General features: G+C 65.1%; 49 protein-coding genes (2 of these 49 cut by a window edge). 26 read left to right on the top strand and 23 right to left on the bottom strand.

All coding sequences use genetic code 11. The annotated features are described in order from the left end of the window. The 9 genes in view from GEU84_RS10620 to GEU84_RS10660 are tightly spaced (at most 34 nt apart) and all read left to right on the top strand, a layout consistent with a single transcriptional unit that may run on beyond the window. Positions 1–1,163: the 3' portion of a nucleotide sugar dehydrogenase gene (locus GEU84_RS10620; protein WP_152826228.1), read on the top strand. The gene continues 157 nt to the left of window position 1, outside the view; only the last 1,163 of its 1,320 coding nucleotides appear in the window; the start codon falls outside the window, past its left edge; it ends in the stop codon at positions 1,161–1,163. 6 nt (positions 1,164–1,169) lie between these two features. After that, on the top strand, positions 1,170–2,648 hold the full coding sequence (locus GEU84_RS10625; RefSeq protein ID WP_152826230.1) for a glycosyltransferase: 1,479 nt from the start codon (positions 1,170–1,172) through the stop codon (positions 2,646–2,648). Positions 2,649–2,678: 30 nt separating this feature from the next. Next, the gene (locus GEU84_RS10630; protein WP_152826232.1) at positions 2,679–3,845 is read left to right on the top strand and encodes a hypothetical protein; all 1,167 of its coding nucleotides are present in this window, start codon (positions 2,679–2,681) and stop codon (positions 3,843–3,845) included. Beyond that, positions 3,842–5,272: a mannose-1-phosphate guanylyltransferase gene (locus GEU84_RS10635; protein ID WP_152826234.1), complete on the top strand. Its 1,431-nt coding sequence runs from the start codon at positions 3,842–3,844 to the stop codon at positions 5,270–5,272. The genes GEU84_RS10630 and GEU84_RS10635 overlap by 4 nt, the downstream gene beginning before the upstream one ends. A gap of 34 nt (positions 5,273–5,306) precedes the next feature. Then, positions 5,307–6,791, top strand: a complete 1,485-nt coding sequence (locus GEU84_RS10640; protein ID WP_174539768.1) for a right-handed parallel beta-helix repeat-containing protein — start codon at positions 5,307–5,309, stop codon at positions 6,789–6,791. Continuing rightward, positions 6,766–7,569 carry a hypothetical protein gene (locus tag GEU84_RS10645; protein WP_174539769.1) on the top strand — a complete coding sequence of 268 codons (804 nt, stop codon included), beginning with the start codon at positions 6,766–6,768 and terminating at the stop codon, positions 7,567–7,569. Before GEU84_RS10640 ends, GEU84_RS10645 begins: the two co-directional genes overlap by 26 nt. Continuing rightward, positions 7,566–8,876 (top strand): alginate O-acetyltransferase AlgX-related protein, encoded by a 1,311-nt coding sequence (locus GEU84_RS10650; RefSeq protein WP_152826240.1) that lies wholly within the window; start codon positions 7,566–7,568, stop codon positions 8,874–8,876. Before GEU84_RS10645 ends, GEU84_RS10650 begins: the two co-directional genes overlap by 4 nt. 26 nt (positions 8,877–8,902) lie before the next feature. Next, positions 8,903–11,644, top strand: coding sequence for a tetratricopeptide repeat protein (locus tag GEU84_RS10655; RefSeq protein ID WP_174539770.1), 2,742 nt, complete (start codon positions 8,903–8,905; stop codon positions 11,642–11,644). Further along, positions 11,641–12,669 (top strand): alginate lyase family protein, encoded by a 1,029-nt coding sequence (locus GEU84_RS10660; RefSeq protein ID WP_152826244.1) that lies wholly within the window; start codon positions 11,641–11,643, stop codon positions 12,667–12,669. The genes GEU84_RS10655 and GEU84_RS10660 overlap by 4 nt, the downstream gene beginning before the upstream one ends. Positions 12,670–12,700: 31 nt before the next feature. Here GEU84_RS10660 and GEU84_RS10665 read toward each other — a convergent pair whose 3' ends face one another. The 9 genes from GEU84_RS10665 to GEU84_RS10705 all read right to left on the bottom strand — a co-directional run bounded on the left by GEU84_RS10665 (position 12,701) and on the right by GEU84_RS10705 (position 22,923). Continuing rightward, the gene (locus GEU84_RS10665; RefSeq protein WP_152826463.1) at positions 12,701–14,599 is read right to left on the bottom strand and encodes a beta-galactosidase; all 1,899 of its coding nucleotides are present in this window, start codon (positions 14,597–14,599) and stop codon (positions 12,701–12,703) included. A 2-nt stretch (positions 14,600–14,601) separates the two neighbouring features. Continuing rightward, a complete protein-coding gene (locus GEU84_RS10670) occupies positions 14,602–15,468 on the bottom strand; it encodes an SMP-30/gluconolactonase/LRE family protein (RefSeq protein ID WP_241427644.1) in 867 nt (288 codons plus the stop codon). Then, positions 15,450–16,052: a 2-dehydro-3-deoxy-6-phosphogalactonate aldolase gene (locus GEU84_RS10675; RefSeq protein WP_152826246.1), complete on the bottom strand. Its 603-nt coding sequence runs from the start codon at positions 16,050–16,052 to the stop codon at positions 15,450–15,452. The genes GEU84_RS10670 and GEU84_RS10675 overlap by 19 nt, the downstream gene beginning before the upstream one ends. Continuing rightward, a complete protein-coding gene (locus tag GEU84_RS10680; protein WP_152826248.1) occupies positions 16,049–16,957 on the bottom strand; it encodes a 2-dehydro-3-deoxygalactonokinase in 909 nt (302 codons plus the stop codon). The genes GEU84_RS10675 and GEU84_RS10680 overlap by 4 nt, the downstream gene beginning before the upstream one ends. Next, a complete protein-coding gene (locus GEU84_RS10685) occupies positions 16,954–17,724 on the bottom strand; it encodes an SDR family NAD(P)-dependent oxidoreductase (RefSeq protein WP_152826250.1) in 771 nt (256 codons plus the stop codon). Before GEU84_RS10685 ends, GEU84_RS10680 begins: the two co-directional genes overlap by 4 nt. A gap of 82 nt (positions 17,725–17,806) precedes the next feature. Further along, positions 17,807–19,876: an alpha-galactosidase gene (locus GEU84_RS10690; RefSeq protein WP_152826252.1), complete on the bottom strand. Its 2,070-nt coding sequence runs from the start codon at positions 19,874–19,876 to the stop codon at positions 17,807–17,809. After that, entirely contained in the window at positions 19,873–20,718 is an 846-nt protein-coding gene (locus GEU84_RS10695) for a carbohydrate ABC transporter permease (protein WP_152826254.1), read from the bottom strand. Before GEU84_RS10695 ends, GEU84_RS10690 begins: the two co-directional genes overlap by 4 nt. Before the next feature lies 1 nt (position 20,719). Further along, a complete protein-coding gene (locus GEU84_RS10700; RefSeq protein ID WP_152826256.1) occupies positions 20,720–21,607 on the bottom strand; it encodes a carbohydrate ABC transporter permease in 888 nt (295 codons plus the stop codon). A gap of 83 nt (positions 21,608–21,690) precedes the next feature. Next, positions 21,691–22,923 carry an ABC transporter substrate-binding protein gene (locus GEU84_RS10705; protein WP_152826258.1) on the bottom strand — a complete coding sequence of 411 codons (1,233 nt, stop codon included), beginning with the start codon at positions 22,921–22,923 and terminating at the stop codon, positions 21,691–21,693. Between the two features lie 100 nt (positions 22,924–23,023). On the opposite strand from GEU84_RS10705, the gene GEU84_RS10710 reads away from it, so the two are divergent. Together GEU84_RS10710 and GEU84_RS10715 are read left to right on the top strand one after the other, a co-directional pair. Then, on the top strand, positions 23,024–23,815 hold the full coding sequence (locus GEU84_RS10710; protein WP_152826260.1) for an IclR family transcriptional regulator: 792 nt from the start codon (positions 23,024–23,026) through the stop codon (positions 23,813–23,815). A gap of 8 nt (positions 23,816–23,823) precedes the next feature. Beyond that, the gene (locus GEU84_RS10715; RefSeq protein ID WP_152826263.1) at positions 23,824–24,885 is read left to right on the top strand and encodes an ABC transporter ATP-binding protein; all 1,062 of its coding nucleotides are present in this window, start codon (positions 23,824–23,826) and stop codon (positions 24,883–24,885) included. A 40-nt stretch (positions 24,886–24,925) separates the two neighbouring features. Here the strand turns inward: GEU84_RS10715 and trhO are convergent, their stop codons facing one another. Beyond that, the gene (gene trhO, locus GEU84_RS10720; RefSeq protein WP_152826265.1) at positions 24,926–25,810 is read right to left on the bottom strand and encodes an oxygen-dependent tRNA uridine(34) hydroxylase TrhO; all 885 of its coding nucleotides are present in this window, start codon (positions 25,808–25,810) and stop codon (positions 24,926–24,928) included. 114 nt (positions 25,811–25,924) lie between these two features. On the opposite strand from trhO, the gene pncA reads away from it, so the two are divergent. Further along, a complete protein-coding gene (gene pncA, locus GEU84_RS10725; RefSeq protein ID WP_152826268.1) occupies positions 25,925–26,530 on the top strand; it encodes a bifunctional nicotinamidase/pyrazinamidase in 606 nt (201 codons plus the stop codon). A gap of 28 nt (positions 26,531–26,558) precedes the next feature. Further along, a complete protein-coding gene (gene pncB, locus GEU84_RS10730; protein ID WP_152826270.1) occupies positions 26,559–27,851 on the top strand; it encodes a nicotinate phosphoribosyltransferase in 1,293 nt (430 codons plus the stop codon). Positions 27,852–27,923: 72 nt separating this feature from the next. Here pncB and GEU84_RS10735 read toward each other — a convergent pair whose 3' ends face one another. The 8 genes from GEU84_RS10735 to GEU84_RS10770 all read right to left on the bottom strand — a co-directional run bounded on the left by GEU84_RS10735 (position 27,924) and on the right by GEU84_RS10770 (position 35,243). Continuing rightward, a complete protein-coding gene (locus GEU84_RS10735) occupies positions 27,924–28,853 on the bottom strand; it encodes a phosphotransferase enzyme family protein (protein WP_152826272.1) in 930 nt (309 codons plus the stop codon). Further along, positions 28,850–30,127 (bottom strand): aspartate aminotransferase family protein, encoded by a 1,278-nt coding sequence (locus GEU84_RS10740; protein ID WP_152826274.1) that lies wholly within the window; start codon positions 30,125–30,127, stop codon positions 28,850–28,852. The genes GEU84_RS10735 and GEU84_RS10740 overlap by 4 nt, the downstream gene beginning before the upstream one ends. Continuing rightward, positions 30,124–30,546 (bottom strand): alternative ribosome rescue aminoacyl-tRNA hydrolase ArfB, encoded by a 423-nt coding sequence (gene arfB, locus GEU84_RS10745; protein ID WP_152826276.1) that lies wholly within the window; start codon positions 30,544–30,546, stop codon positions 30,124–30,126. Before arfB ends, GEU84_RS10740 begins: the two co-directional genes overlap by 4 nt. 285 nt (positions 30,547–30,831) lie before the next feature. Next, positions 30,832–31,455: a queuosine precursor transporter gene (locus GEU84_RS10750; protein WP_152826278.1), complete on the bottom strand. Its 624-nt coding sequence runs from the start codon at positions 31,453–31,455 to the stop codon at positions 30,832–30,834. Between the two features lie 84 nt (positions 31,456–31,539). Beyond that, positions 31,540–32,436 (bottom strand): esterase-like activity of phytase family protein, encoded by an 897-nt coding sequence (locus GEU84_RS10755; protein ID WP_152826280.1) that lies wholly within the window; start codon positions 32,434–32,436, stop codon positions 31,540–31,542. Next, entirely contained in the window at positions 32,409–33,299 is an 891-nt protein-coding gene (mepA, locus tag GEU84_RS10760) for a penicillin-insensitive murein endopeptidase (protein ID WP_152826282.1), read from the bottom strand. Before mepA ends, GEU84_RS10755 begins: the two co-directional genes overlap by 28 nt. Further along, positions 33,296–34,633 (bottom strand): MFS transporter, encoded by a 1,338-nt coding sequence (locus GEU84_RS10765; protein WP_152826284.1) that lies wholly within the window; start codon positions 34,631–34,633, stop codon positions 33,296–33,298. The genes mepA and GEU84_RS10765 overlap by 4 nt, the downstream gene beginning before the upstream one ends. Positions 34,634–34,706: 73 nt before the next feature. Then, positions 34,707–35,243 (bottom strand): acyl-CoA thioesterase, encoded by a 537-nt coding sequence (locus GEU84_RS10770; RefSeq protein ID WP_152826286.1) that lies wholly within the window; start codon positions 35,241–35,243, stop codon positions 34,707–34,709. A 161-nt stretch (positions 35,244–35,404) separates the two neighbouring features. On the opposite strand from GEU84_RS10770, the gene GEU84_RS10775 reads away from it, so the two are divergent. Next, positions 35,405–35,668 carry a YggT family protein gene (locus tag GEU84_RS10775; RefSeq protein ID WP_152826467.1) on the top strand — a complete coding sequence of 88 codons (264 nt, stop codon included), beginning with the start codon at positions 35,405–35,407 and terminating at the stop codon, positions 35,666–35,668. Between the two features lie 62 nt (positions 35,669–35,730). After that, positions 35,731–37,773, top strand: a complete 2,043-nt coding sequence (gene recQ / locus GEU84_RS10780; protein ID WP_152826288.1) for a DNA helicase RecQ — start codon at positions 35,731–35,733, stop codon at positions 37,771–37,773. Here recQ and GEU84_RS10785 read toward each other — a convergent pair. Both GEU84_RS10785 and GEU84_RS10790 read right to left on the bottom strand, forming a co-directional pair. Further along, a complete protein-coding gene (locus tag GEU84_RS10785) occupies positions 37,770–38,219 on the bottom strand; it encodes a TspO/MBR family protein (RefSeq protein ID WP_217438552.1) in 450 nt (149 codons plus the stop codon). The two genes, recQ and GEU84_RS10785, sit on opposite strands and share 4 nt — an antisense overlap. A gap of 72 nt (positions 38,220–38,291) precedes the next feature. Beyond that, complete coding sequence (locus GEU84_RS10790) at positions 38,292–40,853, bottom strand: hybrid sensor histidine kinase/response regulator (RefSeq protein WP_152826290.1); 2,562 nt, start codon at positions 40,851–40,853, stop codon at positions 38,292–38,294. Positions 40,854–41,036: 183 nt separating this feature from the next. Between GEU84_RS10790 and GEU84_RS10795 the strand changes: the two genes are divergently transcribed. Together GEU84_RS10795 and pbpC are read left to right on the top strand one after the other, a co-directional pair. Beyond that, a complete protein-coding gene (locus tag GEU84_RS10795) occupies positions 41,037–46,475 on the top strand; it encodes an alpha-2-macroglobulin family protein (protein ID WP_241427645.1) in 5,439 nt (1,812 codons plus the stop codon). Beyond that, on the top strand, positions 46,475–48,508 hold the full coding sequence (gene pbpC, locus GEU84_RS10800) for a penicillin-binding protein 1C (protein ID WP_152826292.1): 2,034 nt from the start codon (positions 46,475–46,477) through the stop codon (positions 48,506–48,508). Before GEU84_RS10795 ends, pbpC begins: the two co-directional genes overlap by 1 nt. 119 nt (positions 48,509–48,627) lie before the next feature. On the opposite strand, the gene bktB is transcribed toward pbpC, so the two are convergent. The 3 genes from bktB to GEU84_RS10815 are packed head-to-tail and all read right to left on the bottom strand — an operon-like array spanning position 48,628 to position 50,860. Next, positions 48,628–49,803, bottom strand: coding sequence for a beta-ketothiolase BktB (gene bktB, locus GEU84_RS10805; protein ID WP_152826294.1), 1,176 nt, complete (start codon positions 49,801–49,803; stop codon positions 48,628–48,630). Further along, on the bottom strand, positions 49,800–50,438 hold the full coding sequence (gene maiA / locus GEU84_RS10810) for a maleylacetoacetate isomerase (RefSeq protein WP_152826296.1): 639 nt from the start codon (positions 50,436–50,438) through the stop codon (positions 49,800–49,802). The genes bktB and maiA overlap by 4 nt, the downstream gene beginning before the upstream one ends. Next, complete coding sequence (locus GEU84_RS10815; RefSeq protein WP_152826297.1) at positions 50,435–50,860, bottom strand: MarR family winged helix-turn-helix transcriptional regulator; 426 nt, start codon at positions 50,858–50,860, stop codon at positions 50,435–50,437. The genes maiA and GEU84_RS10815 overlap by 4 nt, the downstream gene beginning before the upstream one ends. A 127-nt stretch (positions 50,861–50,987) precedes the next feature. Between GEU84_RS10815 and GEU84_RS10820 the strand changes: the two genes are divergently transcribed. The 9 genes from GEU84_RS10820 to GEU84_RS10860 all read left to right on the top strand — a co-directional run. Further along, a complete protein-coding gene (locus GEU84_RS10820; protein ID WP_174539774.1) occupies positions 50,988–52,109 on the top strand; it encodes an MFS transporter in 1,122 nt (373 codons plus the stop codon). Between the two features lie 132 nt (positions 52,110–52,241). After that, a complete protein-coding gene (gene hmgA, locus GEU84_RS10825; protein ID WP_152826298.1) occupies positions 52,242–53,603 on the top strand; it encodes a homogentisate 1,2-dioxygenase in 1,362 nt (453 codons plus the stop codon). Between the two features lie 30 nt (positions 53,604–53,633). Beyond that, positions 53,634–53,993, top strand: coding sequence for a DUF1428 domain-containing protein (locus GEU84_RS10830; RefSeq protein WP_152826300.1), 360 nt, complete (start codon positions 53,634–53,636; stop codon positions 53,991–53,993). Beyond that, a complete protein-coding gene (locus GEU84_RS10835) occupies positions 53,990–54,832 on the top strand; it encodes an MBL fold metallo-hydrolase (protein ID WP_338144779.1) in 843 nt (280 codons plus the stop codon). Before GEU84_RS10830 ends, GEU84_RS10835 begins: the two co-directional genes overlap by 4 nt. Beyond that, complete coding sequence (gene fahA, locus GEU84_RS10840; protein ID WP_174539775.1) at positions 54,829–56,085, top strand: fumarylacetoacetase; 1,257 nt, start codon at positions 54,829–54,831, stop codon at positions 56,083–56,085. The genes GEU84_RS10835 and fahA overlap by 4 nt, the downstream gene beginning before the upstream one ends. A 36-nt stretch (positions 56,086–56,121) precedes the next feature. After that, the gene (locus tag GEU84_RS10845) at positions 56,122–57,072 is read left to right on the top strand and encodes an MBL fold metallo-hydrolase (RefSeq protein WP_152826477.1); all 951 of its coding nucleotides are present in this window, start codon (positions 56,122–56,124) and stop codon (positions 57,070–57,072) included. 1 nt (position 57,073) lies between these two features. Continuing rightward, the gene (locus GEU84_RS10850) at positions 57,074–57,274 is read left to right on the top strand and encodes a hypothetical protein (protein ID WP_152826303.1); all 201 of its coding nucleotides are present in this window, start codon (positions 57,074–57,076) and stop codon (positions 57,272–57,274) included. After that, positions 57,244–57,525, top strand: a complete 282-nt coding sequence (locus tag GEU84_RS10855) for a hypothetical protein (RefSeq protein WP_152826308.1) — start codon at positions 57,244–57,246, stop codon at positions 57,523–57,525. The genes GEU84_RS10850 and GEU84_RS10855 overlap by 31 nt, the downstream gene beginning before the upstream one ends. A gap of 11 nt (positions 57,526–57,536) precedes the next feature. After that, positions 57,537–57,671 carry the start of an FAD-dependent oxidoreductase gene (locus tag GEU84_RS10860; protein WP_152826313.1) on the top strand. 1,422 nt of this gene lie beyond the right edge of the window, so the window shows 135 of its 1,557 coding nt (coding positions 1–135); its start codon is at positions 57,537–57,539; the stop codon falls past the right edge of the window.

The following is a 57,671-nucleotide window of genomic DNA, read 5'->3' on the forward strand; positions in this document are numbered from 1 at the left end:
ACGCATTGATTGCGGAAGTGGTTGCGGCAGGCAAACTGACCGCGACGAACGATGTGCAATATGCCATCGACAACAGCGACGCGAGCTTTGTCGCCGTGGGCACGCCCTCGGCACCCGACGGCTCGGTCGGGCTGACTTATGTGGAAGGCGTCTGCCGCAACATCGGCGCGGCGCTGGCGAACAAGTCGTCGTTCCACTCTGTCATCATCCGGTCAACAATCGTGCCGGGCAGCTGCGAGGCGACCTGCATCCCGGTGCTGGAAAAAGCCTCGGGCAAAGTGGCCGGCACCGACTTCGGCATGGGCTATTACCCCGAGTTCCTGCGCGAAAGCACCGCGATCGAAGACTACTACGATCCGGGCCTGATCGTGTTCGGCGCGCTGGACAAGAAGACCGGCGACTTCCTGACCGCGCTGAACACCGGGCTGAACTGCAAGATCCACGTCGTTGACCTGCGCACCGCCGAGATGGTGAAATACACCTCGAACACCTGGCGTGCGGTGAAAGTGACCTTCGCCAACGAGATCGGCAACATCGCCAAAGCCTCGGGCCTTGATGGCCAGACGGTGATGGAGATCCTGTGTTCCGACGAAAAAGTGGCGATGTCGAAATACTTCATGCGCCCCGGCTTTGCCTTTGGCGGATCCTGCCTGCCCAAGGACGTGCGCGCGCTGCGCTACCTTGCCAACTCGACCGGCACCAATGCCCATCTGCTGAACGCGGTGATCGAGGCGAACGAGGCCCAGATCCAGCGTGCCGAAGCGATGGTCGAGGCGTCGGGCGCGGCCAAGGTCGGCTTTGTCGGCATCAGCTTCAAACCCGGCACGGATGACCTGCGCGAAAGCCCGCTGGCGGAACTGGCCGCGCGCCTGATCGCCAAGGGCGTGGAGGTCGGCATCTATGACCCCTACGTGTTCGAGGCCTATGCGGCCAACAACTCGACCGCCGGGCGCGGCAATGACGTGATCCCCGATCTGAAAGACCGCATGGTCGAGGATCTGGATCACCTGATCGGCGACTCGGGTGCCATTCTTGTGGGCAACTTCTACAAGAACACCGTGGGTTCGCTGGAAAAGGCCGCCCAGACCCGCCCGGTTCTGGACCTGACGCGCATGAAGCGCGACATGGTTTCGGAAGGGCAATACCAGGGCATCTGCTGGTAAAATCAGATGATCACCGCGCTCACCCACGGGGCCTATTTTGCGGTCATTGTCCTGCTCTATTCCCTGATCCCCGAGGGATATCTGGGCGAGTTGCAGTATGCCACGAACACGATCTTCATCCTGGGGTTCCTCGGGACGTGGCGCTACAGCTGGGCGGCGATCAACTTTACGCGGGCGGCGATCTTTCATGTGATCGTCTACCCGCGCCGCAAGGCAAAGGCATTTGCGCGCTTCACGGCGCGCAATACCCGGTCACACGCCTATTTCCTGGTCACGACCTACATGGTGGAACCGGAAGCCACGATCATGTGCTATCGCGCATTGTTTCTGGCGGCGTCCAAGGCGCGCGACGGGGCAACCGTCGTCGCCTCGGTGGTGGACGGGGCGGATGAGCGCCTGATCCGCGAGATCTTCCATGCGGCGCGCGAGGACATGTCGCGCGTCGAACTGGTGATCGACCGCATCAAATCAAAGGGCAAGCGCGACGCGCTGGCCCGCACCCTGAAGATCATCGCCAAGTTCGAGCCGACACCGCAGGATATCGTGGTGTTTGTCGATGGCGATACCTGCGTGCCCGCTGACATCGTGGCGCAATCGGCCCCGATGTTCACCAACCCCAAGGTAGGCGCGCTGACCACTGACGAAGGCGTCATCATCCACAAGAAAAACCTGTTCCGCGACTGGTTCATCCTGCGCTTCAACCAGCGTCAGGTGATGATGTGCTCTATGGGGCTTTCCCGTCGGGTGCTGACGCTGACCGGCCGCATGTCGATCTTCCGCGCCGATCTGGCCACCAACCCCGAATTCATCCGCCAGATCGACTATGACTATCTGGACCACTGGCGGCACGGCCACGTGAAATTCCTGACCGGCGACGACAAATCCACATGGTTCTGGCTGCTGAAAAACGGCTACGAAATGCTGTATCTGCCGGATGTGCGGTCGTTCTCGATGGAAACGCAGCCGCGCCCGACCTTCTATGAAAGCTCCAAAGTGCTGATGGTGCGCTGGTTCGGCAACATGATGCGGACCAACGGCCGCGCGCTGAAACTGAGCCCGAAACTGATCGGCGGTTTCACCTGGTGGTCGATCATGGACCAGCGGGTGTCGATGTGGACCACGCTGGTCGGACCGATTTCGGTGCTGATCGCGGCGGTGACGCATTCGGCATCAGTCATTCCGCTGTATATCGCCTGGGTCATGCTGACGCGCTATATCTTCTGCGTGATCATCTCGGCCTTCCGCGGCTCCTGGTTCCCCGTGACGCATCCGCCCATTCTTTACTTCGGGCAGGTGGCCGGGGCCATCGTCAAGACATTCGTTCTGTTCCGGCTGGATCGCCAGAAATGGACGCGGCAGGGCGCCGCGTCGCGTGGTCCACGTCTCAGCCTTGTCGCGCGTGTGATGAACATCGAATCGACGGTGCATCACGGCCTTGCGCTGGCCTGGCTGGCCGTCGCCGTCCTGTTTATCGCCAAGATCTAGCCCTGTGTCTGGCCAAGTGAGAAAGCAAACATGAGCGATCCATTCACAGTCCCCCGCCAGACCCGCCGCCGCGAGCAGGTCGCCGATCCACGACAAGCGGCCGTCGCGGTGCCCGAGGCCGCAGCGGCCTCTGCCGCCCCACCTGCGGAACAGGCCAAGGCCGTTCCGCAGGATTTCGTCTATGAGACGGAACATCCGGTGTTGCCGATCCCGTTCAAGGTGCAGCTGGGCGAACACCGGCTGGACGGGGTGCAGCTGTCGGTGACGGCCGCCTATGTCGCCATCGAGGGCAAGCTGGACCCGGCCTGGAAAGGCTACAAGCAGGTCGTGGCCATGCAGTTCGACTTTCAGGGCTTCAGCATCAACCTGTTCCCCGAAATCGTTGTGGCCGGGTCGCGCGAAGACGGCGAAATGACCTTGCAGTTCATGGACCCGGCAGGCGCGCATCTGCCGCAGCTGCGCTACATCATCAACAGCTATATCGCAGGCGATGTGGTGTCACTGGGCGGCATGATGGCCTATACCGGCCCCACCCAGATAAAGGCACCCAGCAATATTGACAATACCGCCACCCGTTTCCGGGTGCGCAGCATCGGTGTTGCTGTTTTGTCATTGGCGCTGATGGCGGGCATGGGCACCGTGCTTTATTCGCGCCTGACCCAAAGCTACGAATCACGCCCGGTTTTTATTGAACGCACCGGAAATGAAATGAAAGCCACGACAGCCGGCCAGGTTTCATATCTGAATCCCGCCGCGAAATCGGGTGAAGTGGTTTTTTCGATCAATTCCAACTCGGGCGACGTATTGAACTTCCAATTGCCCTGCGATTGTGAAGTATCTGTAACTGAAGGAATTTTCGAAGGCGCAACTGTCCTTCCTATTGACCCAATTTTGTCATTCTTTGAGTCCAGTGTCGATGTCAGAGTGCAAACACAGATGAGCGTCGAAGGACTTGCGAAGGCTATGAACGGTGAAAACGCCTACCTGGATCTGAGCGATGGACGGACAATTCCCGTTCGCGTCGTTTTGTCCTCGGCCACCAATGCGGCGGCAATGCGGGGGGAACCCTTCGTGCCAGTCAGCCTGGTGGCAGAGGACGGGGTTCTGGGTCAGGACGATATTGGTAAATCTGCACGCCTGCGTCTGTCGAAATCAATTTTCGACGGCTCGTTTCCCAGCGTAATGGAGAAATCATGACCGGCATCTATCCCCTGATCATCTGCGGCGGCAACGGCACACGCCTGTGGCCGGTGTCGCGGACACAAAGCCCGAAACAATTCCAGAAGGTTGGCGACGCCACTTCGGCCACCTTTTTCCAGTCAGCGGTCGAGCGTCACCGCGGGCCGGGCTATGAGGCGCCCTGCATCGTGTCGGCCGCCCGCCACCGCGCCACGATTGCCGAGCAACTGGCCGAAATCGGCTGCACCGCACAGGTGATCCACGAACCCATGGGCCGCAATACCGGCCCTGCCGTTCTGGCCGCCGCGATGGTGTTGCAGGCACAAAACCCCGATGCGGTGATGCTGGTGGTGCCCGCCGACCATGTGATCGAGGGCGATCTGAACAGCACGATCCTGGCGATGCACAGCTCGGCGCTGGCCGGATTCATCATCACCTTCGGCATCAAGCCGCGCTATGCCGAAACCGGCTTTGGCTATATCACCGATGGCGGCCCGATGATCGAATATCCGGGCCTGCGCCAGGTTGACCGCTTTGTCGAAAAGCCGCCGACCCGCAAGGCACGCCTGCTAGTGGAAAGCGACATCGCCTATTGGGCCTCGGGCATCAGCATGTTTGCCGCCCGCACCATCATCGAGGAATATGAAAAGTTCGATGCCGCGACAGTGGCCGCCGTGCGCCGCGCGGTGTCCGAGGGGCGTCAGGCCCCTGACGGGCTGGAACTGAACGCCGAACATTTCGGGCAGGCCTTTGCAGGCCCCACCGAAAGCATCGTGTTCGAGAAGACCCGCCGCATCGCCCTGGCCCCGCTGGACGTGGACTGGAGCGACGTGGGTTCCTGGACGGCGATGTATGGCATCTCGAAATCCGACACGCAGGGCAACGTGCTGCAAGGTGACGTCATCGCTGTGGAAACCACCAATTCCATGGTGCGGTCCACCTCGCGGCTGGTGACGGTGGTGGGGCTGAAGGATGTGATCGTGATCGACACGCCCGATGCGCTGCTTGTGACCCGCGTGGGCCATTGCCAGAGCGTCAAGAAAGTGGCCGAATACCTGAAGGGCGGCAACCGGGTCGAGGCGGAACGCCATGTGCCCGCAGCAGCCACCGGCCCTGTGCGCGGTTTCAACGGCATGACCACCCTGTTCAAGAACGATGCGGTGGAAATGGCCTCGGCCCGCGTGATGGCAGGCACCACGCTGGAGCTTGACCCCACCGCACGCCGCGAAATCCTGGTGGCCAAGGGTTCGCTGATCGTGGCGACCATCGAGGCGAATGTAACGCTGGTGGCCGGGCAACGGCTTGATCTGCCGGGGGCCATGCCCGCGGTGCTGGTGAACACCGGTGATGTCGAGGCCGAGGTGCTGGTCACGACATTGCACGGCCAGACAGCCGTGCAGACAAACGAGGCTTATGCCGAACTGCCGGTGGCGCTTTATGCCTGACAAGCCGCAGCACCCCGGTCGGCCTTTGCGCTGGTTGACCGCAGCCCTTGCCGCGCTGGCCCTTGCGGCTGGCCCGGCGCTGGCCGTGCCAGATCAGCAAAGCATCGAACTGGGCCTGCGCCTGAAACAGCTTGAGGCGCGGCTGGCAGAACCCGCCGCGCACGACCTGAGCGTTGCGGCATTGATCGCGGAATCGGGTCTTGGCGCAGTGGTGACGCCCGACACCGCTGCGGCGGCGCGCCGCGCCGAACCCGCGCCCTTTGCCGCCGCGACCGAGGTGCAGCGCATGAACATGCGTCTGTCGCTGACCATGCTGTCGCAGGCCTACGGCGCCGAGGACAACGCCGATATCCTTGCTGCACAACCCGCGCCGGACACCGAGGCACTGGTGCTGCGCGAAGGCCGCGTCACACTGGACGAATTGCGCCGCGTCTTGCAGGACAACCGCATGCAGCGCGTGGCGCTTTCTGGCCCCCTGCTGCTGCAGGTGCCGCTGGTGATCTGGTCGGGCGCAAGCCTGCACCTGCGCCCGGGCGAGGTTCTGGAAATCAGCCGCCCCGCCGGGGCCTTCATCGTGAACTTCGGCCATCTGGACGTGCAGGGCGCAACCATCGCGTCGGCAGGCGACGCCAACCCGAAAAGCCCCGATTTCATTCCCTTCGTCACCTCGGCCGATGGGGGCACGGTGCAGATGCAGGGCGGGCGGATCACCGGGCTTGGATTCGGCAACACCCTGAAATTCGCGGGTTTTTCAATCCTGCAAGGCGCGCTGCGCGGCACGGGCCGCGAAAGCTGGGTCGAGGGCAGCACGTTTGACGATGTGAAAAGCGTGGTCGTTGGTGCGGCCAGCGACGTGGCCCTGCGCGGCAACCATTTCCGCGACATGCGCAGCCGCGCGCTGATCCTGTCGCGCAGCCGCGATGCAATGGTCGTGTCGAACCTGTTTTCCGGCGTGATGCCAGCCAACGCCATCGTGGTCGAGGAAGGCTCGGTCGGGGCCACCATCGCGGGCAACATCGTGCTCAGCGGCGACCGCGCCGGAATTGTGGTGCGCAACCGCAGCAATGGCGCGCGGATTTCCCACAATATCGTCTGGCACCGCAAGGGTGGCGGCATCAGCCTGGCCAAATCCGATTGCGGGCAGCTGTTTGAAAACCTGATCATCGACAATGGCCAGAAGGGCATCGAGGTGCGCGCCAGTCTGGGGGCCCAGGTGCGCGAGAACACCGTGCTCGGCAACCATTCGGCTGGCATCTGGGTGTCGGCCCAGCCCAAAGGCGCGGAAACGCTGCTCAGCGGCAATGTGCTGGCCGGAAACGGGTCTGGCCTTTCGGCGGCGATTGGCGAGCATATCCGGCTGGAGGGCAATGATTTCTCGGGCCAGTTCCCGCAGTTTCTGAGCGGCGATCTGTCGCCGCAGACGGCGCTGATCGCGGCTGATCTGCAGGGGGCTTCGCCCTTTGTGCTGACGGCGGGCGGCAAGGTGGTGGCAGATGCCGCGCCTTCGGCCTGCGAATGACGAAAGGTTTGCGATGATCCTGCACATTCCCCTGACGGCGGCGATCCTGCTGGCCTTGGCGCTGCCTGCCGCTGCGCAGATGTTGGCGCTGCCGATCCCTCCGGCCGAGGGCCAGAACCAGATCAGCGTAAAGGTGACGCCGGGCCTGACCCAGACGCGCAAGCTGCCGACAGCGGCCTTGCGGCAGGCCCGCAAGGACATGCTGGCCGGGCTCGACATCGGCGATGATGACCTGCGCGCGCTGGCCGATCAGGGCGACGGGCTGGCCGCGTTGCGCTATACCCGCCGTCTGGTGGCCAGCGATGCGGCAAGCGCATCCGACATTGCCTATTACGGCAGCCTCGCTGTCAGCACGGGCCGCGTCTGGGTTCTGCCCGACGCGGTGGCCGCCATGGCGCGACTGGACCCCGAAACCGAACCGGCAGAGCGGAAAAAGACCTATCTGGCCATGCTTTATCCGCATGCCTGGGCGGGAAATGCGCTGGCGCTGGATGCGGTGATCGACCTGAATGGCGAGGGGCGGCTGTTTGGCGCGATGTCAGAGGCGACACGGCAGAAGATACTGGAACAGGGCGAAAAGAACGGCGATGGCCGGGCCGCGCTGCGGCTGGCATTGCCCTTGCTGCACAAGCAAGGCCGCAGCGCCACCGAGACGGCGCAACTGCAAGATTACCTGAAACGGGCGCGCGCGGCGGGCCATCTGGCGGTGGCGACCACCGCGGATACCATGCTGGCGCTGCTGGCTGACCAGACGGCGGGGGCCGCAGTGACACAATGACGATCCGGGCAACATTCGCGCTGGCCTTCGGGCTGGCGGCACTCGCGGCGGCCCCTGTGGCCGCGCAATCGGTTTTCGGCTGCACCGATCTGGACGGTCGGCACAGCATGGCCAGCATCGAGGGGGCGAACGGCACTTTTTACCGGGTGAACCCCGATCTGCGCATGTTCCACGGCTTTTCCGATGAAACGGTGGATGATCTGGCCCGGCTGTCGCAAGCGCTGTCCGATCAGGGCACCACGCTGGTCTACATTCCGCTGCCCACCAAAAGCCTGGCCCTGCCCGACATGCTGCCGCAGCGGGCGCGCGACTACGGCTTTGACGTGAGCATGGCCACCACGCTCTACATCGACATACAGGACCGTCTGCGCGAAAAATCAGTGCTGACCGCCGACGTGCGCCGCGCGCTGCGGGCGGGGGGCAAGGATGCGCCGTCAATCTTTCAGGCCGACTACCGGCTGACCTCGGCGGGCGCGCAGCGCATGGCGCAGGCCATCGGCGAAACGATTTCACAAGCCCCGGGCTTTGCCGGACTGCCGCGCGGGCGGTTTGAAACCCGGCCCTCGGGCATGGTCACGCTGCCATCCGACATGCGCAGCGCCTTGCAGCGCCATTGCATGATCGCCCTTCCACCGGTGGAAACCGAAAATTACGCCACCGACCGGCTGCAGGCGGCATCGGCCAGCAATGAAAGCACCATTTTCGGCGGGCGGGCCGTGACGGCACGCGTGGCGATTGTCGGCACCGAGCATACCGGCGAGGCGGCGGTGAACCTGCCCGGGTTCCTGGCGCAGGCGACGGGGCTGGAGGTGCTGCAATATTCGGTCAATGGCGGCGGCAGTTTTGCGGCCATATCCTCCTACCTCACCTCGCGCGAGTTTCAAGAGGCGCGGCCCGCCTTTCTGGTCTGGATCAACCCGGTGGAAAACAATCTGGCCCAGTTCGGCGACCAGCCCCTGCGTGAGCTGATCGCAGCGGCGGGGCCGAACTGCCGCCTGCCCCTGCCCACGCTGGCGGGCAGCCGTGCCGATGTGGTGACGGCCGATCTGACTCCGCTGGACCGCAGCCAGAACTATACGCTGCTGGTCGAATCCGACGGCACGCAGGCCACTTCCGCCCGGTTCGAGTTTCGCGCCGCATCCGGCCTGATGCGCGCCAAGAGTGTCTACCGCCACCCCGATCAGGTGAAAACCGGGCGGTTCTACATGCCGATGTCGGGTCTGTGGCCGGAAGGCGCGCAGGCGGTGGATATCGTGCTGGATGTGCCCTTTGCCGGTTCCGCCCGCGTCACCGCCTGTTTTGACTGACCGCCCGCTTGACCGAAGGACGAATGATGAAACGGCATGCCCTGTTCCTGATGCCCGCGCTTGTGCTGTCTGCCGTGCTGGGCGCCATGCCCGCCGGGGCCCGCACGCTTGATCTGGCCTTCATGCCACCTGTGGTAGAGCCGCAGGATCTGTGCACCGACGCGGGCACCCCGGCCCCCGATGACCTGACGGTCGAAGGTGGCGAGGATGATCTGACCGATACGCAGCGCCTGCGCTATCTGGAACGCGACATCCGCAACCTGTCAGCCGAGGATGCCGGTCGCTGGTTCGATTTCATCCTGACGCTGATCGACTGGCGCAGCACGCTGGACCCGGAGTTTGGACCGACCGAGGTGCTGCTGGCCAAGATCGCCCTCTATATCGATGCCGGGCGGCTGGAGGAATTGCAGGCCGAGGGGCTGATCGCGCAGCTGCGGCAGGCCGGCACCGCGCTGGCCAATGCGCAAAAGATGGAACTGGCGCAATATTATCTGAACGGCATCGGCGTGGCGCAGGATCTGGACTATGCACGTGGCCTGATCCGTGACGCGGCCTATGGCGGCAATTCCGACGCGCTGATGAGTCTGGCGCGGATGGAGTTGCAGGGCAACCCGGTGGAAGGCTGGGATGCGCCGCTGGATCTGACGGTGACGCTGGCCTTTGGCGGCATGCTGGGCCAGATGAACGCGCAGGTCTGCGGCCATGCCGAGCGCATCGCGCGCGAATATCTGAATGGCGATGTGGTGTCCTTCAACCCCGATGTCGCCTATGCCTGGTATAAATTCGCCGCCGATCTGGGCGGTGCGCAGGGGGCCTGGCGGATCGTCGAGTTTCACCTTGATGCCGATGCCGCGCGCAAGGACAATGCCGAGATGATGAAGTATCTGCGCCTTGCGGTGCAGCGCGGCATCACGCTGGAAGATGGCCAGATCGAGCGGATCAAATATGCGGGCGACATCGACGAGGCAACGTTGAACACCATACTCGGGTTCAACTACAGCGCCGATACCGGGCGCAACCGCCCCTCGTTGTCGCGCTATTTCCAGCTGTCGGTCAATCTGGACGGGGATGAGGCCGATGACGAAAGCCCGTTTCTGGACTATCTGCGCGAGCTGACCCAGTTCGATACCGCCCCCGGCTGGGTGTTCACCACGCTGGCCAGCGAGGTGCTGGTGCGCAAGGGCCGCTGGGCAGGCGAGGCCGAAGCGATGGACCTGCTGGAAGAGGCGGTGCGCCGTGGCGACGGGCCGGGCATGCAGATGCTGGGCAAGATGCTGGTGCGCTACCGCGATGATCCGGCGCAGCTGAACCGCGCGGTGAACCTGCTGACCGAAACCGTCTCGCGGTTTGGGCTGATGACGGCGATGAACGATCTCGACACGCTGTATCGCTGTCAGGCCAATGATGCGCCACGGCTGGGCGAGGCCGACCTCTGGGCCCGCAACTACCGCGCGACCGAGGATGACACGGTGGATGTGTCACCGGGCGATCTGATCTCGCTTGACCCGTTCAAGAAACCCGAAATTCTGGCACAATTGCAGACGCAGGCGCTGGATGGACGCCCGGCCTCGCTTTCGAAATATCTGGAACGGGTGCAGCTTGACCCGAATGCCACGGCGGCGGCACAGCGGCTGTGGGCCGCGCGCACGAATATCTCGGATCAGTCGCTGGAATTTTTTGCCGAACTGGAATTCGCGCTGGCCTCGAACCCTGCCGAACGCGATCTGGCGGTGGAACTGTTCCGCCGCATCTATCTGAACAACGGTGTGACCTCGGCGCTTGACCTGGCGGTGGCGCTGACCGAGGACAATTCCCGCGATGCGGGTGTTGCGCAGGAAATCGTTGGCCTGCTGACCAAGGCTGCGAACCGCGGAGAAGGCGCCGCGATCCGCCTGAAGGCGCGGCTGCTGGCCGGACAGCAAAGTGAACAGGCCACCTATGAGGAACTGGCAACCATCATCGAAGAGCGTGGTGATTTTCTGGCCCTGATGTTCGCCATTCCCTACATCGCCAATGACCGCACCGATGACTACATCGACCGCGCGGTATCCTTGATGAACTGCTCCACCAAGGATGCAGATGAGTTGGGCGATGCCTATGCCATCATCCTGTCACCCGACCTGACCTACCATTGGCGGCGCATCGGGCTGGTGATGGAGGGCGGGCATACGTTGGCCAAACTGGCGCTGACAAACGGCCAGATGCAGCTGTTCGACACCGGCGCCGCCACCAGCGAGCGCGGCGTCTTTGCCCGCGAACTGGCAGAGGGCGACGCATCGGCCCAACGCAGCCTTTATGCATTGACCGCCGACCCCGATCTGGCGACCTATGATCCCGAGGCGGCGGCAGGGCATCTGCTGGCGCTGCTGGGGCAAGGCACCGCAGATGACGAAGCCTGGGCGCTGGCCCGCTACCGTCAGGCAGAAGGTGAGCTGCGCGACCTGATCGGGCGCAAGATCGACATCCGCAATGTCTTTGAGCGTGCGGCAACCCGCGGCGACATGTCGGCAAAGCTGGATTTCGCGCTGATGCTGCGCGCCACGGCGACCACGCTGGGCGATCTGCAAAATTCGGTCCGCTGGCTGAAAGAAGCGGCAGAGGGTGGCAATGTCACCGCCATGTCAGAATTGGCGCAGATGCTGGCCTTTGGCATGGGCGTGCCGCAGGACCGGCGCGCGGCCCTGACCTGGGCCGAACAGGCCGAACGTGCGGGCAACCCCGAAGCCACGGAACTGGCGCGTCTGCTGCGTCTGGAGAAGACCCAATGAGACTGCACGCCCTGGCCATGGCCGCCCTTCTGGCCACCCCAGTCGCCGCATCGGCGCAGGACAGTTTCACCTGCGCGGCCGCACCCGAGCCGGTGATGAGCCTGGCCTACGGCAGCCGCTATGCCGAAGGTGACGCCAGCCGGTCGGAACTCGACACAACGGCAGATGCCGAGGCGGACGATGCCCTGCGCCCGATCGACGATTTTCTGCGCGACTTGACCGAAACCGCGAACACCGTGCTGGACGAGGGCACCGACAAGGCCGCCGTTGCCGATTGTCTGGTGGGCCAGATGGCGGCCTGGGCCCGCGCCGATGCGATGGGCGACCTGCAATCGCCGACTTCCAACCTGACCATCGGCGCGCGCATTGCGGGCTTTGGTCTGGTGCTGCTGCAAGTGCAGGATCACAGCCGGATGGAGGCTGAAAAGGCCGAGATCACCGGCTGGCTGCAACGCCTGATGCAGGCGCAGCTGGTGTTCTGGGAGGAAGAGGCCCCGGACGGTGCCCGGCAGGGCAACCTGCGCGCCTGGGCGGCATTGGCGGCCAGCACCACGGCGGCCTTGACCGATGACGCGGTGATGCGCGGCTGGGCGGCTTGGTCTGTCAGCTATATCCTGTGCAAGGCCGAGGCCGATGGCAGCCTGCCGCAGGAAATGAGCCGTGGCAAATATGCGCTGAAATATCAGCTGCATTCCATTGCGCCGATGGCGGTTTCGGTGCTGCTGCTGGACCGGCAGGGCATCGCCCTGCAAGGCAGTTGCAGCAATGCGCTGGCCCGGATCGTGGGCTTTGCGGTGGAGGATCTGGCCGAGGGCCGCATCACCGCGCAGATCACCGGCAAGACGCAAAGCTTCTTTGACGGCACGGATGAGCTTGAGGGCTTTCACCTGGCCTGGCTGGAAGCCTATCTGCTGCTGGAACCGGAAGGCGCAAGCGCATTGAACCAGCTGGCCGAAACCTACCGCCCGCTGAATTTCTCCAAGCTGGGCGGCAACCAGACGCTGCTGTGGCAGGCCCTGCGCTGACCGGGCCCGCGCGGCGGCAGGCCCGGATGCGCTAAAGTTCCTGCCAATGCACACCGGCGGCGGGGATCGTGACACCGGCATGGGTCACGGGATCGGGGTTGTAGTTGAACCAGAACCGGCGCGCGCCACTGTCGCGGCAGCGCAGGCCCTGCGGCAGGTCAAGCGTGGCGATGCCCCGTTCCGCACACAGGCCGCGCAGGATGCGCGCCAGTGCCTCCTCATCCGGCCAGCCCGCCAGATAGCGCAGCGCGCCTTGGCCAACCAGCGCAGGCCAGCCATCGGTGGTTGCCTCGGCCACCTCTGCCGCTTCACACTTCTCGCGCCAGTGCAGGAAGTTGCCACCCTGCGCCAGCGGCACGGGCAGATCGGGCGGCAGGCTTTCCACGCGGGCCACGGTGCATGCCAGACCCGGCAAGTTGGGCGGCAAGGGCACGGGCGTGGCAAAATCGGCGGTCTTGGCATTGCTGCGCGGCCCGATCAGCGCCGTGCCGGTGTAGCCAGTCAGGGCCCCCAGCAGCGCGGGTGACAGTGTGGCCACACCGGGGGCCAGCACCAGCCTGTAGGCCGAAAGATCAGCGGTATCAGGCGGCAATATGTCCACCGACAGGCCCAGCGCGCGCAGGCCCCGGTAGAAGTGGAACACCAGCCGGAAGTAGTCGAAATCGCGGCCCTGCGGCTGGGTCTGCCAGGCCCAGGCAGAGGCATAGTCGAACACCAGCGCCACCGGCGCGGCTGTGGGCTCCACATCGGGCATTGCCGCCAGTTCGCGCGCCACCTGCCCGGCCTGATCATGGGCCGGGGCGGCGACCGAGTCTGACCGCAGCAGCCCCGCATGCATCTGTTCCTGCGCGAATGGGGCCTGCCGCCAGCGGAAATAACACACCGCCTCGGCCCCATGGGCAAAGGCCTCCCACGCCCAAAGCCGGGCCATGCCGGGCAGCGGATCAGGGTTGTAGGGGGCCCAGTTCACCGGGCCGGGCTGCTGTTCCATGATCCACCAGCGGCCCCTTCCCACAGCGCGGTAGATGTCATGGTGAAAGGCCTGAAAATCCGGGTCGCCCTGCCGCGCGAAATGGCGCTTGTGTTCCGGCGTCACCTCCAGCCGGTCGGACAGAAAGCCCAAGGGGTAACTGTCCCAAGACGCGATATCCAGATCGGCCCCGGTGGCGAAATGGTCAAACTCGGTGATCCGGCCCATGTAGTTATGCGCAATGGGCGCATCGGTGTGGCGGCGGATGATGTCGGTTTGCAGGCGGTTGAAACCGGCCACCTCATCTGACGCGAACCGCCGGAAATCCATCACATGGGCAGGGTTCGCCTCGGTCACGGTCAGGTTGGGCAGGCCGATCTCGTCAAACCCTGCGTAGTCCATCGACCAGAACACGTTGCCCCAGGCCCGGTTCAGCGCATCGGGCGACTGGTATTTCTGCGCCAGCCAGTCACGGAAGGCACCCAGCGCCGCGTCGGAATACGACAGCGTGGTGTCATGGCAGCCATATTCATTGTCGGTCTGCCAGGCCGCCACATGCGGGTTGGGTCCATAGCGTTCGGCCATCAGCCCCACGATCCGCGCACATTCGGCGCGGTAGGGCCGGTGGCTGAAGCAATAGTGCCGGCGCGAGCCGAAACCGCGCGGGCGGCCCTGCGCATCCATTGCCAGCATGTCGGGGTGTTTCGTCACCATCCAGCGCGGCGGCGTGGCGGTGGGGGTGCCCAGGACCACTTTCAACCCCGCCGCCCCAAGGGTTTCAATCGCCCGGTCCAGCCAGCCCCAATCCATCCGGCCCGGTTCAGGCTCCATCCGCTGCCAGGCGAACTCACCGATCCGCACCCATGTCAGGCCCAGATCGGCCATGCGCGTGGCATCGGTCGCCCATTGCGGCTCGGGCCAGTGTTCGGGGTAATAGCAGACGCCCAGCGTGCGTTTCAGTGTCACAGGATCACCCGGTGTTCGGCCTGCCCACGCGCGACGCCGGTGGCCGTGAAGGTTTTGCCCGCATCAGGATGCGCGGATTTCGCCGCGTCATCCATGCCTTGCAAGGCGGTGGTGCAATAAAGCGTTGTCATGTCCGGCCCGCCAAAGGCCGGGCAGGTGGTATGCGGGGCGTCGAAGCTCACCGCATGCAGCGCGGCCCCGTCAGGCCCATAGGCCGCCACCGACCCGGCCCCCCACAGCGCCAGCCACAAGACATCCTCGCTGTCAATCACCGCGCCGTCAGGGTCGAACCCGCGCCCGGCAAAGTCGAGAAACACCGACGGTTCGCCCACAGGCCAGCCATCCGCATCCAACGCCACGCGCATCACCTGCCCTGTGGCACTGTCGGCAAATTGCGCGGTCCGGCCGTCAGGGGTAAAGCAAATGGCATTGGGGATGGAGAGGGCGGGGTAAAGCCGCCGCAACTCACCCTTGAAATAGCGGTAGATCGCGCCCGCCCCGGGTTCGGCGTTCTTGCCCATCGTGCCGATCCAGAATCCGCCCTGCGGGTCGGCCCGGCCATCGTTCGACCGGGTGGCAGAGTTGTCAGACTCCAGCCGGCACAGGTCATGGCGCATGCCGGTGATCAGGTTGAAGCGGAACAGCATGCTTTCCGACGCGATCAACAGATGGTCGCGGTCGATCCAGCCCGCCGCCGACACATGCTCGGCAAAGCGCCATTCCTCGGGGCCTTCGGCGCTTTGCGTCAGCAGGCGGTTGCCGGTGATGTCGAACCAGTAAAGCTGGCCACGCAGCGGGTGCCACAGTGGGCCTTCGCCCAGTTGGCAGGGGCGGGTATCAAAGATCATAGCGATGCGTCCCATGCAGCGACCAGCGCACGGGCGCGGGCCGAAACCTCAGTCGCGGTCAGGCCGGGCGTGTAAAGCGCCGTGCCAATGCCAAACCCATCCGCCCCGGCCTTGACCCATTGGGCAAAGTTCGACGCCCCTGCCCCACCCACGGCATAGACCTTGCAGCCTGCGGGCAGCACCGCGCGGATGGCCTTCAGACCGTCAGGGCCAATCAACGAGGCGGGAAAGATCTTCAGCCCGTCCGCCCCGGCGGCAAGGGCCGCAAAGCATTCGGTCGGGGTCATCACCCCCGGCCAGCTTTGCATGCCTGCGGCCTTGGTCGCGCGGATCACTTCGGGGTTGCAGTTGGGCGACACGACCAGCCGCCCCCCGGCAGCGGCCAGTTCTGCCACCTGATCCACCGTCAGCACCGTGCCCGCACCGATCTGGGCACGGTCGCCAAAGGCCTTCACCATCGCGGCGATGCTGGTGAACGGATCGGGCGAGTTCAGCGGCACCTCCAGCGTGGTGATGCCCGCGTCGATCAGCGCCTCGGCCACGGGCAGGGCATCGGCTGGCGTCAGGCCACGCAGGATGGCAATCATGGGTCGGGTCATCGGGTAGGCTCCATGGCGGGGCGGGCAGCGGCAAGGCCCGCGATGGTGCAGGCGGCGGCGGGCAGGATGCGGGCAGGCACGCCCTGCGCATGCAGCGCCCCGGCATAGGCGGCACACAGGGCATCGGCCCCGATCAAGGCGACCTGCTGGCCCAGCCAATAGGGCCGCGCTGCGGCAAGCTCGATGCCGATCAACAGGCCCGACAGGCGCGACCGTGCGGCGGCAGGCGTCAACCCGGCAATCAACCCCTCGGCCCGCAGGGCAAACAGGCGGGCGGCAATCTTTTCGGGGCGTGCAATGGCATCGGACAGGGCGGTGGCAAAGGCCGCCTCGTCCCAGTCTTTCGTCGCCATGCCGTGCCGCAGCACCGATTGTTGCGACAGCAGGGCAAACATCTCGCCGGTCATGTAGGTCTGGAAGCTGACCACCTCTCCCGCCGACACCTGCACCCATTTCGAATGGGTTCCGGGCAAGCACAGGATGCCGTCAAAACCGGGCAGCAAGGCCAGCGCACCGGCAATCTGCGTTTCCTCGCCGCGCATCACATCGGCGGGCGCTGCCTGTTTCAGCCCCGGCACCAGCCGCACGGCCAGACGCGCATCGGCGGTGGGCACGGCGACCAGCGAGGCGGCATCAAGCGGGGTGCAGGGCGTCGTGCGATAGGGGGCCTCCATCCAGCCCTGACGGCTGCCCACCATGCCGCAGGCCACCACCGGCGTCGTGCCCGCGCCCAGCCACGGGCCAGCCAGCCGCAGCAGGGCCGCCTCATACCCGTCGCGGGTCAGGCTGCCCATGCCGTCAGCCGATGACGCCTCGGCCAGCACGCCATTCGCACCCATGGCATAGGCACGCAGATGGGTGGTGCCCCAGTCCACCGCGATCCAGTCGGCCATGATGCCGGTCATCCTGTCACCACCACGCCGCCGTCGATCACCAGCGCCTGCCCGGTCATCATCCGTGATGCGCTTGACGCAAGGAACAGCACGCCCCCGGCGATATCTGCGGGCGCGAGGGTGTCTTTCAGGCATTGCCGGTCAACATGCGCCTGCAAGGCTTCGGGTGTCACCCACAGATCCTTTTGTTTTTGTGTCAGCACCCAGCCCGGGGCCAGCGCGTTCACGCGGATGCGGTCAGGCCCGAAATCGCGCGCAAGGCTGCGGGTCAGGCCGTTGATGCCGGAATTGGCGGTGGTGTAGGCGGGAAAGCCGCCGTTCCCCATCATGTAGCTGATCGAGGAAAAGTTGATGATGCTGCCGCCGCCTGCCGCCTGCATGCCCGGAATCACCGCCTGCGCGGCAAAGAAATAGGCCTTGAGGTTGATGGCCATCGACCAATCCCAGAACTCTTCGGTCACGTCCAGCGTGGCAAGGCGCTTGTCATTGGCGGCATTGTTCACCAGCACCGTCACCGGGCCATGCGCCGCCGATGCCGTGGCAACGGCGGCCCGCAGGGCGGCAACATCGGTGATGTCGCAGGGGACGAACAGCGGGCGCTGGCCTGTTTCGGCCTGCATGTCGTCGCAGAAGGCCGAGGCATCCGACCGCTGCACGAAGGCCACCTTGGCACCCTGCCGCAAAAACGCCTCGGTCAGCGCCGCGCCGATGCCGGAACCGCCGCCGGTGATGAAGACAGAGGCACCTTTCAGGTCGGGAAAGATCGGCAGGTCGGTCATGGCAGGGCCTTTTGGCTGGGGTCGGCGGGGTGGAAACCGGGGGGCAGGATAGGGGTTGCACAGCGGGCGGCAACCGGAATTGTTACAGCCGCTCGCCCTCCACCACCCAAAGGGTCGCGGGCCAGGCGACCGGCAGCAGCAGACCCTGCGCCATCAGATACCGGCCCGACAATTCCAGCGGCCCGGATTTCAGCGCATTCGGCCCCCGGCTTTGCGGCGGCGCGTCCTGCGGGTTTTTCAGCGTGACGCGGTAGCGCACATCCGGGTCAAGCCCGGTCAGGCGGATCGGGCGAGGCAGGCTCTGCACCGACATTTCGGCCACGCCCGCCGTCAGGATGAACCGCGCGCCATCCTGCGCCAGTTGCATTTCCGCCGTCACCGCCGGGTCGGCCTGGTCCAGCCGCAGAATGTCTGCCTGCATCGTCCAATGCCGGTTGGCCTTCCACCAGGCCGTAACCTCTTGCAATGTTGCGGTTTCTGCATCGGTCAGCTCGCGCAGGTCCATCTCGAACCCCATATGCCGCTGCGCCGCCACATAGGCACGGAACGCCATTGGCAGGATACGCCCGGTGGTGTGGCTTTTGCGCGCGCCCACATGGCTGCCGGTGACGGATGCGGGCAGGAACAGCGCCGCGTCATGCTGCATGCGCAGGCGTTCCTCGGCATCAATGCAATCCGACAGCCAGACCCGGTGGGTGCGCGCCAGAATGCCCGCGTCGATGCGCCCGCCACCCGAGGCGCAGCTTTCAATCTCTACCCCCGGATGGGCTTCGCGCAGCCGGTCGAACAGCGCATAGGCCCCGGTGGTCTGCGCGGCATCGACCACGGGCAGCAGGCGGTTGTGATCCCATTTGATATAGTCGATGGCATATTCGGTCAGGATCGCCGACACCGCATCAAACAGGTAATCGCGCACCTCTGCCCGGCCCAGATCCAGCACCAGCTGGTTGCGGCCTGTCACCTGATCCTGCGGCCCCAGCATCCAGTCGGGATGGGCGCGGAACAGGTCTGAATCGGGGTTCACCATTTCCGGCTCGAACCAGATGCCGAAGGTCATGCCCAGACCATGCACATGGGCGATCAGCGGGTGCAGGCCGTCGGGCCATTTGTTGCGATCCACCGTCCAGTCGCCCAAAGACGTGGTGTCATCGTCCCGCCGCCCGAACCAGCCGTCATCCAGCACGAAACGCTCGGCCCCGATGGCGGCGGCACGGTCGGCAATCGCGGCAAGGTCAGGCAGGTTGTGGTTGAAATACACCGCCTCCCAGCAGTTGTAATGCACCGGGCGCGGGCGGGCGGCGTCGGGCCATTGCACCACCTCATCCCGGATATGGCGCTGGAATGCGGTGGCAATGCCGTTCAGGCCGCTGGCACTGAAGGCGGCGTAAAGCGGGGCGGTATCGAAATGCGTGCCGGGTTCAGTTTCGGCCCCCGAAGCATGGCCAAACTGCACAAGGCGCCGGCCATCGGGCAGTTCTTCGGCCACCATGCGGTGCCCGCCCGACCAGCCGTAATGCAGCGCAAAGGCGGTGCCGGCGGTATTGGTGCAGCCGGTTTCGGGCAGGATCAGATAGGGCGGGTGTTCATGGCCAGACCGGCCGGTGCGCGCCTCGCGCAAGCGGATGCCTGCGGTCCAGGCCACGCGGTTCAGATGGAATTCGCGCGTCCAGCGGCCCGAGACATCAATCATCTCGGTCGCGCGCTGCGGGGCGGGCAGCACCGGGGCCGCCAGCCAGTGCAGGCGCACCGGCGCATCCGATTGCAGCTTGGTCTGCAATGCGATCAGGCCGCCGGGCGTGGCGTCAGCCGTGTGGATCAGCGTCAGGCCACCATGGCGGCTGACCAGCCGCAGGTGGCCCGGCCCGGTTTCCGCATGGTCGAAAACAAGGGCCGGGTGCAGCGGCGTGCCATCTGCCGCCGCCAGCACAAGCCCCGGCTGGCCCTGAAACGCCCGCCCCGATTCCGGCGTCAGCGACACGGCTGGCAGCGCGTCGATCATGCCGCCGGTCAGGTCATTCCGGGTGGCCGCCACCAAGGATGAAAGGTCTTCGTCCGCAGGCAGCAGCGCACCCCAATAGACCACTTCGGGCAAGGCTCCAAAACACGCCAGCACCAGTGTTTGCGCGCCACTGTCCAGCCGCCAGCACTTCATTTCACCGCTCCCAGAGTAAGCCCGGCAATGAAATGCCGCTGCATGAGGAAGAACATGATCACCGGCGGCATGGCCGCGATGATGGAACCGGCCGATACCAGATGCCAGGCCGCCACCCATTGCCCGTTCAGCGAATTCAGCCCTGCCGTGACAGGCTGCGCCTCGCGGCTGGTGGTCAGAACCGTGGCCCAGAAATAATCGTTCCAGATGAAGGTGAAGATCAGCACCGACAGCGCCGCGATGGCAGGCCGCATCAAGGGCAGCACGATATACCAGAAGATGCGCAACTCGGTCACGCCTTCCACCCGCGCGGCCTCGATCAGCTCAAACGGCAGCGCCTTGATGAAATTGCGCATGAACAGCGTGCAGAACCCGGTCTGGAACGCAATATGAAACAGCGCCAGCCCGGTCGTCGTGTTGATCAGGCCCATGTTGTAGGTCAGGTCGCGCACCGGCACCATGAGGATCTGGAACGGCACGAAATTGCCCGCGACAAACAGGAAGAACACCAGCAGGTTGGACCGGAACTTGTAGATGCCCAGCGCAAAGCCGGTCATCGTCGAAAGCGCCACCGCCCCGATCACAACAGGGATCGTCAGGCGGAAGGAATTGAGGATGTATTGCGCCATGTCGGTGTTGCGGAACACATCGGCATAATTCTCGATGGCAAAGTAACTGGGCATACCGAAATAGTTGCCCTGCGCCAGATCGGATGCCGGGCGGAAAGATGTCACGGCGACCCCCAGCAAGGGCAGCAGCCACAACACCAGCGCCACCGGCAGCGCGGCCTTGTAAAGCATCTGGCGGGCGGGCGAGGTCTGTTCAATCGGTCTGGGAAACATCTCACCGCTCCGTTTCGTCGCGCCACATCTTCCAGATGAAGCCCGAGATGAAGATCATCATGATGCCGAAAAGCACCACGGCGATGGCCGCGCCATAGCCCATACGATAGCCGTATTCCGACAGCGCCTGTTCATACATGTAGTAGGACAGCACCCGGCTGGTGCCATAGGGGCCACCGCTGGTCATGATCGACACCAGATCGAACGACCGCAGCGCGCCGATCACCGTGACCACCACGGCAATGAATGTGGCGGGGCGCAACTGCGGCAGGATGACATACCACAGCATCCTCCAGCCCTTCGCACCGTCCAGCCGCGCCGCCTCTACCTGATCGGGGGCCACGTTGTTCAGGCCGGTCAGATACAGGATCATCACATAGGCGATCTGCGGCCACAGGCCCGCCACGATGATGCCATAGGTCACGAAACGCTCATCCGCCAGCACGGCGGTGCCAGAGCCAAAGAGGATCTCGGTCAGCTTGTAGAACAGGCCGAAATTGGGCGCGTAGAACCAGGCGAACATCAGGCCGACGACCACCTGCGAAATGACGAAAGGAAAGAAGAACAGCGATTTATACAGCCGGATGCCACGCACATTCTGGTTCAGGAAAATGGCGATCAAAAGCCCCGCAGGCACGGCCAGCAGATACAGCGCCAGCCAGATCACGTTGTTTTTCAACGAGGTGTAGAATGAATCATCATCGGCCAGCTCAACATAATTCGCTGTGCCGATCCAGACCCTCTCGCCCAGCCCGTCCCAGTCATAGAACGAGATCCACATGGATTGCGCGATGGGAATGATGACATAGATGGCAAACATCAGCATGCCGGGGGCAAGGAACAGCAGCGGCGCTAGACGGCGCTGGTTGGCTTTCCAATAGGCTGTCATGTGGGAAACTCCATCGGCAGGCGGTGGGCGGCGGCAGGATGCAGAAAGCGGGCGCAGGTTTCCCCGCGCCCGCCCCGGGGAGGTTACTTGTAGACCTGGCCGCGCACCTTCTCCAGCCGCTCCAGAATGGCATCCAGACGGTCGGGCTTGACCATGAATTCCTGAATGCCTTCCATGCCCGCCTTGGCCATTTCGGCCGGCGCGTCACGGTCAAAGAACTGCGCCAACGCATAGGCGGTCGAAATCGTCTCGAACCCGGCCGACAGGAAGGGATCGTCGGCGGGCACGGTGGAGTTCTTGTTGGTGGGCAACTGGCCCAGAGCCGCGTTCAGCTTGGTCTGCACTTCGGCATCCGCAACGAAAGCCAGGAACTTCTTGGCGTCTTCCACGTTCTTGGCACCGGCCGGGATATGGATCGTGTCGGTCGGGGCCTCTTCGGCGCGCGGGATGCCGGGGGTGATTTCCGGGAACACCATGAAGCCGAGGTTGTCATTGGTCATGCCGCCTTCCTTGAAGGTGCCGACAGCAAAGTTGCCCATGACATAGTTGGCCGCCTTGCCTTGCACCAGCAGCGCCGCCGCATCCTGCCAGTCGATCGCGGCATGGTTGGCGGTGATGAAGGGCTGGATGCGGGCGAATTGCGCGAAGACGTCCTTCACCTTCTGATCGGTCCAGGCCACCTTGCCCGCCGTCAGATCCATGTGCCATTCATAGCCATTGGTGCGCAGCGACAGATAGTCGAAGATGCCCGCAACCGGCCACAGCGCCGACGACCCGGTGGTGATGCAGTCGATGCCCGCCGCCTGGAACTTTTCGCAGTTGGCCACGAATTCATCCCAGCTTTTCGGCTCTTCCACACCCGCCGCCTTGTAGGCGTCGCGGTTGAAATAGATGCCCCACTGGTAGTAGGTGTAGGGCACGCCCCACTGCTTGCCGTCGATGGTCATCGACGCCTTGGCTGAAGCCAGGCTGTCGCTCAGGCCGTTCGCCTCCCACACATCGGATACGTCGATGAACTGGCCCGCGTTCACAAAGGGCGCCATCCGGTTGCCCGCATACCAGTTGGCCAGATCGGGCGCGTCGGTGGTCAGGAAGTTGCGGATCGCGGTCTTGTAACCTTCGTGGTCGAAGTTGTTCAGCACCACGTCGATATCGGGGTTCGCCGCCTCGAAATCGGCGATCAGCGCCTCGAACGCCGCCAGCGGAATGGGGTCGTAATCGGCGTTGTAGGTCAGCGTGCGCTGTTGCGCCATCGCCGAACCCGTCAGCAGCAAGCCTGCCAGAAGCGCCAGAGCGCCCCGTTGGAACTGGACCATGGTTTCCTCCCTTTGGTTCCATTATTTGAAACTTAGTCTTGAATATTGAAAACTATGCGGCGTAATGTTAGACCTGTCAACAGGGAGCACGGGGAAAGCGATGGGTGCAGAGGGCAACAGCGACGGCACGGTGGGCAAGGCGCTTGACGTGCTGGACAGGGTGGCACAGGCCGGGCGGCCGGTGCGGTTCACCGAATTGCTGGCCGATGCGGCCTATCCCAAAGCCACGCTCTACCGCTTTCTGCAAACCCTGACCAATCAGGGCATGCTGGCCTATGACCCCGACCGGCAAAGCTATTCGCTGGGGGTGCGGCTGGTGCGGCTGGCGCATGCCGCCTGGGCGCAAAGCAGCCTTGCACCCATCGCAAGGCCTTATATCGACATACTTTCCGCCGATGTGGGCGAGACGATCCACCTCGCGCAGCTTGACGTGGGCCAAGTGCTGTATGTGGACAAGCGCAATGCCGCGCGGCCGGTGGAGATGTTCAGCCAGGCGGGCAAGGTGGGGCCGGCCTATTGCACCGGCGTGGGCAAGGCGATGCTGGCCTATCAGACCGCCGATGCGCTGGACCGTGCGCTGGACCGCCAGTCGTTCCACCGTTTCACCGACCATACACTTACCAGCCGCGCCGCCCTGCTGGCCGAGCTTGAGGTGATTCGCGGCCGCGGTTTCGCCTTTGACGCCGAGGAACACGAGCCGGGCATCATCTGCGTTGCCGTGCCGATCCTGAACCGGGCGGGTCGCGCCATGGGGGCTTTGTCGGTCACATCCACCACGGCGCGCGCCTCGCTGATGGCTTTGGCCGCATTGGCACCGCGCATTCAACAGACGGCGGCACAGATTGCCGCCGAGGCGGAAAGCTGGCGCTTTCCCGAACAACAACAGGCATAGGGGGGAACATGTCGGGAGTGACATTGCAAAAGGTCGTCAAGAGATATGGCGATGCCGAAGTGATCCACGGGGTCGATCTGACGGTGGAAGATGGCGAATTCTGCGTGTTCGTCGGCCCGTCGGGCTGCGGCAAATCCACCCTGCTGCGCATGGTGGCGGGGCTGGAGGAAACGACGGGCGGTGCCATCCGCATCGGTGCGCGGGATGTGACCAAGGCCGACCCGTCAGAGCGGGGCGTGGCGATGGTGTTCCAGACCTATGCGTTGTATCCGCACATGACGGTGGCCGAAAACATGGGTTTCGGGCTGAAGATGACCGGCCACCCCAAGGCCGAGATCGCGGCCAAGGTGACAGAGGCCAGCCGCATCCTGAAACTGGATGATTATCTGGCACGCAAGCCCAAGGCTCTGTCGGGCGGCCAGCGGCAGCGCGTGGCCATCGGCCGGGCCATCGTGCGCGGGCCCGAGGTGTTTTTGTTTGACGAGCCACTGTCGAACCTCGACGCCGAATTGCGGGTGGAAATGCGGGTGGAAATCGCCCGCCTGCACCGCGAGATCGGCGCGACGATGATCTATGTGACCCATGATCAGGTGGAGGCGATGACGCTGGCCGACAAGATCGTGGTGCTGCGCAAGGGCCGGGTGGAACAGGTGGGCAAGCCGCTGGATCTGTATCACAACCCCGACAACCGGTTTGTCGCCGGTTTCATCGGCAGTCCGGCGATGAATTTCATCGCGGGCACGGTGGAACAGGGGGCCGTGCGCGCGCCGGGCTTGAGTGATGTGCCGGTGCAGACAGGGGTGGCGCTGCCCGGGTCGGGCGCGAAACTGGTCGTGGGCCTGCGCCCGCAACATCTGGCACTGGCGGCGGGCGCGACGCATAGGGTGGAGATGACCGAGGCTTTGGGCGGCGTGTCGTTCATCCACCTGTCGGCACCCGGCGGCGAAAAGCTGGTGGTCGAGGCCAAGGAAGACCCCTCGGTGCGGTTGGGCGACCGGGTGGGTGTCAGCTATGCCGCTGACAGCGCGCTGTTCTTTGCCGCGGATGAGGCGGGGCGGCGGATCAGGTAGTCGGCGCTCATCTGCCCTGCGGGCGACTTTGCCTGCCGTCTCAGCCGCGCTCTGCCGCCAGCCGTGCCTGTTTCTGCCGTTCGCGGAAACGGGCCTTGTCGGCGGGCGCATATTCATCGACGCATGCGGGGCAGGATACGCCTTGCTCATAGGCCGGGTGGGCTTTGGCTTCGGGCGCAACGGGCCGCCCGCAGGCGTGGCACATGGCATAGGGGCCGGGTTTCAACCCGTAACCCACCGACACGCGCCCGTCGAACACATAGCATTCGCCCCGCCAAAGGCTTTCCGCCTCGGGCACATCCTCCAGATATTTCAGGATGCCGCCTTTCAGGTGAAACACGTCCTCTACCCCCTGCCCGCGCAGGAAATTGGTGGATTTCTCGCAGCGGATACCGCCGGTGCAGAACATGGCAATGCGCTTGCCGGTGAAACGGTCCTTGTTGGCCGCCCACCATGCCGGAAACTCGCCAAAGGCCTGCGTGCCGGGGTCAACCGCGCCCTGAAACGTGCCGATCGCCACCTCATAGGCGTTGCGCGTGTCGATCACCGCCACATCGGGGGCAGCGATCAGTGCGTTCCAGTCGGCGGCGGCCACATATTGGCCAGTGCCCTGCGTCGGGTCCACATCGGGCTGGCCCATGGTCACGATCTCGCGCTTCAGCCGCACCTTCATGCGGGCAAAGGGCAGGGTGTCGGAGAAACTTTCCTTCCATTCCAAAGCATCACAGCCCGGCAGGGCGCGAAGATGCGCCAGCACGGCCGCAACCCCCGCAGCAGGCCCGGCGATGGTGCCATTCACCCCCTCGCCCGCGATCAGCAATGACCCTTTCACCCCCTCGGCCACACACAGGGCCTTCAGCGGCGCGATCAGCGCCGCCGGGTCGGGGAAACGGGTGAAGTGATACAGCGCGGCAATGGTCAGCATTCCCGCTGATTGCCGCCGCGCTCGCCAAATTGCAAGCCCCGGGTCATGACGCGGCCATTGACGAAGGCAAAAGCCCCCCTTACCCAAAGCCATTGGAATGTAACGGAGGCTGCGATGCGCCCCAACACTGACGCCCTGATCGTGATCGACGTGCAGAATGATTTCTGCCCCGGCGGCGCGCTGGCCGTGGCGGGGGGCGATGCGATCATTCCCCGGATCAATGCGTTGCTGGGGGATTTCCCGGTCAAGGTGCTGACGCAGGACTGGCATCCGGCCAACCACACAAGCTTTGCCGCCAACCACGATGCGGCCCCGTTCAGCCTTACCGAAATGCCCTATGGCCCGCAGGTGCTATGGCCCACGCATTGCGTGCAGGGCACGGCGGGGGCCGAATTTCACCCAACGCTTGACACCCATCCCGCCGATCTGGTGATCCGCAAGGGGTTCAACCCCGGCATCGACAGCTATTCGGCGTTCTTCGAGAATGATCGTAGCACCCCCACCGGGCTGGAGGGGTATCTGCGCACGCGCGGGGTCACGGCGATCACGCTGACCGGCCTCGCCACCGATTTCTGCGTGGCCTATTCGGCGCTGGATGCGGCGCGGCTGGGCTTTGCCGTGACCGTTCTGCAAGGCGCCTGCGGGGCGATTGATCTGGACGGGTCACTGGCCCGGATGCTGGCCGAAATGCGCGCCGCCGGTGTGGCGCTGGAGGCCTGATTGGGCAATAACCTGACGGAGAAAAGTCATGGCTGATATTGCCACCCGCGTTCACAACCACAAATGGAAGATCGACCCGATCGTGCGGTCGCTGATCGACACCGATTTCTACAAGCTGCTGATGTGCCAGTCGGTTTTCCGCAACAAGCCAGACACCAACGTGACCTTCAGCCTGATCAACCGCACCAAGACCATCCGTCTGGCCGAGTTGGTGGATGAGGGCGAGTTGCGTGAGCAGCTGGACCATATCCGCACGTTGCGCCTGTCGCGCGGCGAGTCGACCTTCCTGCGCGGAAACACGTTTTACGGCAAGCGCCAGATGTTCCGCCCCGATTTCATGGAATGGTTCGAGGGCATGCAGCTGCCGCCCTACCATCTGGAAAAGCGCGACGGGCAGTATGAGCTGACGTTCGAGGGCAAATGGCCCGAGGTCATGCTGTGGGAAATTCCCGCGCTGGCGGTGTTGATGGAGTTGCGCAGCCGGGCCGTGCTGGAACGGCTGGGCCGGTTTGAAATTCAGGTGCTTTATGCCCGGGCCATGACAAAGCTGTGGGAAAAGATCGAGCGGCTGCGGCAGATCGACGGGCTGAAGATCGCCGATTTCGGCACGCGGCGGCGGCATTCCTTTCTGTGGCAGGACTGGTGCGTGCAGGCCATGCAGGAGGGGCTGGGGCCAAAATTCATCGGCACCTCAAACTGCCTGATCGCGCTGAGGCATGAGGTGGAGGCCATCGGCACCAATGCCCACGAACTGCCGATGGTCTATTCGGCGCTGGCCAGGGATGACGCCGAACTGGCGCAGGCGCCCTATCAGGTGCTGGCCGACTGGCACGAGGAACATGACGGCAACCTGCGCATCATCCTGCCCGATACGTTCGGCACGGAAGGCTTCCTTTCCCGCGCGCCCGACTGGCTGACGACATGGACCGGCATCCGCATCGACAGTGGCGATCCGGCGACGGGCGCGGAAACCGCGATCCGCTGGTGGCAGTCGCGCGGCGAAGACCCGCGGCAAAAGCTGGTGATCTTTTCCGACGGGCTGGATGTGGGCAAGATCGAGGAATTGCACCGCCAGTTCACCGGGCGGGTGAAGGTGTCGTTCGGCTGGGGCACGATGCTGACCAATGATTTCAGGGGCTTGGTGCCGGATGACGGGCTGGCCCCGTTCAGTCTGGTGTGCAAGGCCGTGTCGGCCAATGGCCGCCCCACGGTAAAACTGTCGGACAACCCGAACAAGGCGATGGGCCCGGCCGACCAGATCGCCCGCTACAAGCGGGTGTTCGGCGTGGGGGATCAGGCGGCGGTGGAGGTGGTGGTCTGACGCCGCTCATCCGCCCATCCCAGGCGATTTCGCCGGACATGGCAGGACAGACCGGCAGGGAAAGATGCTGCCCTACCCCAGCACCTGCCCTGCGCACATCAATGCACGATCGATATGCTTTCGATGCACCGGGTCGGCCAGCGGCAGGCGTGGCGCGACCCAGCCCACCGAGGCCAGCGTGCGCATCAGGGTGAACAGCGTCACCTGTTCCGCATCGACCGCGCGCAGGCTGGCATAGCCAGCAATCAGGCTGTCGCGGATGGCGGGGAAATGCGGTTCATACAGGTTCTGCGACAGCACCGTGCCCAGATCGTAAAGCCGGTAGCCAAAGCCGCAATCGTCAAAGTCGATCAGCGTCAGCGCGCCACTATCCACAAACACATTCTCGCGCAGCACATCGGCGTGGATCAGGCCAAAGCCCGGCCCGGCTTCGGGCAGATCAGCCAGCCTGCCTCGCAGCAGATCGCGGGCCGCATACAAGACTTCGGCCTCGGGCGGGGTTAGCAAGGGATGCTCCCAGAACCGGCCCCAGAACGGAGCCTCGCCCAGCAGGCCCGCCCTGTCCCAGCGCGGGCGCTGGAAACCGGGGGGCAGGGCCAGCGCATCCGTGGCGTCATGCATCTGCGCCAGCAGACGCCCCAGCGCGTGATGCACCGCCGCCTGTGCCGCCGCATTGCCGGTCAAGGGCACCCGGGCCTCGCCCAGCGCGGCACCTTCCACCCATGAGATTGCCGACGCATGTTGCCCCGGCACATAGCTCGCCAGCAGGTCGCCCGACAGGCAGGGCAAGGGCCGGGGCACGGCCACACCTGCATCGGCAAGTGCCGCGCACCACCACAGTTCGGACCTGATCGCATCTGCCGACTGATATCCCGCCCGGTGCAGCCGCAGCGCGGCGCGCGTGCCATCGGCGCAGGTCATGGCGTAAACCGCGTTCTCGCGGTGACCCAGCAGGCGCAGGTCGCGCCCACCCCAGAAGGCCGCAGCGGCCTCAACGCTCATGCCGCAACCGGCGTTTCGCGCAGCGCCTGTTCCAGCGCGTCGATAAGGCTGTCGGCATTTTCCAGCGAAAATACCAGCGGTGGGCGGATTTTCAGGGTGTTCGCTCCGCGTCCGATCCGGTTCAGCAGGAACCCCCGTGCCACCATCGCCTCGACCAGATCGGCCACAAAGGCTGTGGCGGGCGTCATCGCATCATCCAGCACGAATTCCGCGCCAAAGAACAGCCCCGCACCCCGCACCTCGGCCAGCAGCGGGTGGCGCAATGCGCGCATCCTGTCCATCACATGCGCCGACACAGTGGCGGCCTGCGCCTGCAACCCCTCATCCGCCATCACATCCAGCACGGCCAGACAGGCAGCGGCCGACACCGGATTTCCGCCAAAGGTGTTGAAATAGCCGAATGCCTCGCGGAATGCGCCCATCACATCGGGCCGCGCCAGCACCGCCCCCACCGGATGCCCGTTGGCCATGGGTTTGCCCACCGTCACCACATCCGGCGCGAAACCCAGCCAGTCATGCCCCCAGAAGTGGCTGCCCACCCGGCCAAAGCCCGGCTGCACCTCATCCGCGATCACCAGCCCGCCCGCCTTGCGGATCACCGCAACCGTGGGGTCAAGAAAACCCGGGGCCACGGCGGGCAGGCCTTCATTGGCGAAAACCGGGCACAGGATCATGCCGGAAAAGCCGTGGCCTGCCGCCTCCAGTTCCGCAATCGCGCGGGCGACATGGGCGGCAAAGGCCTGCGCCTGTCCGTCAACGCTGCCACCCACGGGGCGCAGGCTGTCAGGTGCCGGCACGAACCGCACATGGCCCGGATAGCCCCCGATCGGCGGGCGGCGGGTGGACAGGGCAGATACAGCGGCGGTGTTGCCGTGATAGGTGTTGTCGGTGGCGATGATGCCGGTCTTGCCCGTCACCGCCTGCGCCATGCGCAGGGCGATGTCATTCGCCTCGGACCCGGTGCAGGTCATGATGGCCTGGCTGATGCCATGGCCCAGATGGCCGGTCAGCCGTTCGATATAATCCAGCACATTGTCGTGCAGGTAACGGGTGTGGGTGTTCAGCACCGCCGCCTGACCGGCAATCGCGGCCACCACGCGGGGGTGGCAATGGCCCACATGCGCCACGTTGTTATAGCAATCCAGATAGCGTTTGCCCGCCGCATCCCACAGCCAGACGCCCTGCCCCCGCACCAGATGCACCGGGTTGCGGTAAAAGGTGGGCACATTCGGCCCCATCAGCCGCGCGCGGCGGGCCAGCATGTCTTCGGTCATTCGTCCTCGCTGATTTTGCCGCGGGCGGCCTTCACCTCGCCGCGCACGGCCTTCGCCACCAGACGGCGGCGCTGACTGCCCAATGTGGGCTTGGTGGCGATGCGGCGTTTCGGGGCGACCAGTGCCGCGCGGATCATTTCCGCCAGCCGTTCGCGCGCCAGTTCGCGGTTGCGCGTCTGGCTGCGGGTTTCCTCGGCATGGATCACGATGGCGCCTTCGGTTGTCCAGCGCCGCCCGGCCAGCTTTTTCAGCCGCGCCTTGACCGGGGCTGACAGATGCGGGCTGCGTTCCGCCTCGAACCGCAATTCCACGGCGGTTTCCACCTTGTTCACATTCTGCCCGCCGGGGCCGGAAGAGCGCGAGAAATTCTCGGTCAATTCCCAGTCAGCCAGGGTGATATGATCATTGATGCGCAGCATGGGCGCAAACTAGCCGTAAAAGCGCGCGGTGAAAAAGCCCTTTATTGCAGCAGTCAAAGAGAAAGGGCCGCCTTGGAGGGCGACCCTTTCCGAGATCCAAGGAGATGAGCCAGTTAGGTTCAATCCCAATTGGTGGTCTGTTTATCCAGAGGGTTGCCCCTAGAAAACACCCCCTCCAACTGTCCCGACGCGTCTCTCCAACATCACTCTAGACACTGGATCACCTCCTTTCAAAAGTTGCCGATAAGCGAAGGTTGACACAGATTTGGTGTTTGTCAAAAGTTTTTACGCAACCCGTGCGGTCAATTTGGCAACGATCAGCCGGAATGGCAAAAGTGCCACCAAAGCAAGCGAAAGTTTGACGGACCAATCGGCCACCGCCAGCGACACCCAGAGCGGGGCCATTGGCCCGAAACCCAGCAAAGGCAGGGTTTCGTTGGCCCAGGCCACATCATTGCCGGGTTCCAGCCAGGCCAGCGCGGTGGAAAAGGCAATGCTGAAAAACAGGGCAGTATCCAGCGTGGATCCGATCAGCGTGGAAACCAGCGGCGCGTGCCACCAGGCAGCGTTGCGCAGACGGTCGAACACGGCCACGTCCAAAAGCTGCGCCACCAGAAACGCCACGCCAGACCCCAGCGCCACCCGCAGCGTGACCAAGGGGCCAAACTCGCCCATGATCTGCGTGCCGATCAGCGAACAGGCAACACCCACGGCAAAGCCCACCAGCACGACACGCCGGGCGGCGGCAGCGCCATAGACGCGGTTCATCACATCGGTGACGAGAAAGGCCAGCGGATAGGTGAATGCGCCCCAGGTCAGCCATTGGCCGAACAGGAACTGCACAAGGATGTTGGAGGCCACCACAATGGCGGCCATGGCAAGAATGCCGGGAAGATGGGTGCGGGTCATGATCATATCCGTTTTTTACAAGGTCGCGGAGACTTGGCCCCCACCATGGGGACGCGGGCCACTACCCCCCCTTGCCGGGCGATGTCAATCGTTCAGGCGGTATTCCACGATCTCGGTGCGCTGGAAAAACCGGAAATTGTCATCGGCGATCATGGTCAGGCGCAGTGCGCCGGTGGCATCGCGCCAGACCGACAGGCCTTCCAGATTGTCATGCCGCCCGACCCCGGTTTCCAGCAGGGTTTCCTCGGCGCTCAGGCCATCGGCGTCCAGCACGAACCGGCGCACGCGCGATGCAAATCCCAGCACACCGCGAAACTGCCGCTCCAGCAGATAGAACCGCCCGTCAGGCCCTATGTCGGCAGCCACCGGCAGGAACGACCCCCTGCGCGGCAGGCCAAAGGGCTGATCCCAATCCCCACCGCGGAAACGATAGACCGGAAAGGGCCGGTCTTCGCGCCCCGAGCGTTCGGGCAGGGTGTAAAGCGTGCCGTCCCGGTCCACCGCCAAAGCCTCCAGCGCGGAATTGCGCTGCATCGTGCGAAATGCCGGGTGCAGCGGCAGATTTTCGGCCGAGGCACCAAAGCGCGGATAGCGCAGCACGCGCGCGGCACCCTCGAACGACACATAGATCGCGCCATCCGGCCCCACGGCCATGCCTTCGCTGTCGCTGCGCGCGCGCGACAGCGGGGCTTCGGCATTGGCTTTCAGCAGTTCCATCGGGTCGGCGGTGACATCGGTGATGACGCCTTCGGCATCGCGGGTGATGCGGCCTTGCGTCCATGCGCCCCGATCCGACAAGGCGATGAAACCCAAGCCGTCCGCGGTCATCTCGATAGCCGAAAAGCCGCCGAACCGCTCGTCATCCATCTGCCAGCCATAGCTTCCCAGAAAGCCCTGCGCCGGTGCCTGGCTGGCAGAACTGTCAAGCCCCAGTGCCAGCACCAGCCCGGCGGCTAGCGCGAGGCGAGAACGTCGGCGCATTGTTGCGGCAGATCAGCCATGGTGAATTCGCGCGGCGTCTTGGCGCGGGGTGCGGGCGGGTCTTTCGGTTTCTTGGTGGGTTTCGGCGGGTTCAGATAATCCGTCACCCACCATGTCAGCGTATCGTCGCAGCCATTGCCGCCGTTGGACAATTCATCCACGGTCGGCGTCTGGGTCTGGCAGGCTGTTGCCCCTTTGGGGCATTTCAGCCGCACATGGAAATGCGTGTCATGCCCGGCCACGGGGCGGATTTTCTGCAACCAGCCCTTGTCCTTGCGGGTGGCGGTCTTGCACATCTCGATCTTCACCGCGGCGGCCACGAAAATACGGTCCACCCTTTTGTCCGACGCGGCGGCGCGCAGCAAGGCGTGGTGGCTATTCGTCCAGTTGTCCGTCACCGACCGCTGATCGGCTGACCGCACGGGGATGGAGCTGATCTTTTCCCGTTCCGCCCGGGTCAGATCAAGCCTGCGCGGCGGCAGCATCCAGATATCGGCATCCAGCCCGATCTGGTGGCTGGCGTGGCCCGATGTCATCGGCCCGCCGCGCGGCTGGCTGATGTCACCGATGTAAAGGCCCGCCCAGCCCACCTTGGTGGCTGCCACGCTCAGCTGTTGCACAAACTCCACCAGTTCCGGCTGGCCCCAGTTGCGGTTGCGCGACAGGCGCATCGCCTGCCATGTCGGCCCGGTTTCCGGCAGTTGCACCATTCCGGCGCCGCAGCCCTTGGCGTAACTGCCCACCGGCATCGGGGCCTGCTGCGAGGCGTCGCCCTGCGCGCCAAACAGCTTGTTGGCCAGTTGCTGCGCCTCGGCACCGCCCGCAAGGGACAGCGCAAGCGCCAGAGTCAGAATACGGATCATGTCAGCGCCTGTTCACCATTCGGTTTGACCCAGAGTAGCAGAACCAGCCCGATAAGGAACAGCCCGATCAGCGGGGCCGCCCCGATGCGCTGTGAACCGCTGATATCCGTGCTGACCGCGATCAGGAAGGGCGCAAGGAACGAGGTCGCCTTGCCCGCCAGCGCGTAGAGGCCGAAGGATTCGGTCATGCGGTCGGGATCGGATTGGGTGATCATCATAGTGCGGCTGGCCGATTGCAGCGCGCCGCCCGCCGCCCCGATCAGCGCGCCGAGGATGTAGAACGCAATGTCGGGCAGGTTGCTTTCGGGTGTCACCGCCATGCCGAACACCGTCTCGCGCGACACCAGCACCACGCCCAGCGCCACCAGCGTCAGCACAAGCACACAGGTAACGATCACCGGTTTTGGCCCATAGCGGCTGTCGGCCCGCCCGCCGATCCAGGCAAAGACCGCGCCCGTGACAGCCGCCAGGATGCCGAAAATCCCCACATCCCGCGTGGCCCAGCCCAGAACCCCCACCGCATAGATGCCGCCAAAGGTATACATGCCGTTGAGCGCATCACGGTAGAACATCGACGACATCAGATAAGCCGACAGGCTGGACCGTGCGGGCAGGCTGCGCAATGTCTGGCGCAGGTCGGGCCAGGCCTGCCGTGCCGCATCGCGCACGGTCAGATCGGTGGCCCGGCGCGGCTCGCGCACCCACAGGAAGAACGGTATCATGAACACGACATACCAGATCGCCGTCAGCGGCCCCACGGCCCGCGTGCCCTCACGCTCTGCCGGATCAAGGCCAAAGGCCGGCGGCTGGCCGAGCAGCGTCTTGCCCGCATTGCCATCCTCGAAGAACAGCAGCATCACCACCAGCGCCAGCACCCCGCCCAGATACCCGAAGGCCCAGCCCGATCCGGAAATGCGCCCCATCTGCTGCGGCGTGCCCAGGCTGGGCATCATGGCATTTGTGAAGGTGGTGGCAAATTCCATGCCGATCAGGCCGATGCCAAAGGCCAGCATGATCAGCCAGACATTGAAACCATCCGGCGCGGCATACCAGATACCCCAGGCCCCCAGCACATACATCGCGGAAAACGCCCACAAAAACCCCATGCGCCCGCCCGCGCGGTCAGCAATCGTGCCCAGCAGGGGCGAGCCCACGGCGATGATCAGCCCCGCCGCCGCAATGCCATAGCCCCAGACCGTCTGCGCGGATGTGCCGTCGCCCATCACCTGCGTGACATAGGGCGCAAAGATGAAGGTCAGCAGCAGCGTGTTGTAGGGCTGGCTGGCCCAGTCAAAGAAATACCAGCCCCAGATCCGTTGTCTTGCGCTTGCCATGTGAACCCCATCCGCTGCCCGGCGATGAAGCCTGAAATCCCATGGTTCTGCAAGCGCGGCAAAGCCTGCGGCGTCACTCGCCCCGCAGCGGTGGCCAGGGCCGCCCGGCATCGCCCGCGATCCAGGCCTGCACCCAATCGGGCAATACCGGGCTTTGCACCGGCTGGCCCATCGCTGCCAGCACCCGTTCGGGCGGCACGATGCCCGCGCCCGAGGTGACGGCGGACCGCAGCAGCATGTGGCTGGTGCATTCGGCCCCCTTCCACATGCTTTGTTCCATATACAGAAACCGTTGGTCCCAGCCGATGCAGCGGCTGTGCATCTCGATCCGGTCGAACAGCCGCACCCGGCGGCGGTAGCGCGTGGAATTGCCCGCCACCGCAATGCCCCAGCCATTCGCCTTGGTGACGGCATGCAGCCCGGTGCGCTGGCCCAGCGGGATGCGCCCCAGATCATACAGCGTCAGCGTGCGGCCGTTGTTCAGCTCCCTCCACGGGTCGATATCCTGCGGCCAGCAGATGTGGTGCGACACATGCGTGCCCAGGATCGGCAGCGGCGGCGCGTTGCGGAATTTCCAGATTTCCTTGAACATGCGGGCATAGGGATACATCGCGCACTCCTTTGCGCCCTCGCTGCCGCGTTGCGGCATCGGCGTCAAGCCGCAACGCGGCGGAACATGGTTGGTGGTTGCCCTTTGGTGTGGTGGGCATTACCTGTCGCTCTGGAAAACCTGTGCGGAGTGCGGACGTGGAATCGATCTATAAAATTCTGATGATGCTGCTCGGCATCGCGCAGTTTATCATTTTCGCACATATCATCATGAGCTGGCTGATCCAGTTTCAGGTGCTGAACCTGCGTCAGCCGCTGGTGGCGCAGATCTGGGATGGCCTGAACCGTCTGCTGGAGCCGGTCTATTCCCGCGTGCGGTCGTTTCTTCCCAACATGGGCGGACTTGATCTCGCGCCGCTGATTGTGCTTCTGGCCGTTTATGCGCTGCGCATCGTGCTGGACAGCAACAGGGCGTTTTTCTACTGAGATACACGCTCTGTTTGCCTTTCCGGTTCAAACCGGATGCGCTGCAATTGATCTACGGTTTCATGAATACCCCCCACAGCCTTCTCGCCTCGGTCTTCGGCTTTTCCGCCTTCCGCCCGGGGCAGGAAGAGATTGTCGATGCCGTACTGGCGGGCCGCAACACGCTGGCCATCATGCCCACGGGTGGCGGGAAATCCTTGTGTTTCCAGCTGCCTGCGCTGTGCCGTGATGGTGTGACTGTGGTGATCTCGCCCCTTATCGCGCTGATGCGCGATCAGGTGCGGGCCCTGCGCGAAGTGGGGGTAGAGGCCGGGGCGCTGACCTCGGGCAATACCGACGACGAAACCGAGGCGGTGTTTCAGGCGCTGGATCAGGGCCGGGTCAAGCTGCTGTATATGGCCCCCGAACGGCTGGCCTCGCCCGGCACCTTGGGCCTGCTGCGCCGCATCGACGTGCGGCTGATCGCGGTGGATGAGGCGCATTGCGTCAGCCAGTGGGGCCATGATTTCCGCCCCGATTACCTGCGCATCGGTGAATTGCGCCGCACGCTGGACGTGCCGCTGGCCGCCTTCACCGCCACGGCGGATGAGGAAACCCGGGCCGAGATTGTTACGCGGCTGTTCGACGGGCAGGCCCCGGCCACCTTTCTGCGCGGCTTTGACCGGCCCAATATCCACCTGGCCTTTGCGGTGAAAGATACGCCGCGCGCGCAAATTCTGGCCTTTGCCGGGGCGCGCAAGGGGCAGTCGGGCATCGTCTATTGCGGCACGCGGGCCAAGACGGAAACCTTGGCACAAGCGCTGCGCGAGGCCGGGCATGCGGCCTGCTTCTACCACGGCGGGATGGAGGCCGAGGAACGGCGGCGCGTCGAGGTGCGCTTTCAGCAGGAGGATGGCCTGATCGTCGTGGCCACCATCGCCTTCGGCATGGGCATCGACAAGCCCGACATCCGTTGGGTGGCGCATGCCGATCTGCCCAAATCCATCGAGGGCTACTATCAGGAAATCGGCCGCGCGGGCCGCGACGGTGCGCCCGCCGAAACGCTGACGCTGTATGGCCCCGACGACATCCGCCTGCGCCGCAGCCAGATTGACGAGGGCGCGGCCCCCGCCGACCGCAAAGAGGCCGACCATGGCCGGCTGAACGCGCTGCTGGGTCTGGCCGAGGCCACGGCCTGCCGCCGTCAGGTGCTGCTGGGCTATTTCGGCGAAACCTCACCCCCCTGCGGCAATTGCGACCTGTGCGACCGCCCGGTCGATGTGTTCGACGCGACCGAGGCGGTTCGCAAGGCGCTGTCGGCCATCCTGCGCACCGGCGAATGGTTTGGCGCGGGCCATCTGATCGACATTCTGACCGGCACCGCCACGCCCAAGGTCAAGGAACGCGGGCATGACCAGTTGCCCACCTTTGCCGTGGGGCGCGATCTGTCGAAACCCGCATGGGGTGCGGTGTTCCGGCAGATGATGGGCCGCGATCTGGTGCGGCCCGATGCCGAACGCTACGGCGCGCTGCGGATGACCGATGCCGCCCGCCCGATCCTGCGCGGCGAGCAAAGCATTTCGCTGAGGCGTGACACGATCCAGTCGGCAGGCGCGCGCCCCGCAGTGAAATCCTTGGTCAGTGACGAGGATGCGCCGCTTTTGTCGGCGCTGAAGGCCAAGCGGCGCGCGCTGGCCGAGGCGGTGGCGGTGCCCGCCTATGTCATCTTCACCGACCGCACGCTGATCGAGATGGCCGAACGCCGCCCGCGCGGGCTGGACGACATGGCGCATATCACCGGCGTGGGCGCAAAAAAGCTGGAAAGTTATGGCGCGGCCTTTCTGGCGGTGATCCATGGCGAAGCCGAGGCGCTGCACCCCCAGCGCCGCCGTCTGGCGGGGCGCGATGCGGGCGCGGTGTTCGACCGGCTGGCCGAGGTGCAGGTGCAATTGATGCGCGGGCTGGATGGCACAGGCAAACCGCTGAGCCTGCCGCAAGGCAGCCTGCGCAAGATCGCCGAGGCGCGCCCCTCCACCCTGTCCGACCTCGACCGCGTGGGCGACCTTGGCCCGCAAAAGATCGAACGTTTCGGCGAAGCCTTTCTGGCCGTGCTGCGCGACGCCTAGTTCAGGACCAGAATTGCCAGATTGAGCGCCGCCGCAATGCTGACCCACAGCGCATAGGGCAAAAACAGCAGCGCCGACAACCGGTCACGCCCCCATTCCCGCGCGATGAAGGCGACAATCGTGGCCAGCATGCCCGCAATCACCACCATCCCGCCCAAGGGCGACTGCATGCCGAAGAACACCGGCGACCACAGCAGGTTGAACGCCATCTGCATGACCCACAGCACCCGCTCGCCGCCATAGAGCGCCTTGCGCGCGCCCACCCAGCCGATCAGCACATAAAGCACGCTCCACACCGGGCCGAAAACCCAGTTCGGCGGGGTGAACCACGGCTTTTGCAGGCTTTGATACCAGTCTCCGGGCAGGTTTGCGGCCCCTATGGCACCACCTGCGGCAAAAACCGCGAGGATGAACAGGGCGTGGACGATGATGTGTTTCAGCGACATGAAACTCTCGGTTCAGGGAAAGGGTGCATGATGCCCCCCAACCCCGCCGGAACACAAGCGGTTCCACGATCCTCAGCCAAGGCCCGCAACCGCCCTTTCTTCGGCTGCTTCGATCATCGGCAGCGCGTCAGGCGGGCAATGGGCCGCCAGCGCCTCGATGATCACCGACTTGCGCAGGGGTTTGGTCATGTAGCGGTCGATCCCGGCGGCAAGGATGGCCGCTGCATCCCCGTCCATCGCATGCGCTGTCAGCGCCAGAATGGGCACGCGCCCCGCGCCGCTTTCCAGCTGGCGAATGGCGCGGGCGGCATCGCAGCCATCCATTTCCGGCATGGAGATATCCATGAAGATCAGGTCAGGTGCGATCGTCTGAAACAGTTCCACCGCCTCGCGCCCGTTGGCGGCAAATGTCAGGTCGATGGGCACATCCTTCACCATCTTGCGGAAGACGAGCTGGTTTGTGCGATTGTCCTCGGCTGCCAGCACGCGCATCCGGCGACCGGCGGCCGGCAGAGGTGGCGCCGGCGGGGCCGACGCCCGAACCGGGCCCGACAACGCCTGCAAACGGCGGTAAAGCTCTGACCGCAGCAAGGGTTTTTGCAGGATTGCCGCCAGGTGCGCAGCACCCTCGTCTTGCCGCGCCAGCACGGGGTTTGATGACAGCAGCACGACCGGCATCTGCCAGCCGTCGGCATGCAGCCGCGCGGCCAGCGCCAGCCCGTCCATCTCAGGCATTTCGTGATCGGTCAGCACCACGTCGAACCCGTCATCCGTCGCCAGCACAGCCAGCGCCTCGGCCGCCGAACGGCAAAGTGTGACTGCGATACCGCAGGGCGTCAGTTGCCGTTCCAATATGGTGCGGTTGATGAACTGGTCATCCACCACCAATGCGCGTTTCACTGTGACCGGAAGGCGGGGTGCGGCATCATCCTCGGCCACCGGCAGCGCCAGCCGAAAGCCGAAGCATGATCCGCGCCCGGCCTCGCTGTCGACCCAGACCACGCCCTCCATCCGCTCGATCAGCCGCCGGGTGATGGCCAGCCCCAGCCCCGTGCCCTCGAACTTGCGGTTGGCGGCGGTTTCCACCTGGTTGAACTCGCCAAAGATGTGGTCCAGATGTTCGGGCGCGATGCCGATGCCGGTGTCTTCTACCGTCACATGCAACTGCTGCTGGCCCGGGGCCGATTCCAGCCCCACCACGCGGATCAGCACATGGCCCTGCTCGGTGAATTTCACCGCATTGCCCACCAGATTGGTCATGACCTGCCGCAGGCGCCCGGGATCGCCGACATAGCGCGTGGGCAGGAACATGTCGAAATCGATCACCAGATCCAGCCCCTTGGCCCGCGCGCGCGGTTGCAGCAGCATGGCAACCTCGTGAATTGTTCTTTCCAGATCAAAAGGTTCGGGGTGCAGCGTCAGGCGTTCCGCCTCGATCTTGGAATAGTCCAGAATGTCGTTGATGATCACCAGCAACGCCTCGCCCGATGATTTTATCGTTTCGGCAAACAGCCGCTGTTCCTCGGACAAGGCGGTGTCGCACAGCAGTTCGGCCATGCCCACGACGCCGTTCATGGGGGTGCGGATCTCATGGCTCATATTGGCCAGAAAGGCCGATTTCGCGCGGTTTGCCGCCTCGGCTGCGATCCGGGCGGCATCCAGCGCGGCCTGCTGTTCCTTCAGTTCCGTGATGTCCACGCGCAGGCCCACGCGCCCGCCGTCGGGTGTGGCCTGTTCCAGCACGCGCAGCCAGCGGCCATCCTCCAGCCGCTGTTCCTGCATCGCTTCGGGGTTTCGATGGCTGGCCAGCCTGTCGCGCAGCCATTCCTCTTCACGCCCCACGGCATCCATGTGCTGCCCGCGCTCCAGCCCGAAACGCAGGATATCCTCGAACCGCGCGCCGGGCACCATGGCGGGGGCGGAACGCGGGTAAAGTTCACGGTAGCGCTGGTTGCAGGTCAACAGCCGTTCCTCCCTGTCATAGAGCACGAAACCATCGGGTATCGCCTCGATGGCCGCCCAAAGCCGCATCTGTTCGGTGATGTTCAGCGCAAGGCACACCATGTCGCCGTCGCGCGCGCGGCGGTCCACCAGACGCGCCCATTGGCCATTGGCAAACTGCACCACCACAGGCTCGATCGGGTCGCTGTCCCAGCGCGCCAGCATTTCGCCGCACCAGTCATCGACCGAGCGCGGCCCGATATCGATCAGCCCGCTGTCACCCGCCAGCCGCAGCACCTCGGGGTAGGTGATGCCGGGGGCCAGGCCCAGCCCCTCGAACGCAGACAGATAGGCGCGGTTAGCCACCACCATGCGGTAATGCGAGTCGAACACCGCAAAGCCATCGCGGATCGTGTCGATGGAATCCCACAGCCGCCGTTCAGCCATGACCGCAGCGGTATGCGCGCGTTCCAGATCGGTCAGGAAGCGCGAGTTCTGCGCCTTCACCTCTTCCGCCTCTGACAGGGCCACGCGCACCACGTGGCGCTGCTCGACAATCTGGTCAGACAATGACCGCGCATGCAGCGCCAGCTTTTCATTCGCGGCATAAAGCTCGCGCTGTTTCTGTTCCAGCAGCCGTTCCGCCGCCAGCCGTGCGCGCCGTTCCTTTGCCAGCCGCTCTGCGATATCCATCCGCCAGTCGCCCCGTCACCTGCACCAGCCACAGCCTTCTGCCGCAGCCGTCCCGCCGGGCACTCTGCGGCAACAAGATGAACCAAGGCTTAATGGCGGCAAGGCGCCTGCTGCTGCGCGAATCCTTGCCAAGTGAAGCACGCGCATGCGAGGGTGATGCCGTTGAATTCGGGAGGATTTCTGATGCGTGGATTGATGAATGCGCTGATGGCGGCGTCGCTGAGCCTCGCTGTTGCCGCTCCGGCTCTGGCGCAGGAAGTGGTGCCACCCAAACGCTTTGTCCTCAGCGCCGACACCGATTTTCCGGGCGGCGATCTGGCCACGATTCTGGATACCACGCTGGATGCCTGTCAGCGCGCCTGCCTTGCGAACCAAAGCTGCACCGCATTCACCTTCAACACGCGCAACGGGTCGTGCTTTCCGAAATCAGCCCCCGGCGACGCCGCATTCTTTCAGGGCGCGTTTTCCGGCAACCTGCTGACCGCTGCGGCGGGGGCCGAGGATCGGGCCGAAACACGGCGCGGTGAACTGACATTTTTGCAGGATTATGACATCGCCAATGCCACGGCGCAGGCCACCGGCCTTGCCAACCAGCACACGGTCAACGGCTATACCGCCGCCGAGCATCTGCAATCGGCACGCGATTCCGAATCCGCGGGCAACATGCGGCAGGCCGCGAATTTCACCGGCGCGGCGCTGAACATCACCGATTCCGCCGAGGATTGGGTGGATTATGCCCGCCTGCTGCTGGCGGCGGGGGAACCGAACACTGACCAGCAGCGCGCCTTCCGCGATGCGGCGGTGAATGCCGCGATCAACGGCTATCTGCGCGCCGAAAGCCCGGCTTTGCGCCATACCGCGCTGGTCTACATGGGGCAGGCGTTGGAAAAGACCGACCGTGGCAACATGACCGTGCAGGCGCTGCGTCTGGCGCAGGCCTTGCAGCCGCGCGATGATACGGCGGCCCTGCTGGATGACGCCATCGGCAAATACGGCTTCCGCATTGCGGAACATGACGTGCAGTCCGACAGCGCGCGCCCGCGCGTCTGCGCGACCTTCACCGAGGATCTGGTCGAGGCGGGGGTGGATTATTCCAGCTTTGTCCAACTGCCCGAACCCGGCCTGACAGTGGAAAAAGGCGGCTGGCGGCAGTTGTGTGTCGAGGGGCTGACCCATGGCGCGCGTTACAGCCTGACCTTCCGCGAAGGGCTGCCTGCTGCCGATGGGCAGACCATGGCAAGATCGGTGCCGCTGAATGTCTATGTGCGCGACCGCAGCCCCGGCGTGCGCTTTCCCGGCCGCGCCTATGTGCTGCCGCGCAGCGGCACCGCCGCGCTGCCGGTGGAAACGGTGAACACGGAAAAGCTGGACCTGTCGTTGTTCCGCGTGTCTGACCGCAACCTGCTGCGCGCCATGCAGAACGATTACTTCGGCACCCCGATTGCCGACTATCAGGAAGAATACTTCAACGGCGAGATCGGGGATGAACTCTGGTCCGGCACCGCCGATGTGGCGATGGAGGTGAACCGCGATGTCACCACCCGCCTGCCGCTGGATGAAGCCATCGCAGGCCTGCCCGCCGGGATCTATGCACTGAAAGCGGCTGTGCCGGGGGTGGATACCTACACCATTCCCGCGGGATGGCAGTGGTTCGTCGTGTCCGATCTGGGTGTCACCACGATGACCGGGGTGGACGGGCTGCATGTGTTCGTGCGGGCGCTGGGAACGGCGGGCGCGAAAGCGGGCGTGACGGTGGAACTGGTGTCGCGCGCCAATGCGGTGCTGGGCACGGCCACCACCGACGAACTGGGCTATGCCAGTTTCGCCCCCGGCCTGACACGTGGCACGGGCGGCGCTGCGCCCGGGCTGGTGGTGGTGCGCGAGGGCGATGCCGACATGGCCTTTCTGTCGCTGTCCGACCCGGAATTTGACCTTTCCGACCGGGGGGTTGAGGGGCGCGAGCCTGCGCCGCCGGTTGATGTGTTCCTGACGACCGACCGCGGGGCCTACCGCGCTGGCGAGACGGTTTACGCCACCGCTCTGGCGCGCGATACCGTCGCTGCCGCGGTGCCGGGCCTGCCGCTGACCGCCGTGCTGAAACGCCCGGACGGGGTGGAATATTCGCGCGCGCTGGTTGCCGATGGCGGCGCGGGCGGGCATGTGTTCGCGCTGCCGGTGGGCGGTTCCGCCCCGCGCGGCGTCTGGCGGCTGGAGGTTCTGGCCGATCTGGAGGCTGCACCACTGGCCGCGAAAACCTTCCTTGTTGAAGATTTCCTGCCGGAACGCATTGATTTCACGCTGGCCCTGCCCGAAGGCACGATCCGGCTGGGCGATGCCCCCGAACTGACGATCGACGCGCGCTATCTGTTCGGTGCCCCCGGTGCCGATCTGGCGGTGGAGGGCGAGGTGCTGCTGCGCGCCGCATCCGAACTGCCGGGTTTTGCGGGCTATGTCTTTGGCCGCCATGACGAGCCTTTCGATGCACGGCTGGAAGGGTTCTCGGGCGAGCGCACCGATGAAGGTGGCCGCGCCCTGCTGCCGCTGACCCTGCCCCAGGTTGACGCCCCGGGCCGCCCGCTGGAGGCCCGCGTGACCGTGCGCGTCGCCGAAGGCTCGGGCCGCCCGGTGGAACGGCAACTGACCCGTCTGGTCGCACCCGAAGCGGCGCTGATCGGTGTGAAGCCGATGTTTGACGATGTGGTGGCCGAAGGGACCGAGGCGCGGTTCAATCTAATCGGTGTCGGGCCGGGTGGCGTGGCCTCCCCGATGGCCGTGACCTGGGAACTGACCCGGATCGAGACGAATTACCAATGGTATCAGCAGTATGGCTCGTGGAACTGGGAGCCCGTGATTTCCCGCACCCGCGTGGCCGAAGGCGCGGCCGAACTGGGCACGGATGCGGTGGAAATCGCAGCCCCCGTGACATGGGGCGAATATGAACTGGCCGTGGAACGCAGCGATGGCACGCCTGCCGCGACATCGACCACCTTCTATGCGGGCTGGTATGCGCCCGCCGATGTTTCTGCCACCCCTGACACGCTGGAACTCAGCCTCGACAAACCCGCCTATCTGCCGGGGGAAACCGCGCAACTGCGCATCGTGCCGCGCGCTGCGGGAACGGCGCTCATCACCGTGCTGTCGAACCGTCTGGTAAGCATGCAAGCGGTGGAAGTGGCCGAGGGTGAAAACACCATCCCGCTGACCGTGACTGACGAATGGGGCGCGGGCGTTTATGTGACCGCATCGGTGCTGCGCCCGATGGATGTGGCGGCGGGCCGCAACCCCGCCCGCGCGCTGGGTCTGGCCCATGCCGCGATTGACCCCGGCGGCCGCAAACTGACCACCACGATTGAAGCCGCCCCCGAGGCCGCACCGCGCGGCCCGATGGAGGTGGCGGTGAAGGTGGAGGGTCTGGCGACGGGTGACACCGCCTATGCGACGATTGCCGCCGTCGATGTCGGCATCCTGAACCTGACCGCCTTCAAATCCCCCGACCCCGAGGGGCATTACTTTGGCCAGCGCAAGCTGGGCGTCGGCATCCGTGACATCTATGGCCGTCTGATCGACGGGCTGAACGGGGCCGAGGGCGTTGTGCGTTCCGGCGGGGATGCCGGGGCCGGTGCGCGCCTGCAAGCGCCCCCGCCGACCGAGGAGCTGGTGGCCTATTTCACCGGCCCGGTCACGGTGGGCGCCGATGGCTATGCCCGCGCGTCGTTCGACCTGCCGTCGTTCAACGGCACGGTCAGGGTGATGGCGGTGGTCTGGTCGTCGAAGGCGGTGGGTCAGGCCGAGGCTGATGTGCTGGTGCGCGACCCGGTGGTTGTGACCGCCAGCCTGCCGCGTTTCCTGTCACCCGGCGATGAAAGCCGCCTGCTGCTGGAGATCGTGCATGCCACCGGGCCTTCGGGGCGGATGGGGCTGGATGTGACGGCCAACGGGCTGACGCTGGGCAATGTGCCCTCGGGCTTTGATCTGGGCGATCAGGCAAAGGCGGTTTATGCCATTCCGGTGACGGCGGGCGATGTGGGCCTGCACACAATCGACGTGGCGCTGACCACGCCGGATGGCAAGCAACTGACCAAGCGCCTGACCATCCCGGTGCAGGTGAACGACCCGGAACTGGCCCGCACCAGCCGCTTCGACCTTGCGGCGGGTGAGACATTCACGTTTGATTCCAACGTGTTTGCGGGGCTTATCCCCGGTTCGGCCAGCGCCACCATGGCCATCGGCCCGATTGCCCGGCTGAACGCGCCGGGTCTGCTGGCATCACTTGACCGCTATCCCTATGGCTGCACCGAACAGATCACGTCCAAGGCGTTGCCGCTGATCTACTTCGATCAGGTGGCGCAGGCGATGCAGCTGAAAGGCGCCGAAAACATCAGCCTGCGCATCGAGCAGGCGGTGGCCGAGGTGCTGACAAACCAGACATCCGAGGGCGGTTTCGGGCTTTGGGGCCCGGCGCAGGGCGATTTCTGGCTGGATGCCTATGTGACCGATTTCCTGTCACGTGCCCGCGCGCAGGGCCATGCGGTGCCTGATCTGGCCTTCCGCTCGGCCCTGGACAATCTGCGCAACCAGGTGAACTACCAGCCCGATTTCGATGCCGGGGGCGAGGCGCTGGCCTATGCGCTGATGGTTCTGGCGCGTGAGGGCGCGGCGGCGGTGGGCGACCTGCGCTACTATGCCGATGTGAAAGGCGATGCGTTTTCGACCCCCATCGCCCAGGCGCAACTGGGCGCGGCGCTGGCCAGCTATGGCGACCAGACCCGCGCCGATGCGATGTTCCGCAAGGCGGGCGACCGGATGGCCTCGCTGACTCCGACGGAAACTGCACAGGTTTTCCGCGCCGATTACGGCACCAACTACCGCGACGCGGCGGCGGTGCTGACGCTGGCGGTGGAGGCCGGGTCAGAGGCGGTTGACCGTGCCGCGCTGACCGACCGCATCGCCACGCATTCCGGTGCACTGTCCACGCAAGAGGCGACCTGGGCGCTGCTGGCGGCCAATGCGCTGATCGACCGGCCAGCGGCGGATGGCATCACCATCGACGGCGCGGCACCGACCGGGCCTTTGGTGCGGGTGCTGGATGCGGCGGGGGCACCTGTGATTGTGGCCAACGGGTCTGCCAGCCCCACAACCTTGACGGTGACGACCTACGGCGTGCCGTCGGAACCGGAACCTGCGGGCGGCAACGGCTATGCCATCACCCGCACCTATTACTCGATGGAGGGTGAGGCGGCCTCGCTGGACGGGCTGACCACGGGCACGCGGTTGGTGACGGTGCTGGAGGTGACGCCCTTCGGTTCGGGAGAAGCGCGGCTGATGCTGGCCGATCCGCTGCCCGCCGGCTTCGAGATCGACAACCCCAACCTGATCGCGGGGGGCGAGATTTCGGCGCTGGACTGGCTGGATCTGCAAACCGAGGTGGCGCATAGCGAATTCCGGCAAGACCGTTTCCTGACCGCCGTTGACCGCTATGACAACCAGCCGTTCCGCGTGGCCTATATCGTGCGGGCGGTGTCGCCGGGGGTGTTCCACCACCCTGCCGCATCGGTCGAAGACATGTATCGCCCTGATTTCCGCGCGCGGTCTGACGCGGGGCAGATCACGATCAGCGAGTGATGCGCGGGCGTCTTGCCTTTGCGGCGGCGGCGGGCCTGTGGCTCGCCGCCGTTGGTTTTGATGAGGCACGTCAATGGGTTGCGGATACCGTGCTGCCGCCCTTGGTGCTTGAAACCTCGGTCGAGGTGCTGGCGCGCGATGGCAGTTTGCTGCGCGCCTATACCGTGGCGGACGGGCGCTGGCGCATGGCAGTGGCACCCGGGGCGGTGGATGCGGCTTACCTTTCGATGCTGGTGGGGTTTGAGGACAAGCGGTTTTACCGGCACCGCGGGGTAGACCCGCTGGCGCTGGCGCGTGCGCTGGTGCAGGCGGCGCTGAACGGGCGGGTGGTATCGGGCGGTTCAACCCTGACGATGCAGGTCGCGCGGCTGCTGGAGGAAAGCGGAACCGGGCGGGTGGCGGGCAAGCTGCGGCAGATGCGGGTGGCACTGGCGCTGGAGCGGCGGCTGACCAAGGATGAAATTCTGTCGCTTTATCTGCACCTTGCGCCCTTTGGCGGCAATCTGGAGGGGGTGCGGGCGGCATCCTTGGCTTACTTTGGCAAAGAACCCCGGCGGTTGACCCCGGCTGAAGCCGCGCTGCTGGTGGCCATTCCGCAATCGCCCGAGGCACGCAGGCCTGATCGCGCGCCAGAGCGGGCCGAGGCGGCGCGGGCGCGGGTTCTGGCCCGCGCGGCGGGCGACGGGGTGCTGGACGCCGATCAGGCACAGGCAGCCCTGCGCGAGGCTATCCCACTGGCGCGCAAGGATTTTCCGGCGCTGGCCCCGCATCTGGCCGACCGGGTGCGGCGCGATGCGCCGGGGGTCGGGCGGCATGTGCTGACGCTGGATGCAGCCTTGCAGGGGCGGATCGAAGGGCTGGCGGTGGAGGCCGTGGCAGGGCAAGGCGACCGCTTGCAGGTGGCGATTGTGGTGGCCGACCACCGTTCCGGCGAGGTGCTGGCCAGTGTGGGGTCGGCGGCATATCAGGCCGATGCGCGTCAGGGTTTCGTGGACATGACGCAGGCACTGCGCAGCCCGGGATCGACGCTCAAGCCCTTGATATATGGGCTGGCTTTTGACGAAGGGTTGGCGCATCCGGAAACGATGATCGATGACCGGCCAGCGGTTTACGCAGGCTATGCGCCGCAGAATTTCGACCGGATCTTCCGGGGCGAGGTGCGGGTGCGCGAGGCGCTGCAACTGTCCTTGAACCTGCCGGTGGTGGCGCTGACCGACGCGCTGGGGCCGGCCAAGCTGCTGGCCGCGCTGCGCCGCACGGGGGTGGAGGCTGTGGTGCCGGGCGGGCAACCGGGGCTGGCGGTGGCACTGGGGGGCGTGGGCGTGACGCTGGAAGACATGGTTCAGCTATATGCCACGATGGCGCGGGGCGGGGTGGCGCGGCCCCTGCGGGTGACAGGGGAAAGTGAGGAAGGTCAACGGGTTATGTCAGCGGTGGCCGCATGGCAGGTGGGCGACATCCTGTCGGGCCTGGCCCCGCCGCCCGGGGCATCGGCCAACCGGCTGGCCTACAAGACCGGCACGAGTTACGGGCACCGCGATGCCTGGGCGCTGGGCTATGACGGGCGCCATGTGATCGGGGTCTGGATGGGGCGCGCGGATGGCACGCCGGTGCCGGGGGCCTTTGGCGGTGAATTGGCAGCGCCCGTGCTGTTTCAGGCGTTCAACCGGCTGAAGCCCGCGCTGATGGCCCAGCCCCCTGCGCCACCCGCCACGTTGTTGATTTCAAACGCGGAATTGCCGCAGCCCTTGCAGCGGTTCCGGTCGCGGGGGGCGGCCTTTCAGGCCGCAGCCGATGCGCCTGCGGTGGCCTTTCCGCCCGACGGGGCTGAGGTGGAGCTGCTGGACGGTGCCATGCTGGTGCGGGTGCGGGGCGGCGTCGCACCCTTTACCTGGCTGGCCGATGGCGTGCCGCTGGCCGTGGCGCTGCGCGGGCGGGAAACGGTGCTGGCGGTGGGCGGACCGGGGTTTGTGACGCTGTCGGTGATCGACGCAGAGGGGCGGTCGGCGCGGGCCCTGGTGCGGGTGCGGTAGATTTTGGGGCATGCACGGGCAGTATGATTCCGATGCACGGGTGATGCATGTCGCTGATGCGGGAACCGGGGGCCAGCCCCCGGACCCCCGGGATATTTAGCGACAGAAAATAGGGTAAGTCAGAGCCGCTCGATCGCCAGTGCGATGCCCTGACCGCCACCGATGCACATGGTGATGAGGGCGCGGTGGCCGCCGGTGCGGTCAAGCTCATACATCGCCTTGACGGTGATCAGCGCGCCGGTGGCCCCGACGGGGTGGCCCAGGGCGATGGCGCCGCCGTTGGGGTTCACGCGGGCGGGATCGAGGCCAAGGGCGGCGGTGACGGCGAGGGCCTGTGCGGCAAAGGCCTCGTTTGATTCGATGACTTCGAAGTCGGCGGCGGTCAGGCCGGTGCGGGCCAGCAGGGCCTGCACGGCGGGGATCGGGCCAAGCCCCATGACGCGGGGGGCAACACCGGCATGGGCGTAGCCGATGATGCGGAAGCGGGGGGTGAGGCCAGCCGCCTTGGCCGCGTCGCTGCGCGCGAGGATCAGGGCGGCGGCCCCGTCATTGATGCCCGACGCATTGCCTGCGGTGACGCTGCCGTCTTTGCGGAAAGCCGGGCGCAGGGCGGCGAGGGCGGCGGCGCTGGTGGCTTTGGGATGCTCATCCGTGTCGAAATGCACGGTGCCCTTGCGGGTGGTGATTTCGACGGGCGCTATCTGGCTGGCAAAACGGCCCTCGGCAATGGCGCGGGCGGCGCGGGATTGCGATTCGAGCGCGAAGGCATCCTGTGCCTCGCGCGTCAGGCCGTGTTCGGCGGCGACGTTTTCCGCCGTGATGCCCATGTGGCCGGTGCCGAAGGGGCAGGTGAGTGCGCCTGTCATCATGTCGACGGCGCTGGCATCGCCCATCTTCTGCCCGAAGCGGGCGGCGGGCAGGGAGTAGGGTGAGCGGCTCATGCATTCGGCGCCACCGGCCAAGGCGAAGGCGGCGTCGCCCAGCATCAGCGCCTGCATGGCCGAGACGATGGCCTGCACGCCCGAGCCGCAAAGCCGGTTCACGTTCATTGCCGGGGTGGTTTCGGGCACGCCGGCCTGCATGGCGGCGACGCGGGCCAGATACATGTCGCGCGGTTCGGTGTTGATGACATGGCCGAAAACGGTGGTGCCGATCTGCGCCGGGGCGAGGCCCGCCCGTTCGAGCGCGGCTTTGGCAGCGGTGGTGGCAAGATCAATGGGTGGGATGGCGGCGAGGGAGCCGCCGAAAGAGCCGATGGCGGTGCGGGCACCGGAGAGGATGACGATGTCGGTCATGGTGTGTCCTGTGGCTGGTGCCGGTCGGGATGGGCGGCGGCGACGGCGGGAAGCGACTCCAGATTGGCCATGATTGCGCCGATGCGCGAGAGCGACGTTACGTCGATGCCTTGGCGTCGGGCATTGTAGATTTGCGGCACAAGGCAGATGTCGGCGATGGTCACGCGGTCGCCATGGCAGAAGGTGCCGGTGGAGGGGTGGTCGAGCATGCGTTCCAGCGCGGCAAGACCGCGCGTCATGTGGTGGGTCTGCCAGTCATCGGCACTGATCGCGCCGCCCGAGGCTTTGGCGACATGGCTGCGCACCGACAGGTTGCAGACCGGGCCAATTTCCATCGCCACGGCATAGGCCAGCGCGCGGGCGCGGGCGCGGCCCGGGGCATCGGCGGGCAGCAGGCCTGCGCCATGCACCTCGTCCAGATATTCCAGGATGGCGAGGGATTGGGTGAGCAGTAGCCCGTCGATGGCCAGCGTGGGCACCAGACCCTGCGGGTTGCGGGCCAGATTTTCGGGGCTGCGGTGTTCGCCGGTCAAAAGGTTCACCGGGATGGCGGTATAGGGAAGCCCCATCAGGTTCAGCGCGATGCGGATGCGGTAAGCGGCGGAGGACCGCCAATAGTCGTATAGCGTGATCATTTCACCTCCAGCATTGTCAGCAGGGCGCGGCGGAAGGGTGCGGCATCAGGGCCAAGCCGGGCCAGCACCTGCGCCTGATAATCCAGCGCGATGGGAAGGATGCGGGCGATCAGCGCCTCGCCCGCGGGGGTCAGCGTCATCTCCAGCAGGCGGCGGTCGGTGGGGTGGGCGCGTTTGGCGATCAGGCCCGCAACCTCCAGCCGGGCGGCGGCGCGGGACACCTTGGATTTGTCCATGTCGACCCTTGCATGAATCTCGCGCACCGACACGGCACCCGATTGTGCCAGATGCGCCAGCACGCGCCATTCGGGAATGGAGAGACCGAATTCGGCCTTGTAACGCTCGGCAAAGCCGCGGCTGACATGGCTGGCGGCGACGGCAAGCTGATAGGGCAGGAAGGCGGACAGGTCAAAATCGCTCAAAGGATGGGCTCCGTGCGGGGCTTTGCGGCCATGACTGCATGGTTGGCTGGCCTTGCGCAAGGCCGGGGTGTTGACAGTGCCGGGGCGGCGGGTGACAGGGCTGTGGTCAAGGCGGAGGACGGGCATCGTGCGGCAGCTTGTGAAGGCGAATCTGGGGCTGCTGGCGGCGGGGTTGGGCACGTTCATCGTGATGGGGGCCGGGCAGGGCATGTTTGGCCCGTCACTTCCGGCACTGGCCCGGACATTCGGGCTGGCGGGGCCAGAGGCGGGGCTGCTGGTGTCGGCGCAATGGGTGGGGGCTGCGGTGGGCGTGACCGTGATGTTCCTGCGGGCTGGCTGGATCAGCCCTCGCGTGGCACTGGTGCTGATGGCGGCGGGGGCGGCGCTGATGGCGGCAGGGCTGGCTTGGGGGCTGGTGCTGCTGGGCGCGCTGGTGTTCGGCGTGGGCTATGGCGCGACGACCGTTGTGTATAACCCGCTGTTCCTGAAACGGTTCGGCACACGTGGCCCGGCCATGCTGGGGCTGTTGAACGCGACATTCGGGATCGGGGCGATTACTGCGCCGCTGGTGTTTGTGGCGCTGGGCAATGACCCGGGAATGGGGTTTGCGCTGGTGGCGGGGCTGTGCCTGCTGGTCTGGCTGGCCGCGGGGTCGGTGGGTGTGGCACCGGTGGCGACCATGGCGGCGGGGCCGTTCCGGCTGCGGCCGGGGATCCTGAGCTTTGGCGCGGTGGCCATCGGGATCGAGGCCTGCCTGATCGGGCTTGGCCCCACGGCGCTGATCGCGGCGGGTGAAACCGAGGCGGCGGCGGCGCAATATCTGTCGCTGTTCTTTGTGGCGTTTCTGGCGGTGCGGGTGGGGCTGATGTGGTTGTCGGATCTGATGCCGCCGTTCAGCCTGTTTACCTGCGCGCTGGGGCTGGCGGGGGCGTCGGCGCTGGGGGCCGTGCTGCTTAACGCGGGGCTGTTCTTTGTGCTGCTGGGTGTGGCGGCGGGGCTGTTTTTTCCGGCATTCTATGTCTGTGCCACGCTGCGGATGGGGGATGACCCGCGCGTGGCTCCCACGATCATCGCGGCGGGGCTGGTGGGGGGCATTTCATCGCCGCTGATCCTGTCGGGGCTGATGGGATGGCTGGGCGGGCAAGCGTTTTTCTGGGTGATTGCCGGGGTAGCGCTGACCGCGGCGGCGGCCGGGGTGCTGGCGATGGGGTATATGAACAGCAGCCTGAACCGGGCCCCTGCCCCCTGACATTGGCGGACGGAGGGATGAGCCGGCAGGCGGAGGATTCGGCTGTTGACTTCGTTGCATTTGCAACGATATATGTGGTGCAGATTGTGCCGGAGCCGACCGTTGCGGGCACCGGCCTTGGGGGAGGATCACATGAACAGCCAGACCACGCCTTCGGGCATGATCCGTGCCGCCGCGATGACCGGCCCGCATGAGGGCTATATGCCCGGCTTTGGCAATGATTTTGAAACCGAGGCGCTGCCCGGCGCGCTGCCGCAGGGGCGCAATAGCCCGCAGCGCTGCAATTACGGGCTGTATGGCGAGCAGCTTTCCGGCACCGCCTTTACCGCGCCCAGCCACCAGAACGAACGGACCTGGTGCTATCGCATCCGGCCGTCGGTGAAGCACACGCACCGCTTTGAAAAGATCGCCCTGCCCTATTGGAAAAGCGCGCCGCATATCGACCCCGATGTGATCAGCCTGGGGCAATACCGCTGGGATCCGGTGCCGCACACCGGCGAAGCGATTACCTGGCTGACCGGCATGCGAACCATGACCACCGCGGGCGATGTGAACATTCAGGTCGGCATGGCCAGCCATGTCTATCTGGTGACACAGTCCATGGTGGATGAGTATTTCTTCAGCGCCGACAGCGAATTGCTGGTGGTGCCGCAGCAGGGCCGGTTGCGGTTCTGCACCGAGCTGGGGGTGATCGACCTTGCCCCGCAGGAGATTGCCATCATCCCGCGCGGGCTGGTCTATCGGGTGGAAGTGATCGAGGGGCCGTGCCGGGGCTTTGTCTGCGAAAACTACGGGCAGAAATTTGACCTGCCGGGCCGTGGCCCGATTGGCGCGAATTGCATGGCCAACCGGCGCGATTTCAAGACGCCGGTGGCGGCGTTTGAAGACCGCGAGGTGGCGTCAACCGTCACGGTGAAATGGTGCGGCCAGTTCCACCGCACCCGCATTGGCCACAGCCCGCTGGATGTGGTGGCCTGGCACGGCAATTATGCCCCGGTGAAATACGACCTGACCACCTATTGCCCGGTGGGGGCGATATTGTTCGACCACCCGGACCCCAGCATTTTCACCGTGCTGACCGCGCCTTCGGGGGTGGAGGGGACGGCGAACATCGACTTTGTGCTGTTCCGCGACCGCTGGATGGTGGCCGAGGATACGTTCCGCCCGCCGTGGTATCACAAGAACATCATGTCGGAACTGATGGGCAACATTCACGGCGTCTATGATGCCAAGCCCAAGGGTTTCGTGCCCGGTGGGATGAGCCTGCACAATTGCATGCTGCCGCACGGGCCGGACCGCAACGCCTTTGACGGCGCGTCCTATGGCGAGTTGGCGGCGCACAAGCTGGAAGACACGATGTCGTTCATGTTCGAGACCCGCTTTCCGCAGCACCTGACCGGCTTTGCCGCCAAAGAGGCCCCGTTGCAGGATGATTACATCGACTGCTGGGAAAGCCTTGGCAAAAAGTTCGACGGCACGCCTGGGCTGAAATAGCCTGCGGTTGCGCAGCAGGGAGGAGTGCAGATGTATGTCGATGGTTTCGTGATCCCGGTGCCGCTGGCCCGGATGGACGATTATCGCGCGATGGCGGAAACGGCGGGCGCGCTGTGGATGGAACATGGCGCGCTGTCGCTTGTGGAAAGCGTGGCTGATGACGTGCAGGGGGGCGAAAAGACATCCTTCCCCATGTCGGTAAAGCTGGAACCGGGCGAAGTGGTGGTGTTCTCCTTCATCACCTACCGCGACCGCGCGCACCGCGATGCGGTGAATGCTGCCGTGATGGCAGACCCGCGGCTGCAAGGGCCTGCGGATTCGCCGTTTGATTCCAGCCGGATGATGTGGGGCGGGTTCGCGCCGCTGCTCGTTCTGGGGGCCGGCGCGTGAACCGGATCGTGCTGTTGGGCGTCAAGGGCGGGCCGGGGGTGCGGGCGCGGGGCGCGATGCCAACCGCGACGCTGATCGAGCTGGACGGGCAGCGCGTGCTGGTGGATTGCGGGATCGGCTGCTCCAGGGCGCTGGTGGATGCGGGGATGGATCTGAAGGATCTGACGACAGTGTTCATCACCCATCTGCATTCCGATCACCTGTTGGAGCTTGGGCCACTGATCCATACCGCCTGGTGCACCGGTCTGCGCCAGCCGGTAACGATTTTCGGCCCCGAGGGGATTGCGGATTACTGGGCGGGCTTCATGGCCTCGATGGCCTATGATTGCGCGATCCGCGTGATGGATGAGGGGCGCGTGCCGCTGGGTGATCTGGTGCGGGTGGTGGTGGTGCAGGAGGGTGCGATTGATGGCGCACCCTTGGCCGCGCGGGCCTGCCGGGTGCCGCATCCGCCGCTGGAACATTGCTATGCCTTCCGCTTTGACGGGTCGCGGTCGGTGACGGTTTCGGGCGATACCGCCTATCACCCGCCACTGGCCGAATTTGCCGCCGGGTCTGATGTGTTGCTGCACGAGGCGATGCTGGTCGATGGCATCGACCTGATCGTGCAGAAATCCGATCTCGGCCCGGCCTTGCGCGCGCATCTGCTGGCGGCGCATACACCGGTTGAGGATGCCGCGCGCATCGCCCGGGCGGCCGGGGTGGGGCAGCTGGTGCTGCACCATCTGGTGCCGGTGGACGATGCCCGCTTTGCCCCCGCCGACTGGCTGGCGCGCGCGGCGGCGGAATGGAACGGCCCGGTGACACTGGGCCATGACGGATTGGAGATTGCCCTGTGACCCTGCTGCGTTCCTGGATCGACAGCGCGAATGCGCCTGACTGCGCCTTTCCGCTGAACAACCTGCCCTGCGGGGTGTTCTCGGTGCAGGGCGACAGCCCGCGCTGCGGCGTGGCCATCGGCGATTTCATATTGGATGTCAGCGCGTTGGAGGAGGAGGGCCTTTTGCAACTGGGCGGTCATCCGGTGCTGGACGTGCCATTCTGGAACGAGCTGATGGAACTGGGGCCGGATGCCTGGGCCGATTTCCGCGCGCAGGTAGCGGCGTTTCTGAATGAGGGTTCACCAAAGCGCGCGCTGGCCGAGGATCATCTGATGCCGCTGGCCGATGCCGTGCTGCACATGCCGTTTCTGGTGTCGGAATACACCGATTTCTACGCCGGGCGGCACCATGCGTTCAACGTAGGCTCGATGTTCCGCGACCCGGAGAATGCGCTTCCGCCGAACTGGCTGCATATTCCCATCGGTTACAACGGGCGGGCCTCGTCTGTCGTGGTGTCTGGCACCGATGTGCGCAGGCCACTGGGGCAGTTGAAGCCACCGGGGGCGGATGTGCCGCATTTCGGCCCGTCGAAGCGGTTCGATTTCGAGCTGGAGATGGGGGCCGTGGTGGGGCAGGCGTCCGAAGGCATGGTGTCGGTGGAGCAGGCCGAAGCGATGATATTCGGCTATGTCTTGCTGAACGACTGGTCGGCGCGCGACATACAGGCTTGGGAATATCAGCCGCTGGGGCCGTTTCAGGCCAAGGCGACGGCGACCACCATCAGCCCCTGGATCGTGATGGCGGCGGCGTTGCAGCCCTTCCGCGTGGCGACACCACCGCGCGAGGTGCCGCTGCTGCCCTATCTGACAGAGCCGCGCCCGATGCTGTATGATGTGCAGCTGGAGGTGGCGTTGCAGCCCGAAGGTGGACCGGAAACCGTGCTGACCCGCACCCGATATGGTGAAATGTATTACTCCGCCCCCCAGCAGTTGTGCCACCACACGACCAGCGGCTGCCCGATGAATGTGGGCGACCTGCTGGGATCGGGCACGATTTCCGGCCCGGGCAAGGCCGAGCGCGGCAGCCTGCTGGAACTTTCCTGGGGCGGCAAGGAGCCTGTGGCGATCACCGGCGGCAGCCGCAGTTTCATCGAGGATGGCGATACGGTGACGCTGCGCGGCCATGCGCAGGGCGATGGGTATCGCATCGGATTTGGCGATTGCGCGGGGCGGCTGTTGCCCGCCCCTGCCCTGCCCGACTGGGCGAGATGAACCGCGACGCGGTATGTGAACAGATATGAGGAAATGATGGCCAAGGCATTTGCATCGCAGGGCGACCTGACGGAAAAGAAGACGACCTTTATCGAGGTCGGCCCCGGCATCTATGCCTTTACCGCCGAGGGCGATCCGAACTCGGGCGTCATCATCGGCGATGAGACGGTTATGGTGGTCGAGGCGCAGGCCACGCCACGGCTGGCGCAAAAAGTGATCGACTGCATCCGCAGCGTCACCGACAAGCCGATTTCGCATGTGGTGCTGACACATTACCATGCGGTGCGGGTGCTGGGTGCCTCAGCCTTTGGCGCCCTGCAGGTGATCATGAGCGAGAAGGCCCGCTCGATGGTCGCCGAACGCGGACAGGAAGATTGGGACAGCGAATTCGGCCGCTTTCCGCGGCTGTTCCAGGGGCATGAAAGCATACCCGGGCTGACCTGGCCCACAACCACGTTCAACGACCGGATGAGTGTTTATCTGGGCAAGCGGCGGATCGACATCATGCAGCTGGGCCGTGCCCATACGGCGGGCGATGCAGTGGTGCATGTGCCTGATGCCAATGTGATGTTTACCGGCGACATCGTGGAATACCATTCGGCCTGCTATTGCGGCGACGGGCATTTCCATGACTGGCCCGCCACTTTGAAACGCATCCGCGCCTTTGATCTGGATGCCATTGCCCCGGGGCGGGGCGATGCGCTGATCGGCAAGCCGATGGTGAACGCGGCACTGGATGCGACGAAGGATTTCGTGCGCTCCACCTATCTGTCCGCCGCCCGCGTAGCACTGCGCGGGGGCACGCTGAAGCAAGCATGGGATGCCGTGCGCGCCGAATGTGACCCAAAGTTCGCAAACTTTGCGATCTATGAACATTGTCTGCCGTTCAACGTGGCCCGTGCCTATGACGAGGCGCAGGGCATTGACACGCCCCGCATCTGGACCGCCGAGCGGGACCGCCAGATGTGGGCGGCTCTTCAGGGCTGACATGAGCAAGTTCGACCCGCCACGCCGGGAATTGTGGCTGCGGCTGGCAATCTCTGTCGCCGGGCTGGCGCTGCTGGTCACGGCACTGGCGCTGCGCGGCATCCCTGAAGGCCCAGCATTTGTCGAGGTGGTGGGTGTAGCCGGCGCGTTCTTTGGCGGGTCGGCAATCTGGTGCGGGTGGAAATTGTGGAAAACGCGCTGACGATCGTGCTGCTGGGCGCGCAGGCGCTGGCCTTTGCGGTCTGGACCCTGCGCATGTTCCGCTGCCTGTTTCGCATGCGGCGTCATGCCGTGGCGATGTCGGGGCAGGCCGTTCCGGGGATGCGCGCCACTTTTGCGGCACTGAGGGCTTTTCTACGCAACACGGAATTTACCAATGACCGCAACGCCTTGTTGCGATCGACCGGCCTGCTGCTGTTGCTGATACTGCTGTTCACCTTCACCCGATCCTGACGGAGCGAGCGATGCCCTATGACTACCGCCCCTTTCCCTATGTCGCCCCGCCGGGCCTGAACGGCCCGGAGCCGCGTCACAAGGTGATTATCGTCGGAGCGGGCCCGGTGGGGCTGGCCCTGGCGATTGATCTGGCCAATCATGGT

This window comes from Fertoeibacter niger, from assembly GCF_009380135.2.
Lineage (GTDB): Bacteria > Pseudomonadota > Alphaproteobacteria > Rhodobacterales > Rhodobacteraceae > Fertoeibacter > Fertoeibacter niger.

Excerpts from the sequence above, each read along its gene's own strand:
- GEU84_RS10790 (WP_152826290.1), bottom strand. The coding sequence starts at position 40,853 with ATGGATATCGCAGAGCGGCTGGCAAAGGAACGGCGCGCACGGCTGGCG.
- GEU84_RS10630 (WP_152826232.1), top strand. The coding sequence starts at position 2,679 with ATGAGCGATCCATTCACAGTCCCCCGCCAGACCCGCCGCCGCGAGCAG.
- trhO (WP_152826265.1), bottom strand. The coding sequence starts at position 25,810 with ATGCTGACCATTGCCGCGCTGTATCACTTCACCCGTTTCCCCGACCCG.
- mepA (WP_152826282.1), bottom strand. The coding sequence starts at position 33,299 with ATGATCCGTATTCTGACTCTGGCGCTTGCGCTGTCCCTTGCGGGCGGT.
- GEU84_RS10700 (WP_152826256.1), bottom strand. The coding sequence starts at position 21,607 with ATGACAGCCTATTGGAAAGCCAACCAGCGCCGTCTAGCGCCGCTGCTG.
- GEU84_RS10785 (WP_217438552.1), bottom strand. The coding sequence starts at position 38,219 with ATGTCGCTGAAACACATCATCGTCCACGCCCTGTTCATCCTCGCGGTT.
- GEU84_RS10705 (WP_152826258.1), bottom strand. The coding sequence starts at position 22,923 with ATGGTCCAGTTCCAACGGGGCGCTCTGGCGCTTCTGGCAGGCTTGCTG.
- GEU84_RS10715 (WP_152826263.1), top strand. The coding sequence starts at position 23,824 with ATGTCGGGAGTGACATTGCAAAAGGTCGTCAAGAGATATGGCGATGCC.
- GEU84_RS10845 (WP_152826477.1), top strand. The coding sequence starts at position 56,122 with ATGGCCAAGGCATTTGCATCGCAGGGCGACCTGACGGAAAAGAAGACG.
- bktB (WP_152826294.1), bottom strand. The coding sequence starts at position 49,803 with ATGACCGACATCGTCATCCTCTCCGGTGCCCGCACCGCCATCGGCTCT.
- pncA (WP_152826268.1), top strand. The coding sequence starts at position 25,925 with ATGCGCCCCAACACTGACGCCCTGATCGTGATCGACGTGCAGAATGAT.
- recQ (WP_152826288.1), top strand. The coding sequence starts at position 35,731 with ATGAATACCCCCCACAGCCTTCTCGCCTCGGTCTTCGGCTTTTCCGCC.
- GEU84_RS10765 (WP_152826284.1), bottom strand. The coding sequence starts at position 34,633 with ATGGCAAGCGCAAGACAACGGATCTGGGGCTGGTATTTCTTTGACTGG.
- GEU84_RS10650 (WP_152826240.1), top strand. The coding sequence starts at position 7,566 with ATGACGATCCGGGCAACATTCGCGCTGGCCTTCGGGCTGGCGGCACTC.
- GEU84_RS10690 (WP_152826252.1), bottom strand. The coding sequence starts at position 19,876 with ATGAAGTGCTGGCGGCTGGACAGTGGCGCGCAAACACTGGTGCTGGCG.
- pncB (WP_152826270.1), top strand. The coding sequence starts at position 26,559 with ATGGCTGATATTGCCACCCGCGTTCACAACCACAAATGGAAGATCGAC.
- GEU84_RS10655 (WP_174539770.1), top strand. The coding sequence starts at position 8,903 with ATGAAACGGCATGCCCTGTTCCTGATGCCCGCGCTTGTGCTGTCTGCC.
- GEU84_RS10670 (WP_241427644.1), bottom strand. The coding sequence starts at position 15,468 with ATGGGACGCATCGCTATGATCTTTGATACCCGCCCCTGCCAACTGGGC.
- GEU84_RS10695 (WP_152826254.1), bottom strand. The coding sequence starts at position 20,718 with ATGTTTCCCAGACCGATTGAACAGACCTCGCCCGCCCGCCAGATGCTT.
- GEU84_RS10755 (WP_152826280.1), bottom strand. The coding sequence starts at position 32,436 with ATGCGCCGACGTTCTCGCCTCGCGCTAGCCGCCGGGCTGGTGCTGGCA.
- GEU84_RS10685 (WP_152826250.1), bottom strand. The coding sequence starts at position 17,724 with ATGACCGACCTGCCGATCTTTCCCGACCTGAAAGGTGCCTCTGTCTTC.
- GEU84_RS10625 (WP_152826230.1), top strand. The coding sequence starts at position 1,170 with ATGATCACCGCGCTCACCCACGGGGCCTATTTTGCGGTCATTGTCCTG.
- GEU84_RS10645 (WP_174539769.1), top strand. The coding sequence starts at position 6,766 with ATGCCGCGCCTTCGGCCTGCGAATGACGAAAGGTTTGCGATGATCCTG.
- GEU84_RS10680 (WP_152826248.1), bottom strand. The coding sequence starts at position 16,957 with ATGACCGGCATCATGGCCGACTGGATCGCGGTGGACTGGGGCACCACC.
- GEU84_RS10635 (WP_152826234.1), top strand. The coding sequence starts at position 3,842 with ATGACCGGCATCTATCCCCTGATCATCTGCGGCGGCAACGGCACACGC.
- GEU84_RS10775 (WP_152826467.1), top strand. The coding sequence starts at position 35,405 with ATGATGCTGCTCGGCATCGCGCAGTTTATCATTTTCGCACATATCATC.
- GEU84_RS10675 (WP_152826246.1), bottom strand. The coding sequence starts at position 16,052 with ATGACCCGACCCATGATTGCCATCCTGCGTGGCCTGACGCCAGCCGAT.
- GEU84_RS10770 (WP_152826286.1), bottom strand. The coding sequence starts at position 35,243 with ATGTATCCCTATGCCCGCATGTTCAAGGAAATCTGGAAATTCCGCAAC.
- GEU84_RS10750 (WP_152826278.1), bottom strand. The coding sequence starts at position 31,455 with ATGACCCGCACCCATCTTCCCGGCATTCTTGCCATGGCCGCCATTGTG.
- GEU84_RS10740 (WP_152826274.1), bottom strand. The coding sequence starts at position 30,127 with ATGACCGAAGACATGCTGGCCCGCCGCGCGCGGCTGATGGGGCCGAAT.
- GEU84_RS10660 (WP_152826244.1), top strand. The coding sequence starts at position 11,641 with ATGAGACTGCACGCCCTGGCCATGGCCGCCCTTCTGGCCACCCCAGTC.
- GEU84_RS10735 (WP_152826272.1), bottom strand. The coding sequence starts at position 28,853 with ATGAGCGTTGAGGCCGCTGCGGCCTTCTGGGGTGGGCGCGACCTGCGC.
- GEU84_RS10795 (WP_241427645.1), top strand. The coding sequence starts at position 41,037 with ATGCGTGGATTGATGAATGCGCTGATGGCGGCGTCGCTGAGCCTCGCT.
- pbpC (WP_152826292.1), top strand. The coding sequence starts at position 46,475 with ATGCGCGGGCGTCTTGCCTTTGCGGCGGCGGCGGGCCTGTGGCTCGCC.
- maiA (WP_152826296.1), bottom strand. The coding sequence starts at position 50,438 with ATGATCACGCTATACGACTATTGGCGGTCCTCCGCCGCTTACCGCATC.
- GEU84_RS10710 (WP_152826260.1), top strand. The coding sequence starts at position 23,024 with ATGGGTGCAGAGGGCAACAGCGACGGCACGGTGGGCAAGGCGCTTGAC.
- hmgA (WP_152826298.1), top strand. The coding sequence starts at position 52,242 with ATGAACAGCCAGACCACGCCTTCGGGCATGATCCGTGCCGCCGCGATG.
- arfB (WP_152826276.1), bottom strand. The coding sequence starts at position 30,546 with ATGCTGCGCATCAATGATCATATCACCCTGGCTGACTGGGAATTGACC.
- GEU84_RS10830 (WP_152826300.1), top strand. The coding sequence starts at position 53,634 with ATGTATGTCGATGGTTTCGTGATCCCGGTGCCGCTGGCCCGGATGGAC.
- GEU84_RS10850 (WP_152826303.1), top strand. The coding sequence starts at position 57,074 with ATGAGCAAGTTCGACCCGCCACGCCGGGAATTGTGGCTGCGGCTGGCA.